Origin of the sequence: Thalassospira marina (assembly GCF_002844375.1) — a bacterium.
In the GTDB taxonomy this organism is placed as follows: domain Bacteria; phylum Pseudomonadota; class Alphaproteobacteria; order Rhodospirillales; family Thalassospiraceae; genus Thalassospira; species Thalassospira marina.
Map to the genome: position 1 here is coordinate 2,462,672 of NZ_CP024199.1, position 57,671 is coordinate 2,520,342.

Annotated in this window: 49 protein-coding genes and 1 tRNA gene (2 of these 50 running past the window's edge); 16 read left to right on the forward strand and 34 right to left on the reverse strand. The window is 54.5% G+C overall.

Annotated elements, in window-relative coordinates; translation table 11 throughout:
- The 4 genes from CSC3H3_RS11245 to CSC3H3_RS11260 all read right to left on the reverse strand — a co-directional run.
- Nucleotides 1–555: the 5' portion of a tetratricopeptide repeat-containing sulfotransferase family protein gene (locus CSC3H3_RS11245; protein WP_157831880.1), read on the reverse strand. 1,224 nt of this gene lie to the left of the window's left edge; only the first 555 of its 1,779 coding nucleotides appear in the window; the start codon lies at nucleotides 553–555; the stop codon falls past the left edge of the window.
- A gap of 199 nt (nucleotides 556–754) precedes the next feature.
- A complete protein-coding gene (gene yddG / locus CSC3H3_RS11250; protein WP_101284864.1) occupies nucleotides 755–1,654 on the reverse strand; it encodes an aromatic amino acid exporter YddG in 900 nt (299 codons plus the stop codon).
- Nucleotides 1,655–1,764: 110 nt separating this feature from the next.
- The gene (locus tag CSC3H3_RS11255; RefSeq protein WP_172963417.1) at nucleotides 1,765–2,625 is read right to left on the reverse strand and encodes a helix-turn-helix domain-containing protein; all 861 of its coding nucleotides are present in this window, start codon (nucleotides 2,623–2,625) and stop codon (nucleotides 1,765–1,767) included.
- Between the two features lie 138 nt (nucleotides 2,626–2,763).
- Nucleotides 2,764–3,711: an AraC family transcriptional regulator gene (locus CSC3H3_RS11260; protein ID WP_101284866.1), complete on the reverse strand. Its 948-nt coding sequence runs from the start codon at nucleotides 3,709–3,711 to the stop codon at nucleotides 2,764–2,766.
- Between the two features lie 209 nt (nucleotides 3,712–3,920).
- Here CSC3H3_RS11260 and CSC3H3_RS11265 point away from each other — a divergent pair, with 209 nt between their 5' ends.
- From CSC3H3_RS11265 to CSC3H3_RS11285, 5 genes are all read left to right on the forward strand, one after another.
- Nucleotides 3,921–4,829, forward strand: coding sequence for a DMT family transporter (locus tag CSC3H3_RS11265; RefSeq protein WP_101284867.1), 909 nt, complete (start codon nucleotides 3,921–3,923; stop codon nucleotides 4,827–4,829).
- Between the two features lie 129 nt (nucleotides 4,830–4,958).
- On the forward strand, nucleotides 4,959–5,225 hold the full coding sequence (locus CSC3H3_RS11270; protein ID WP_101284868.1) for a hypothetical protein: 267 nt from the start codon (nucleotides 4,959–4,961) through the stop codon (nucleotides 5,223–5,225).
- Nucleotides 5,226–5,319: 94 nt separating this feature from the next.
- Nucleotides 5,320–6,327, forward strand: coding sequence for a DMT family transporter (locus CSC3H3_RS11275; protein ID WP_101284869.1), 1,008 nt, complete (start codon nucleotides 5,320–5,322; stop codon nucleotides 6,325–6,327).
- A 219-nt stretch (nucleotides 6,328–6,546) separates the two neighbouring features.
- Complete coding sequence (locus CSC3H3_RS11280) at nucleotides 6,547–7,614, forward strand: EAL domain-containing protein (RefSeq protein WP_245881088.1); 1,068 nt, start codon at nucleotides 6,547–6,549, stop codon at nucleotides 7,612–7,614.
- A gap of 242 nt (nucleotides 7,615–7,856) precedes the next feature.
- Nucleotides 7,857–8,069, forward strand: coding sequence for an alkylphosphonate utilization protein (locus tag CSC3H3_RS11285; RefSeq protein ID WP_101264660.1), 213 nt, complete (start codon nucleotides 7,857–7,859; stop codon nucleotides 8,067–8,069).
- A gap of 83 nt (nucleotides 8,070–8,152) precedes the next feature.
- Here CSC3H3_RS11285 and CSC3H3_RS11290 read toward each other — a convergent pair whose 3' ends face one another.
- The gene (locus CSC3H3_RS11290) at nucleotides 8,153–8,431 is read right to left on the reverse strand and encodes a hypothetical protein (protein WP_101284870.1); all 279 of its coding nucleotides are present in this window, start codon (nucleotides 8,429–8,431) and stop codon (nucleotides 8,153–8,155) included.
- 113 nt (nucleotides 8,432–8,544) lie between these two features.
- Here CSC3H3_RS11290 and CSC3H3_RS11295 point away from each other — a divergent pair, with 113 nt between their 5' ends.
- On the forward strand, nucleotides 8,545–9,444 hold the full coding sequence (locus tag CSC3H3_RS11295; protein ID WP_101264298.1) for a LysR substrate-binding domain-containing protein: 900 nt from the start codon (nucleotides 8,545–8,547) through the stop codon (nucleotides 9,442–9,444).
- A gap of 57 nt (nucleotides 9,445–9,501) precedes the next feature.
- Here CSC3H3_RS11295 and CSC3H3_RS11300 read toward each other — a convergent pair whose 3' ends face one another.
- Nucleotides 9,502–10,392 carry an SDR family oxidoreductase gene (locus CSC3H3_RS11300; RefSeq protein WP_101284871.1) on the reverse strand — a complete coding sequence of 297 codons (891 nt, stop codon included), beginning with the start codon at nucleotides 10,390–10,392 and terminating at the stop codon, nucleotides 9,502–9,504.
- A gap of 134 nt (nucleotides 10,393–10,526) precedes the next feature.
- Between CSC3H3_RS11300 and CSC3H3_RS11305 the strand changes: the two genes are divergently transcribed.
- Nucleotides 10,527–11,450: an AraC family transcriptional regulator gene (locus CSC3H3_RS11305; RefSeq protein WP_101284872.1), complete on the forward strand. Its 924-nt coding sequence runs from the start codon at nucleotides 10,527–10,529 to the stop codon at nucleotides 11,448–11,450.
- Nucleotides 11,451–11,506: 56 nt separating this feature from the next.
- Here CSC3H3_RS11305 and CSC3H3_RS11310 read toward each other — a convergent pair whose 3' ends face one another.
- The 14 genes from CSC3H3_RS11310 to cysE all read right to left on the reverse strand — a co-directional run bounded on the left by CSC3H3_RS11310 (nucleotide 11,507) and on the right by cysE (nucleotide 22,621).
- Nucleotides 11,507–11,800, reverse strand: a complete 294-nt coding sequence (locus CSC3H3_RS11310) for a hypothetical protein (protein WP_133125757.1) — start codon at nucleotides 11,798–11,800, stop codon at nucleotides 11,507–11,509.
- A 214-nt stretch (nucleotides 11,801–12,014) separates the two neighbouring features.
- A tRNA-Met gene (locus CSC3H3_RS11315) sits at nucleotides 12,015–12,091 on the reverse strand.
- 299 nt (nucleotides 12,092–12,390) lie between these two features.
- Nucleotides 12,391–13,548: a tRNA 2-thiouridine(34) synthase MnmA gene (gene mnmA / locus CSC3H3_RS11320; RefSeq protein WP_101284873.1), complete on the reverse strand. Its 1,158-nt coding sequence runs from the start codon at nucleotides 13,546–13,548 to the stop codon at nucleotides 12,391–12,393.
- 147 nt (nucleotides 13,549–13,695) lie between these two features.
- Nucleotides 13,696–14,394, reverse strand: coding sequence for a thiaminase II (gene tenA / locus CSC3H3_RS11325; protein ID WP_101284874.1), 699 nt, complete (start codon nucleotides 14,392–14,394; stop codon nucleotides 13,696–13,698).
- A 109-nt stretch (nucleotides 14,395–14,503) separates the two neighbouring features.
- Nucleotides 14,504–14,701 carry a Fe-S cluster assembly protein IscX gene (gene iscX / locus CSC3H3_RS11330; protein WP_101284875.1) on the reverse strand — a complete coding sequence of 66 codons (198 nt, stop codon included), beginning with the start codon at nucleotides 14,699–14,701 and terminating at the stop codon, nucleotides 14,504–14,506.
- Between the two features lie 48 nt (nucleotides 14,702–14,749).
- Nucleotides 14,750–15,085: a ferredoxin family 2Fe-2S iron-sulfur cluster binding protein gene (locus tag CSC3H3_RS11335; protein ID WP_101264306.1), complete on the reverse strand. Its 336-nt coding sequence runs from the start codon at nucleotides 15,083–15,085 to the stop codon at nucleotides 14,750–14,752.
- A gap of 115 nt (nucleotides 15,086–15,200) precedes the next feature.
- Nucleotides 15,201–17,108 (reverse strand): Fe-S protein assembly chaperone HscA, encoded by a 1,908-nt coding sequence (hscA, locus tag CSC3H3_RS11340; protein WP_101284876.1) that lies wholly within the window; start codon nucleotides 17,106–17,108, stop codon nucleotides 15,201–15,203.
- Between the two features lie 21 nt (nucleotides 17,109–17,129).
- The gene (hscB, locus tag CSC3H3_RS11345) at nucleotides 17,130–17,768 is read right to left on the reverse strand and encodes a Fe-S protein assembly co-chaperone HscB (protein ID WP_101284877.1); all 639 of its coding nucleotides are present in this window, start codon (nucleotides 17,766–17,768) and stop codon (nucleotides 17,130–17,132) included.
- 234 nt (nucleotides 17,769–18,002) lie between these two features.
- Complete coding sequence (locus CSC3H3_RS11350) at nucleotides 18,003–18,344, reverse strand: HesB/IscA family protein (RefSeq protein ID WP_101264309.1); 342 nt, start codon at nucleotides 18,342–18,344, stop codon at nucleotides 18,003–18,005.
- A gap of 45 nt (nucleotides 18,345–18,389) precedes the next feature.
- Nucleotides 18,390–18,794 (reverse strand): Fe-S cluster assembly scaffold IscU, encoded by a 405-nt coding sequence (gene iscU / locus CSC3H3_RS11355; RefSeq protein ID WP_101264310.1) that lies wholly within the window; start codon nucleotides 18,792–18,794, stop codon nucleotides 18,390–18,392.
- A 62-nt stretch (nucleotides 18,795–18,856) separates the two neighbouring features.
- Nucleotides 18,857–20,080: an IscS subfamily cysteine desulfurase gene (locus tag CSC3H3_RS11360; RefSeq protein ID WP_101264311.1), complete on the reverse strand. Its 1,224-nt coding sequence runs from the start codon at nucleotides 20,078–20,080 to the stop codon at nucleotides 18,857–18,859.
- 24 nt (nucleotides 20,081–20,104) lie between these two features.
- A complete protein-coding gene (locus tag CSC3H3_RS11365) occupies nucleotides 20,105–21,235 on the reverse strand; it encodes a cysteine desulfurase family protein (RefSeq protein ID WP_101284878.1) in 1,131 nt (376 codons plus the stop codon).
- Nucleotides 21,236–21,311: 76 nt separating this feature from the next.
- Nucleotides 21,312–21,791, reverse strand: a complete 480-nt coding sequence (locus CSC3H3_RS11370) for an Rrf2 family transcriptional regulator (RefSeq protein ID WP_101264313.1) — start codon at nucleotides 21,789–21,791, stop codon at nucleotides 21,312–21,314.
- A gap of 95 nt (nucleotides 21,792–21,886) precedes the next feature.
- Nucleotides 21,887–22,621 carry a serine O-acetyltransferase gene (gene cysE, locus CSC3H3_RS11375; RefSeq protein ID WP_101284879.1) on the reverse strand — a complete coding sequence of 245 codons (735 nt, stop codon included), beginning with the start codon at nucleotides 22,619–22,621 and terminating at the stop codon, nucleotides 21,887–21,889.
- A 244-nt stretch (nucleotides 22,622–22,865) separates the two neighbouring features.
- Between cysE and CSC3H3_RS11380 the strand changes: the two genes are divergently transcribed.
- Nucleotides 22,866–23,504: an alpha/beta hydrolase gene (locus CSC3H3_RS11380; protein WP_101264315.1), complete on the forward strand. Its 639-nt coding sequence runs from the start codon at nucleotides 22,866–22,868 to the stop codon at nucleotides 23,502–23,504.
- Between the two features lie 91 nt (nucleotides 23,505–23,595).
- On the opposite strand, the gene CSC3H3_RS11385 is transcribed toward CSC3H3_RS11380, so the two are convergent.
- Nucleotides 23,596–24,711 (reverse strand): anhydro-N-acetylmuramic acid kinase, encoded by a 1,116-nt coding sequence (locus CSC3H3_RS11385; RefSeq protein WP_101284880.1) that lies wholly within the window; start codon nucleotides 24,709–24,711, stop codon nucleotides 23,596–23,598.
- 305 nt (nucleotides 24,712–25,016) lie between these two features.
- On the opposite strand from CSC3H3_RS11385, the gene tyrS reads away from it, so the two are divergent.
- A complete protein-coding gene (gene tyrS / locus CSC3H3_RS11390) occupies nucleotides 25,017–26,270 on the forward strand; it encodes a tyrosine--tRNA ligase (protein ID WP_101286201.1) in 1,254 nt (417 codons plus the stop codon).
- A 102-nt stretch (nucleotides 26,271–26,372) separates the two neighbouring features.
- Here tyrS and CSC3H3_RS11395 read toward each other — a convergent pair whose 3' ends face one another.
- Nucleotides 26,373–30,185, reverse strand: a complete 3,813-nt coding sequence (locus CSC3H3_RS11395) for a YhdP family protein (RefSeq protein ID WP_157831881.1) — start codon at nucleotides 30,183–30,185, stop codon at nucleotides 26,373–26,375.
- Between the two features lie 254 nt (nucleotides 30,186–30,439).
- Here CSC3H3_RS11395 and CSC3H3_RS11400 point away from each other — a divergent pair, with 254 nt between their 5' ends.
- The 4 genes from CSC3H3_RS11400 (at nucleotide 30,440) to CSC3H3_RS11415 (ending at nucleotide 35,981) form a co-directional block, all read left to right on the forward strand.
- The gene (locus CSC3H3_RS11400) at nucleotides 30,440–33,421 is read left to right on the forward strand and encodes a bifunctional [glutamine synthetase] adenylyltransferase/[glutamine synthetase]-adenylyl-L-tyrosine phosphorylase (protein WP_101284882.1); all 2,982 of its coding nucleotides are present in this window, start codon (nucleotides 30,440–30,442) and stop codon (nucleotides 33,419–33,421) included.
- A 62-nt stretch (nucleotides 33,422–33,483) separates the two neighbouring features.
- A complete protein-coding gene (gene bcp, locus CSC3H3_RS11405) occupies nucleotides 33,484–33,948 on the forward strand; it encodes a thioredoxin-dependent thiol peroxidase (RefSeq protein WP_101284883.1) in 465 nt (154 codons plus the stop codon).
- Between the two features lie 334 nt (nucleotides 33,949–34,282).
- Nucleotides 34,283–35,056, forward strand: coding sequence for a response regulator (locus tag CSC3H3_RS11410; RefSeq protein ID WP_101264320.1), 774 nt, complete (start codon nucleotides 34,283–34,285; stop codon nucleotides 35,054–35,056).
- Between the two features lie 103 nt (nucleotides 35,057–35,159).
- Entirely contained in the window at nucleotides 35,160–35,981 is an 822-nt protein-coding gene (locus CSC3H3_RS11415) for a ferritin-like domain-containing protein (RefSeq protein ID WP_101286202.1), read from the forward strand.
- A gap of 72 nt (nucleotides 35,982–36,053) precedes the next feature.
- Here CSC3H3_RS11415 and CSC3H3_RS11420 read toward each other — a convergent pair whose 3' ends face one another.
- The gene (locus CSC3H3_RS11420; RefSeq protein ID WP_101284884.1) at nucleotides 36,054–36,983 is read right to left on the reverse strand and encodes a DMT family transporter; all 930 of its coding nucleotides are present in this window, start codon (nucleotides 36,981–36,983) and stop codon (nucleotides 36,054–36,056) included.
- A 136-nt stretch (nucleotides 36,984–37,119) separates the two neighbouring features.
- On the opposite strand from CSC3H3_RS11420, the gene CSC3H3_RS11425 reads away from it, so the two are divergent.
- Together CSC3H3_RS11425 and adhP are read left to right on the forward strand one after the other, a co-directional pair.
- Nucleotides 37,120–38,115 (forward strand): LysR family transcriptional regulator, encoded by a 996-nt coding sequence (locus tag CSC3H3_RS11425; protein WP_101284885.1) that lies wholly within the window; start codon nucleotides 37,120–37,122, stop codon nucleotides 38,113–38,115.
- Nucleotides 38,116–38,274: 159 nt separating this feature from the next.
- Nucleotides 38,275–39,297, forward strand: a complete 1,023-nt coding sequence (gene adhP, locus CSC3H3_RS11430; protein WP_101264323.1) for an alcohol dehydrogenase AdhP — start codon at nucleotides 38,275–38,277, stop codon at nucleotides 39,295–39,297.
- Nucleotides 39,298–39,369: 72 nt separating this feature from the next.
- Here the strand turns inward: adhP and CSC3H3_RS11435 are convergent, their stop codons facing one another.
- The 10 genes from CSC3H3_RS11435 to CSC3H3_RS11485 all read right to left on the reverse strand — a co-directional run bounded on the left by CSC3H3_RS11435 (nucleotide 39,370) and on the right by CSC3H3_RS11485 (nucleotide 52,879).
- On the reverse strand, nucleotides 39,370–39,888 hold the full coding sequence (locus tag CSC3H3_RS11435) for a methylated-DNA--[protein]-cysteine S-methyltransferase (protein ID WP_245881089.1): 519 nt from the start codon (nucleotides 39,886–39,888) through the stop codon (nucleotides 39,370–39,372).
- A complete protein-coding gene (locus CSC3H3_RS11440) occupies nucleotides 39,872–41,419 on the reverse strand; it encodes a DNA-3-methyladenine glycosylase 2 (protein WP_101284887.1) in 1,548 nt (515 codons plus the stop codon). Before CSC3H3_RS11440 ends, CSC3H3_RS11435 begins: the two co-directional genes overlap by 17 nt.
- Nucleotides 41,420–41,594: 175 nt before the next feature.
- Nucleotides 41,595–41,822 (reverse strand): hypothetical protein, encoded by a 228-nt coding sequence (locus CSC3H3_RS11445; protein WP_101264326.1) that lies wholly within the window; start codon nucleotides 41,820–41,822, stop codon nucleotides 41,595–41,597.
- 626 nt (nucleotides 41,823–42,448) lie between these two features.
- Nucleotides 42,449–44,005 (reverse strand): DHA2 family efflux MFS transporter permease subunit, encoded by a 1,557-nt coding sequence (locus CSC3H3_RS11455; protein WP_101284889.1) that lies wholly within the window; start codon nucleotides 44,003–44,005, stop codon nucleotides 42,449–42,451.
- Nucleotides 44,002–45,159 (reverse strand): HlyD family secretion protein, encoded by a 1,158-nt coding sequence (locus CSC3H3_RS11460; RefSeq protein ID WP_101284890.1) that lies wholly within the window; start codon nucleotides 45,157–45,159, stop codon nucleotides 44,002–44,004. The genes CSC3H3_RS11455 and CSC3H3_RS11460 overlap by 4 nt, the downstream gene beginning before the upstream one ends.
- Nucleotides 45,156–45,617, reverse strand: coding sequence for a MarR family winged helix-turn-helix transcriptional regulator (locus CSC3H3_RS11465; RefSeq protein WP_215907490.1), 462 nt, complete (start codon nucleotides 45,615–45,617; stop codon nucleotides 45,156–45,158). Before CSC3H3_RS11465 ends, CSC3H3_RS11460 begins: the two co-directional genes overlap by 4 nt.
- 329 nt (nucleotides 45,618–45,946) lie before the next feature.
- Nucleotides 45,947–47,257, reverse strand: a complete 1,311-nt coding sequence (locus CSC3H3_RS11470) for a YjiH family protein (protein ID WP_101284892.1) — start codon at nucleotides 47,255–47,257, stop codon at nucleotides 45,947–45,949.
- Between the two features lie 294 nt (nucleotides 47,258–47,551).
- Nucleotides 47,552–48,680, reverse strand: a protein-coding gene (gene prfB / locus CSC3H3_RS11475) for a peptide chain release factor 2 (protein WP_101284893.1) whose coding sequence is annotated in 2 segments (ribosomal slippage) — nucleotides 47,552–48,610 and nucleotides 48,612–48,680 — 1,128 coding nt in all. Because the reading frame shifts where the segments join, the coding sequence is not laid out codon by codon here.
- Between the two features lie 191 nt (nucleotides 48,681–48,871).
- Nucleotides 48,872–51,310 (reverse strand): penicillin-binding protein 1A, encoded by a 2,439-nt coding sequence (locus CSC3H3_RS11480; protein WP_101284894.1) that lies wholly within the window; start codon nucleotides 51,308–51,310, stop codon nucleotides 48,872–48,874.
- Nucleotides 51,311–51,700: 390 nt separating this feature from the next.
- Complete coding sequence (locus CSC3H3_RS11485) at nucleotides 51,701–52,879, reverse strand: N-acetylmuramoyl-L-alanine amidase (RefSeq protein WP_245881090.1); 1,179 nt, start codon at nucleotides 52,877–52,879, stop codon at nucleotides 51,701–51,703.
- 953 nt (nucleotides 52,880–53,832) lie between these two features.
- Here CSC3H3_RS11485 and CSC3H3_RS11495 point away from each other — a divergent pair.
- Entirely contained in the window at nucleotides 53,833–56,967 is a 3,135-nt protein-coding gene (locus CSC3H3_RS11495; protein ID WP_101284897.1) for an Rne/Rng family ribonuclease, read from the forward strand.
- A 120-nt stretch (nucleotides 56,968–57,087) separates the two neighbouring features.
- On the opposite strand, the gene CSC3H3_RS11500 is transcribed toward CSC3H3_RS11495, so the two are convergent.
- Nucleotides 57,088–57,671, reverse strand: partial view of a pyridoxal phosphate-dependent aminotransferase gene (locus CSC3H3_RS11500; protein WP_101284898.1) — the 3' portion only. Its footprint extends 568 nt past the window's final position; 584 of the gene's 1,152 nt are visible here — the last part of the coding sequence; the start codon falls outside the window, past its right edge; its stop codon occupies nucleotides 57,088–57,090.

Consider the following 57,671-nt stretch of genomic DNA (forward strand, 5'->3'; position numbering starts at 1 on the left):
CGCAACAAGTTTCTCGTAAAGGGCCAAACCCTTATCAGCCATATCAACGCGAATATAAAGCTGCGCAAGTGCCAGCTGACTACGCTGATAATGCGCAAAATTCTGCGGAATATTTTCAAACAATGAAATCGCACGCACGATGTCAGGCGAATAGGTTGGCGCAATTGAAATACGCCGATCATATTCAACAAGAACATTGGCAAGATATTCAGCATAAAGCGGTTCGCTACGGTTCTGGCGATAGAGTTTATCAGCCAGCGCCGTTACTGAATGGTAGTCACCTGTTGCACGTGCAAAAACCATCAGGTTTTGCAAGACCATACCAATATGCCGGCCCGATACCGGCACGATTTGCGCCAGTTTGGACAAATGTGTGAATGCACGACGGGGATGCGAACCCTGAAGTTCGGCAACGCTCGTCATCAGCAGCAGCTCTACGTTCTTCGGATGGGTTCTTGCCAGTTTCACGCCGATGGCTGCTGCTCTGTCAAAATCCCGTGCTGCCATCGCTTCCTTCATTGACGACAGCGGATCCTTTTTTTGTAATTGCTTCATATTTGTGTCCCGAAGCATTTTTCGACCGTGGTGACATTCCCCCCAGAATTCCCCGGTACGCCTATGACCATAAGTCATTTATATTGCAATGCACAGCCTAAAAATAAGTCACACGGCAATAAAGCCTATAAAAAAGACAAACCCGGCAATTCAATGCCGGGTTTAATCATTTAATTCTGAAATGGATAAGAATTTTGGACTAACTCACCATGCGAGAACGACGCCGCGCGAACATATTTTTCGACGCCAACAGCGCACCACCCACAATCAAAAGGCATCCCCAAATGACTGCCGGGCTGGCCGGAGCACGGCCAAAAGCAATCAATATCAATGTTGAAAGCAATGGCGCGGCATAGGCAGACACACCCAGAACCTGAATATCGCCATGTTTGGTGCCGTAATCCCACACGAAAAAGGCAACACCAACCGGACCAAGCCCCAAGCCAGCAATTGCCAGCCACTGACTGGCATCGGGTGTGACCCAGTTTTCAAGCAGACCATGGGTGATAAAACCCAGGATAGCGGCTCCAGCACAAAACCCGCAAACAACCTCGACCGGAACAGCGCGATACCGGCGGTTCAAAACGGAATAGCCTGACCACAAAATTGAACATACCAGCGCCGCACCATAACCAACCGCAAATGCCGGGTCGAAATTAACGCCCTGCCCTTTGCTGACCAGCACCGCCGCACCGCCCAGCCCGCAAATCGCCCCGGCAATGTGAAACCAGCGCAACCGTTCGCCGGGCAAAAAAGCCGATAACAGCACAATAAATAACGGCCATAGATAAGCAATCAGGCTGGCATCAACGGCTGGCGCATTGGCAAGGGCGACAAAATAGAAAAAGTGATAGCCAAACAGCCCGCCAACCGAAAGCACCCACGCCCCAACCGGCTGACGTAATGCCCGAAAGGCCGAAAGCCCCTTTCGGGAAATCCAGATCGCACTGAAAACCGATGCAACAGAAAAACACAGGCTGACCAGCTCGAATGGCGGGATGGATTTAACCTCTGTGGTGAACAGGGCCAGCAACGCCCACAGCAAAACGGCAAGTGTCCCAATCAGGGTCGCCCTGGTTTTTGGATCAAGCAAAGACATCGGAATTTTCCATCACACCATAAATCAGCCCGACGATAGGGCGGATTAGCCGGTTCTGTCTTTGCTCAAACTCCTGTCCTGGGGCTTTCCAATATCATCAAAATGCAGTTTTAACCGGCACGGCATTGTTTGCGGTATTGGGCGGGCGAAACATTAAACCGCCGGGAAAAGGCGCGCGAAAAAGCAGCTTGATCCTGAAAACCGGCCTGACTGGCGATATCGCCGATACTGTCGCAATTGGCTTGATCCGATAACCAGTCCCGCCCCTGATCAAGGCGCAAGGCAACCAGCCAGCGCATAGGCGAACAGCCAACATGGCGTTCAAATGCCGCGAACAAAGCACTTTCGGAAAGCGCCGCGATCCGCGCCATTTGCGCAACATTGACCGGTTCGCCTAGCCGGGCAGCTGCCCATTCCATCGCCCGGGCAAGACGCGGGGGAATGCCCCCTGCATCGGCATCCCCAAGATGCGAGAAAGACCCGGCTTTCTGCCTTTGCCCGGCAGCGCGCAAAAGATCACTTAAAAACGGCAGCATATCCTGCCCTGCAAGGTTTCCCGCCATGGGAATTGAGGCACGCGAGCTGGTGCCAAAGCCCGCTTGAACATGATCCGGCTTTACCTGCGGAGCCCGGATGCTGACGGAAGACAGTTTTTCAAGATCGCCAAAGCGGATATCCTGCGCGATTGAAAGATAGGCACTGCCGCCAGCCTTTTGCCAAAGCTGTTCCAACCCGGCATTTTTCGCAAGCCCCGCATCCAGGTCGATTACGAGAAAGCGGTTCATGCCCTGCGCCCGATAGGCGTGTTTGGCCCCGGCAGGCACAAAAGCAATTTGCCGACCACGAACTTCGCCCCCGGCCCCGTCAATATCCAAATCCAGCACGCCATGATGCGAAATGATGATCTGATGAAAATCATCATGGCTATGCGTGAGGGTTTCGGAACGGTAATTGCGAAAGCTGAGCGACATTTCTGTGGTTGGTTCCCGAAAATCAGCTGCACCAGCACATGCAAGCAACGGCTGATGCATAAAACACCGGCCAATTTTGCGATATAGAGCCCGGATTAATCAAGCCGCCAATTTAAGGCTAATCAAACGCTGGGGAAATTAACGGGGTAAAAACCTCCAAAGCGGTGCGGCAGTCACATCACGCCCCATGGCAGCATGATCAAGCACGATCTGGCGGTAGCGCGCGGGCGACACACCCACAATATGCCCGAACCGCGTGGTCAGATGGGCCTGGCTTGAAAAGCCACAGGCCATTGCGATTTCGGCCAGGGCGAGATCCCCGTCATGAAGCATGCTGCGCGCCTGGGAAATACGCTTGCGCAAGACATATTGATGCGGCGCCTCGCCCAGCGAAGTCCTAAACATCCGCGAAAAGTGAAATACCGACAACCCGGCAACACTGGCAAGATCATCCAGCGTTATCGCCTGTTCCAGATTGGCAGCAACATAATCAATCACGCGCCGCCGGACAGCACCACTTAACCCGCCACGAATGCCATTTACCGCCGGTTTCTGGACCGTGTAATTCGATAACAGATGATGCAAAAGGCCATACCCGGCCGATGACATGACAAGCCTGTCTGCCGGGGCATTCCAGTCGAGCGGGACAATAACATTACGCACCATCTGCTCGACTGCGGGGTCCACCCAAAAGGTTTTTTCCGTCAATTCGATGCGCGCGGGGTCGGTATCAAGCACCTCGACAACCGCGCGATCCCAGGCAGCCACGGGAATATAAAGATGGAACAGTTCGACCTGGCCACGCACCATCCAGTCCGATGATATATGCGCGGGCATCACACAAACGCGCCCGGGCCCACCACCTGATAACGGCACAGTGCCCTGTTCGCGCAATATGCCCGTCCCGCCGGTCAGATACAGGCTGAGGGTGTGGTGGTCCGGGTTATCATAGCGGCTATGGGCATAGGAATCGCGGCGCCAGCGCACAGCCGAAATTTCATCACCGAAATCCCCCGCCGCAACAATATCGGCATCGTTTTTCAGTTCGTTGAAAACGGTATAATTTTGATAGCGAGGCGTCGTCATTTAATGCGGTGTTCCAGAAACGGGCGGCACAAAACCATGATGTAATATTGGACCTGCCAACCGGTTTTTACCAGCCCTGCCTTCGCGCAATTTCACAATGCCCTACAGTTTTGCGCAAGATTGTGAAAAACGCAGCAATATCGTGAAAGCCGAAAAACGGAATTGGGCCTATATCACGCTAAACATTATTTGTAGCGAAAGTAGCCCCAATGACCGCCGCCCTTTTTGCCATTGTTACCTTCTGCTGGGGGTTTACCTGGTATGCGATCAAAATGCAGATCGGCCCGATCCCCATTGAAATTTCGATATTCTATCGCTTTGGCCTGGCCGCCGCGGTGCTTGCCGCCGGCATGGCCATTACCGGTCGGCTGAAACCCGTGCCATGGAGCGCGCATCCCTGGATTTTCCTTTTGGGTTGCGGCCTTTTCGCCATCAACTTTATTCTGATGTATACGGCGTCATCCTATATCGCCAGCGGCATCATCGCCGTGCTGTTTACGACATCGACCATTTTTAATGCCATTGGCAACTGGCTGTTTTACGGGCAGCGCCCCGGCATGCGCTTTATGGGTGGGGCCGCACTTGGCCTGGGCGGTATCGTCTGCCTGTTTGCCAACCAGCTTGCATCGCTTTCGCATAATGCCACCGCGATCACCGGCATGGCCTGCGCACTGGGCGGTACGGCGGTTTTTGCATCGGGCAATATGGTATCGGTCAAGCTGCATAAACTGGGCATTCCCACCCGTGATGCCGTTGTACGTGGCATGGCCTATGGGGCCGGTGTCTTGCTGATTTTCGGTCTGTTACGCGGTGAAACGCTGGTGATGCCAACCGACCCTTATTATATCGGCGGTTTGCTTTACCTTGCCATTCCTGGCTCCATCATTGCGTTTCTGGCCTACCTTGCGCTGGTAAACCGGGTTGGCGCGGGCAAGGCCGCCTATGTCACCGTGTTATTCCCGGTGGTTGCGCTTACCGTTTCAACCTTCCTTGAAGGTTATATCTGGACGGCAACGGGGGCCGCTGGCCTTGCTCTGATCCTGCTGGGGAACATCACCATATTTGCCCGCATTCCGGTGCGCAAACGCAAGATCGCGACATCGGAAATCGCGCAATAAACGCCAGAGCGGCAAAAACAAATAAACGTCAAGGTCCGCCCATAGCGAGCAGCCTGTCAAAACAGCCTTTATCCTTCCGGAATTGCACCAGTTCGCAGCAATGCCTGGTTCACATTCCGGGAGGATTAAATGCCATCAACCCCCATCAAGGCCAAATCCGTATTTAGCCCGCACACCCATAATGTTGCGGGAAAAGACAATACCCCAACCTGGCTTGACCACGCCCTAAACAGCCTCAATCGCTTCATTGATTATCTGGCGCAACTTTCCGGTACAAGCGAAAGAAAAAACGGCATAAAGCACCTGACAGATGCGCAACGTGCCGATATTGGCCTGCCAGCCAGAGGGTCAGACCTGACTGCCCGCCATCAGCCACCTTTTGCACCACGATTTTAAAATGGCGCGGGATGACAGAGTCCGAAGATGGCGAGCGCGAATTAAAAATTGGTCCTAGGCTTCGTTTCAGAAAACAATTTTCAGCGGAGCCTTCATGTCAAAAGCATCCCGGCGGCAGACAACTGCCCAACCCCAAATATCCCCATCCGAACAGGGCATTGATGGCCTGAGCTGGCTGATGCTGATTGTGTTGTCAGTGTTATGGGGCGGGTCGTTTTTCTTTACCGAGATCGCCCTGCGGGAATTGCCACCTTTCAGCCTGGTGCTGGCGCGTGTTGCATTGGCGGCCACCATTTTATGGCTGATCATTGGCCTGCGCCGCATCAGTTTGCCGCACACGCCCTCCGTCTGGCTGGGCTTTCTGGTCATGGGGATTTTAAACAATATGATCCCCTTTTCCCTGATTGTCTGGAGCCAGACCTATATCGCAAGCGGCCTTGCCGCGATTTTAAATGCCACTACCCCGCTTTTCACCCTGATCATCGCCCATATCGCCACCGATAGCGACAAACTGACCTTGCGCAAAGTCATTGGCGTGGTCACGGGTTTTGCCGGTGTCATCGTGGTTACCGGTATTCCGGCCCTTGATGCACTGCCGGGTTTAACAACTAACAATAATGAATCAGCCATATCCCTTGCCACCATCGCGCCTTTTGCCGTGCTGGCTGCGGCTGTTTCATATGGGTGTGCCGGTGTTTTTGGCCGTCGTTTCAAATCCGTTCCGCCAATTGTAACGGCAGCCGGGCAAACAACGGGCAGCAGCATCATGCTTGCACCGCTGGCCCTGATGGTTGATCAGCCGTGGCATTTGCCAATGCCGGGTATGCCCACGTGGCTGGCTGTGTTGGGAATTGCCAGTATTTCAACTGCGGCGGCCTATATCCTGTATTTCAAACTGTTAAACCGGGCGGGTGCCAGCAACCTTTTGCTGGTGACCTTTCTTATCCCGGTCAGTGCGATATTGCTGGGTGTTGGCTTTCTGGGGGAAACCCTTGAATTCACGGATATTGCGGGCATGCTGGTGATTGGGCTGGGCCTGGCAATTATTGATGGCAGGCCGATTAAATGGCTGCGCGGCAAGGCAAACAGCCGAACGACATAAAACCCGCGTTAATCACCCGCCAGTACCGAACAGCGCAACGCACCTGCGAAGCCGCGAGGTCGCAGTTTCGCGGGTGCGCCCTGTCACATTAGCATATCCCCAAAGGTTGACAGATGCGCCCCTGCACATGGTATTTTCATATTGTATACAAAATAATGATTCAGCCATGAAACTACCCTTCACCGGTTCTGGATCGTAATCATCCAGACGGAGCCTGCTGTGACTGAATGCCAAAAATGCGATGCCATGCCCCTTCCGCTGCCCCGGCATGGCAGGCTTTATGTCTGGCCACCCGTCGCCCATACAGCAGGCAAAATCATTTCGCAAATGCGCAAGACCGGGCATGAAGTTGTCAATAACGCATCCCTTACGACGATTTACGCGAATTTTGATATCGAAACCCTGCCCGCGATGATGCAGGCCCTTCATGATGTGCTGTTGCCCGAAGAAGCGCGGGATACCAAGGCCCTTGTCATGGACCAGGCCGCCGAACCCGGCATTGATGACATTGCCCATGTCACATCGATTTCGGCCATTCATGCGCGCATCGGTGCAAGCTGGCTGGTTGATGTGCTGGCGGAAAGCCGGTTGCGATCGGTTTTTCAGCCGATTTTTGCGGCATCCGACCTTAAAACACCCCACGCCCATGAATGCCTGATCCGCGCGATTGACAATAGCGGCGCCATGATCGCGCCCAACCGCCTGTTTGATGCCGCAAGTTCGGCTGACCTTTTATTTCAGCTTGACCGGGCAGCACGTGCCGCCAATGTGCGCAATGCCCACGCGGCTGGCATCGACAATGTATTTATCAATTTCACGCCGTCATCAATCTATGATCCCAATTCCTGCCTGCGATCGACGATCAATGTGGTGAATGAATGCGGCTTTGACCGCAGCAAGGTCGTGTTCGAGGTGATTGAAACCGACAAGGTCTATAGCGTTGACCATTTACGCGCGATTTTGAAATCCTATCGCGATTCCGGGTTCCGCGTTGCCCTGGATGATGTTGGGTCAGGCTATTCCACACTGAATATGCTGTCGCAATTGCGGCCCGATATCATCAAAATCGACCGGGAACTGATCGACCATGTTGACCAGGATATCTATAAACAGGCCATCACCAGCAAGTTGATCGATCTTGCCAAACAGATTGGCATCGAAGTGGTCGCCGAAGGTGTCGAACGCCAGGAGGAACTTGATTTCCTGCTTGATCGCGGGGTGGATTTTGTTCAGGGATTTTTGCTGGGTCGCCCTGCGCCAACCCGCTTTGGCGCAAATGCCCGATAACCGGGTAGCGACCTGATGCGCGATTGAAAAGTACCAATCCCAAGGGGCTGATAAATTTATCGGCCCTTTTTGTTTTAGAACAAATCAATTGCGCGCAAGGCAGGCTATAGACCGTTTCACAGGCAGTTCGCACATTGCGGGCAATGCAGTTATTCCCTCCTGCATGATGGACGCGCCTTGTCCGAACTGCCGATTTTCACACCGCCCTTCATTGGCGGCATGGCCACGCGCACGAGGATTACATGAGCGACGTTAAAGACTGCAACGGCACCGAGCTTAATGACGGTGATTCCGTCACCCTGATCAAGGATCTGAAGGTTAAGGGAACATCGACCACCCTTAAACGCGGTACCCTGATGAAAAACCTGCGCCTGACCAACAAGGACAGCGAAGTGGAATGCCGCAATGGCAAAACCACCATTGTCCTGAAAACCGAGTTTCTGAAAAAAGCCTGATCCGTCCGGCTTTGATCAAAGGACGATCAAGGGTGTTGATTTGCACCCGTGATCGTCCTTTTGCTTTTTCGACATCGGCCTTATCAGTGACGGCGCATTTGGCGGGCAATTTCACGCCGCGCCAGGTTTTCCGGCAGGCGCAGGGCAATATCAAGCTGCGCACGTGACAGCCCGGTCACATCGCGCAAAATCATCTCGTCCAGCTTTTCAAGGCTGCGAGTTTCCTGCGTGTTCTGCGGGCGTGGTGCCAATGCATCGCAAATACGGCGCAACAGGCCAGGCTTTGTGTCCGCACTGCTATGGCGGGCATTACGGCTGGTTAAAATGGTGTTTTGCTGCGGGTTCATGGTTTGCGTCATCATCCAAAACCTCCTGTGGTGCCTTCATCTGTTGCCCCACCCTGCCCCACAGGCATTGATTAAACAAACGAGAAGATTTAACGTTATCTGTGAGGAAACCTCAAACGAGAGTACAGATGAACGCCAACCCGCCAACCATTCCCAATCTGGACCTTGATCTGGCACGCACCTTTGTTGCCATTTGCGAAAGCGGCAATTTCTCGCGCGCAGCCGAACAGGTCCATCGCAGCGCATCGGCGATCAGCCTGCAGGTCAAAAAGCTGGAGGAAATGGTAGGGCGCGATTTGTTTTATCGCGAAACCCGCAAAGTACGGCTAACCCCCGATGGGGAAATATTGCTGGGTTATGCCAGGCGTTTGCTGAAACTTAATGACGAGGCCTTTTCCAAATTTTTGCAGCCCCAATTTACCGGGCGTATTCGGCTGGGTGCGCCCAATGACAATGGCATTGTCGCCATGCCCGAAATTTTGCAACGCTTTGCCGCCACCCACCCCCATGTCGAGGTTGATGTGCATTTGGGCCCCACGGCCAATTTGCGCCGCCGTATTGCCAAGGGCGAACTTGATATCGCCATTTTCAGTTACGACCCGGAGCTGGACCCCCAACAGCCGATCCATACTGAACCACTGGTCTGGCTGGGTGCGCGCCATGGCAATGCGATGGAAAAACGCCCCCTGCCCATGGCCCTGGCCGAACCGGGCTGTTATTGGCGGGCAATGGCACTTCGGGCACTGGATGAGGCCGGCCTGAATTATCGCATCGCCTATACCAGCGAGTTTTGCCAGGCCCAGATCGCCGCTGTGCGGGCTGATCTTGCGATTGCGCCCCTGCCCATCAGCGTTATTTCAAACGATCTGGTGCATCTGGGTGCCCATCACGGCCTGCCCGATTTGGGCGAATATCGCATGACCCTTGCCAAACGCGAAGGGGCTGGCGCGATCGAGGATGTTTTGGCCGAACATGTGGTAACCGGCTTTAAGATCATTGCCGAACGCGGCATGCGCCTTTTTGCCTGAAACGACAAAAGCCGGAGCCCCGAACGGCCGCGGCTTTTAAAGCTGAATACGTAATATTTAACCCGCGAAATAGTCGGTATTGCGCATATCATCAAGCAGGCCTGGCCCGCCGGGCGCCCAGCCCAGATTGGCGCTGGTTTTCGCCGCCGATGCACGAATGCTGATTCCGGCGAAATGGGCAAACCAGGTAAAATAATCAGCCGCTTCTTCGCGCGTCAGGCTTTTGACCGGCACGTCCAACCCTGCACCGATCGTGCTGGCGATATCCTTGAACGGAATGCCTTCTTCGCCAACCGCGTGATAAACCGGCAAAATATCTTTTGCTTCAATGGCATCACAATATGCCTTTGCCGCATCAAAGCGATGCACGGCAGGCCACATATTTTGCCCGTCTTCAATATAGGCGGCCATGCCCTTTTGCCGGGCAAGACCAATCAGGATCGGTACAAACCCATGATCACCCGCCCCATGGACTGACGGCGGAAGGCGCATCAAAGATGCCCGAACACCCTTTTCGCGCAAAGCCAGCGTCGCCTGCTCGGATGCGACACGCGGGTTCTTCGCATTGCTCGAAAAATCGTCTTCGGTTGCGATCCCGTCCGTTGACAGCAGGCCAATCCCCGACGTCACCACAAAAGGCCGCGAAGACCCCGCCAGTACTTCGCCCATTGCCGCAATGGCATGGCGGTCATTTTCGCAGTTTTCGGCAAATTTTGAAAAATCATGGTTAAAGGCAGTATGGATAACAGCCTCGCACTCTGCTGCACCCTTACGCAGGCTTTCCAGATCGGTAATATCACCGCGATGGATATCCGCCCCGGTTTTTGCCAGTGCCTGCGCAGATTTGTCAGACCGCACCATACCCAAAACACTATGGCCGCGCGTCCTCAATTCCTGAACGACTGCACTACCGACAAAGCCCGTTGCACCTGTTACGAAAACACGCATTGCATTCTCCTGCTTGCTACCGTGTGTATCTGGCGGGCCTTGCAGCCCGGATGACAGGAAGATAGGCGATAGCGCGTGGACGAACTATGCGCTAAACTCCGCAATAGTTTCGCGTTCGTCCAAAAGGAAAGCTCATGGACCCGTTATCAGATGTTCTGTCATTGCTCAAACCACGCAGTTACATGTCTGCCGGGGTGGATATTGCCGGAGCCTGGGGTATTCAGTTTCCCTCGCTTGGCCGGGGGATAAAAACCGGGGCTGTGGTAAAGGGCGAATGCTGGCTATCGGTTGATGGGGTTGCGGACCCGGTGCATTTAAAAACCGGCGACTGCTTTTTACTGCCCCATGGCTGCGCCTTTTTCATGGGCAGCAGCCTGGATGCCGCCCCCATCGCCGCGGCAGAATTTTTCGCCAAAAACAAGGGGTTCGGGCATATCCGCACTGTTAATGGGGGTGGCGAATGCGTGGTAGCCAGCAGCCGCTTTATCCTTGATGGCACGCAGGCAGACCTGCTGCTGGCCTTGCTTCCGCCGATTGTTCATATCCACGAACATGGCGAATCAGCCGCCCTGCGCCATTCCGTTGAACGGATGATGGAAGAAATGCGCCGGAACGAACCGGGCAGCACCCTTGTTTTGCAAAACCTCGCGCATATGATGCTGGTTCAGGCGCTGCGCCAGCATCTGGATAGCGCACAGGATGGCACCGGCTGGTTTTTTGCCCTGTCAGACCGGCAACTGGGTGCCGCCATTGGTGCCATTCACAATGACCCAGCCTATCCCTGGACTGTGGAGCTTCTGGCAAATTATGCTGGCATGTCACGCTCGGCCTTTGCCGCCAAATTCAAAGACCGCGTTGGCAAAAGCCCGATGGCCTATCTGACGCAATGGCGCATGTTGCTGGCAGGTGAAAGGCTGGGAACATCACGCGAACCGGTTTCCGTGATCGCGCTTGACCTGGGATACGAATCCGAAAGCGCGTTCAGCACCGCGTTCAAACGTGAAATGGGCGTATCGCCCCGGCAATATGGCCAGCTTCGCATAACAAGTGCGGCATAACGCCTGCGCAAGCACCCCACCCAGCCAAGCCAGCCAGACAAAAACCCGCCGGTCGCTTAACCGGCGGCAACTTCCTCGTCGGAATAGGGCGCATAGACGCTTTCAATCACGGCGTCGGTCCAGCCGATACGGCGCATACAATCAAGCACCATGGGCGAAATCGCCACTTTCTTTTCCTTGTCCTTCACGGCCTCATACTGGGCCACGAATTTCTTGGGAATCTCAATCTCGCTGCCCTTGGCAACGATCGCCTCCAGCTCGCGACGCCCCTCTGTCTCAAGACTCTCCCAAAGCACACAGCGCGCAGGTGTCCAGGCCGTCGGACTGAAATTCTGGTTTTCTTCGCTCATCTGCATCCCCAAGGCTCGCTTGATAGTGCCCTAGTGATAGGCAGCTAGCCACCGAAAGTCCAGATCATTCAATGGAGAAACGCGTAAGCGAAATAGCTGTCTCGAAGAACCAAGCAAGCATTTCAAAAAACCCGGTTTTGGGAAGCTGCCCTGACCGATGACAGTAGGATTGCATAAAGCAAAAGCCCGATCCTTTCGGACCGGGCTTTTGAATTGGTAGCGGAGGAGGGACTTGAACCCCCGACACGCGGATTATGATTCCGCTGCTCTAACCAGCTGAGCTACTCCGCCATATGGCTTTGTCTTCTGCGTTCCGTGTTGTCCGGAACGGGGCGGTTTTTACGTCAGGGAACCGCCCCCGTCAAGCGCCTTTTTGACGTTTTTGTCAAAAAAGATTCCGACAAAATCGCAAGTGGCACAAAGCCTTGAAAAAACGCCCTCTGGCACAGGCCAAAGGGCGCATCCCGCCCGATATGGCGGGTTAAATCGCAAAGGAATGTCTGACAGCCCGTTATTTGGGCCTACAGGCTTGCATCAGACGAAAACACCGAAGGATAAGTCGGTAACGTCCGATGCCTTCCTGGCGCGTTTCAGGCGGCGTGGGCGCCATCTGTTGCGGTGTTATGTTCCTGGCTGCTGATCCAGCCGCCACCCAGCACACGGTCGCCCTGATAGATCACGCCTGCCTGTCCTGGCGCGATGCCAAATTGCGGCGCATGCAGGTCGATGCGGGCCTGACCGGGGGCATCGGCCACCGGATAGATGGTTGCCGTTGCCGGTGCCATTGCGGAACGCAGTTTAACCTCGACCTCAACACCTTCGGGATCGATGGAAGCTGCACCGAGCCAGTTCAGTTCCTTGATATAGATGCTGTGCTTTGCCAGTGCCGATTTGGGGCCGACAATGACCTGCCGGGTTTCGGGCACCAGTTTGACCACATAAAGCGGTTCGGCTGTGCCACCGATATTAAGGCCGCGACGCTGGCCGACCGTGTAATGGATCAGCCCGCGATGATCGCCCATCACATTGCCATTCACATCGACAATCTGGCCCGGTTCGCCTGCTTCGGGGCGCAGTTTTTCGACCAGACGGGCATATTTGCCATCGGGCACAAAGCAGATATCCTGGCTGTCGGGCTTATCGGCCACTTCAAGGCCAAACCGGGCGGCAAGTGCGCGGGTTTCGGCCTTGGACGTTAAATGACCCAGCGGGAATCGCAGGAAATCAAGCTGGTCCTGGGTGGTGGTGAACAGGAAATAGCTTTGATCGCGGTTAGCATCGGCTGCGCGGTGCAGTTCTGCCTGCCCGTTTGCACCCAGCTTGCGCTGCACATAATGGCCGGTTGCCATGCAATCCGCGCCCAGATCGTGCGCCGTTTCCAGCAAATCGCGGAATTTGACGGTCTGATTGCATTTAACACAGGGAATCGGCGTTTCACCGCGCAGATAGCTATCGGCAAAATCGTCGATCACTTCCTCGCGAAAGCGGCTTTCGTAATCAAGAACGTAATAGGGAATGTCGATATCTTCGGCCACTTTGCGGGCATCGTAAATATCGCGCCCGGCACAGCAGGATTTCGCCCGCGATGGTGCGTTTGCGCCCATATCATAAAGCTGCAGGGTGATCCCCACCACGTCATACCCTTCGGATTTCAAAAGGGCGGCGGCAGCCGAGCTATCAACCCCGCCCGACATGGCAACAACCACGCGAGTATCTTCGGGGGCTTTGTCTATTCCAAGACTGTTCATCGTCACATTCCCTTGGCCCACCATCGGTCAAGGCGATGGCGACCAGATTGTCGATCTCTGATCAGGTGTTCGTTTGGTTCTTATGATGCATGAGGCGCTTTACGCACCTTCATGCCGGTTCTGTTATGCCCATATGGGCGTTACCGCCTATTTTGCCAGATCAAGGCCCATTTGCCAAAAATCGGCTTCAAGGCGGCTTGCCATGGCAAAGGTTTGCGTCAAATCGGCAATGCGGGCTTCGCCACCGCGTTTTTGCGCCAGGGCATCGAGCAGGGTAATTTCCGCTTTGGCAACATTCTGGAAATCCTCGGACGCATACATTTCAATCCATGCGCGATAAGGATTACCTTCCAGTTTTGTATCAGAAGCTGCCATCAACCGGTTTGCGATTTCGGCATATCCCACCATACAGGGCATCAGGGCCACATGCAGGTCGATGATATCGCCCTGATGGCCCTTTTCCAGCACATAGCGGGTATAGCCGACTGTTGCGCGCGATTCTGGCTGGCTGACAATATCGCTTTCGGCAAGGCCCCAGCCTTTGCAGAAATCGAGATGCAGGCTCATTTCCATATCGAGAATCGCCGACACCGTTTGCGAAAACTGGCGCATGGCTGCCAGATCATCGGCCTTATAAACCGCAAGGGCATAGGCACGGGCAAACTGGATGAGAAACAGGTAGTCCTGGATCAGGTAATGGCGGAAACATTCCTGCGGCAGGGTGCCATTGCCCAGCTTGCGAACAAATTCATGATCCACATAGCTTTGCCAGACATCGGGTGCATTGGCACGCAAACGGCCAAACAGGCTGTTTTCCGGGATAATGTCGATAAAGGGGCTGGGCATCACGGCGGATCCTGTTTTGCAAATATGTCACGGCTTAAAAACAGATCAGACCAGCCCGCGTTGGCGGGACTGGTCCATCTGTAAAGTTAGCAAAGCAAAGGCAATCGCCTTAATCTTCGCGTTCCTCGATCCATGCCATCTGGATGGCTTCAAGGATTTTTTCGTTCGACGCTTCGGGATCGTCTTCAAAGCCCGGCAGTTCGCATACCCATTTGTGCAAATCGGTAAAGCGCAGATGCAGGTTATCCTTGTCAGGATGGGCTTCTTCAAGCTCGATCGCGATATCGATGGTATCTGTCCAGCGCATCGTCGTCCCCTTTTGCGGGTGAAAAGGCAAGGCGGCAAACAGGCCTGATTATTTATCGACCATCATGTTGCGGGTCGCGGAAGGCAGCATGACGCGCAGGCCATCAAGTTCATCATTCATGATGATCTGACAGCCAAGACGCGAGGTTTCGGTCAGGCCGAAAGCCAGGTCGAGCATGTCTTCTTCGTCTTCGCTGGGTTCTTCAAGTTTGTCAAACCAGTCGCCATCCACAACAACGTGGCAGGTCGAACATGCCAGCGAGCCTTCGCAGGCACCTTCCAGATCGATGCCGTTTTTATGCGCGGCTTCAAGAACGGACAACCCGTCGGCGACCTCGAATTCTTTTTCCGTACCGTCAGGTTCTACAAAAACGATCTTGGGCATCTGCGCCTTTCTCCTCGAATTTAATTCTGTTTCGATCTCTGTTTATCGACCCGCTATGGCGATGTGCGGGGACAATCGCCGTAGCAGCACCATTTGTCAATTCATCAAGGCCCGATTACGGGCTGACACTGTTCACATTCTGGCCAGCAAGTGCGCGGCGAATACCACGGTCCATGCGTTTTTCCGCAAATGGGCGTGATGCCGTATCAAGTGCCTCGGCCAGATCATTGATCACCTGCCGGTCTTCACCCTGCATTGCCGCTTCCAACTCGCCCACGGCGGCGGTGATGGCGGCACTGTCTTCGGCGTCAAGCAATTCGGCATCGGCCTTCATCGCGGCCTGAACGGCCAGGATGTTGCGCCGTGCTTCAACGCGGGCCTCGGTCAGAAGGCGAAGTTCCATATCCTCGCGGGCATGAACCATGCTTTCACGCAGCATATTGGCCATGTCGGTTTCGTTAATGCCGTAGGTCGGCTTGACGGCAACTTCCTGTTCAACCCCGGTGGTTTCTTCACGTGCAGCCACGGTTAGCAGGCCGTCAGCATCGACCTGGAAGGTCACACGGATACGCGCCGCACCCGCCGCCATTGGCGGAATACCACTAAGCACAAAGCGTGCAAGTGACCGGCACTGATCGACCATTTCGCGCTCGCCCTGCACCACATGGATCATCATGGCGCTTTGGCCATCCTGATAGGTGGTAAATTCCTGGCCCTTGGCAACGGGAATAGGGGTATTACGGTCAATGACCTTTTCAACAATACCGCCCATGGTTTCAAGACCCAGCGACAGCGGAATAACATCCAAAAGCAGGTTGTCCGAGCCACCAGTCAATGCTTCGGCCTGCAGGGCCGCACCAACGGCCACGACCTCGTCCGGGTCGATATTGGAAAGCGGTTCCTGTTCAAACAGGGCCGCCACAGCGGCACGCACGGCAGGCACACGGGTTGAACCACCAACCAGAACAACGCCCTTCACGTCTTCAGGCAGGACGTCGGCATCATCAAGCACCTGTTCGGTAATTGAAACCGTCCGGGCGATCATGGGGGCGATCATGGCATCAAACCCGGCGCGGGTGATGCGGTGTGTTGTTTCGCGGTCATTGATATCAACCGCGACATCAACCTGTTCCTGATCGGTCAGCGCTTCCTTAATCGCACGGGCGATTTTAAGCAGGCGTTTGGCGGCCGATGAATCAATCGCATCCTCGATGCTTTGATCCTTGCGCGCGCCCAGAATGCTTTCGACAATGGCGTGATCAAAATCATCACCGCCAAGAGCGGCATCACCGCCGGTCGATTTCACCTGGAAAACGCCCTTTTGCATTTTCAGAAGCGAAATATCAAAGGTGCCACCACCAAGGTCGTAAACGGCATAAAGCCCCTCTGCCCCGTTATCCAGGCCATAGGCCAGGGCAGCGGCGGTTGGTTCATTGACCAGGCGCAGAACCTCGATCCCGACAAGTTTGGCGGCATCCTTGGTTGCGGTACGGGCAGCATCGTCAAAATAGGCCGGCACCGTGATCACGGCCTGTTCCACATCCTGCTCAAGCGCCTGTTCGGCACGGGCTTTCAGGGTGCGCAGGATATCGGCCGAAACCTCGACCGGGGTTAAAACCCGGTTGCCAACATTCAGGCGCACCATTTGCGGTTCGGCGCCATTGGCATCGGCCGGTGTTTCGGGAATTTCCACATGGTAAGGAAGCGTGCCCGCCACCGATTTCACATCTTCAAGGCCACGGCCCATCAGCCGTTTGACCGATGAAACCACCTGGCTTGCCTGGCTGTCGATCATATCGCGGGCGGCTTCGCCCACGGTAACCGTGCCGTCAGTCGCATAATGCACAACAGAAGGCACAATCGCCGACCCGCCATCAGGGTTGCGCAGCACTTCCGATTTTTCGTCGCGCGACATCGCCACGACCGAATTGGTTGTGCCCAGATCGATCCCGACCGCCAGTTTACGTTCTTCCTCGTGGGGAAGCGGGGTTTGTCCGGGTTCGTGGATGGTCAGCAAAGCCATAAATTCAATCCGTTTATTGTGTCAGGCCGCAGCCAAGCGCGCCTTTTTGGCACGCGCTTCCTGCGCCATTTTTAACAGATAACGCAACCGCGTCGTCAATTTGCGGGCCGCATCATAGGCCCCGCCATTGATCGCTGTTGCCACTTCTTTTTCGCAATCACGCGCGGTTTTGCGCACATCGCGAATAATCGCATCAATGGCGGCACGGTCCCCGGCATCATCCAGGGCTTCGCGCATTTCCATTGCTTCCATCAACAGGGCGGGGTCATTAACGGTTTGCCCCTCGCCGCCTTCGGGCTCAACGCCATTCATGCGCATCATATATTCGGCACGCGAAACCGGGTTTTTCAGGGTTTCAAAGGCATCGTTCAGGCTGGCGGCCTGCTGCTGCGACAGGGCCTTTTCCCGCGCCGATTTTGTTGCAAACCGGTCAGGATGCAGGGCCTGCTGCTGTTTAAGATACTGCACTTCGATCGCGTCGATATCGACATTGAAATCACGCTCAATCTCGAAGCGGGCAAAATGGTCAAGCTGACCGGGGGCCTGAATGGCACCACAGGTATCACAAAACAGCGCAACGGCGGCCACCGGCCCCTTGCAGGACCAGCAGGTTTTATTGCCACTGGTGTTGGATGTGCTCTGTTTTGACGCAGCAGTCATGATCTTCTGGCCTGTATCCTGTTTCGTCATTCAAGGGGCAGTTGGCACATTACCCGAACGGGCAAGGGCCGCTGCCTGTGACTTCCCGCCAGGTGAAACCCGCCAGCGGTGCAAGGCTTGCCCCGTAATTTTCCGGGTTTCAAATACCGGTCAGCAAATTTGGTGTCATCAAGTGATGGCCCCGGCGCAAGCACCGGGGCCATCATCAAGATCAGGGCCGGAAACCCGGCGACATCATACGTGGAAGGATTCCCCGCAACCGCAACGCCCTTTTTCATTAGGGTTACGGAAGACGAAACCTTCTTCCATTTTGTCGACCGAATAGTCCATTTCGGTACCCAGCACAAACATGATTGCCTTGGGGTCGATCATCAGCTTCACGCCGTCATCAAGCTGGACGATTTCGTCAAATCCGCTTTCATCATCGGCGTATTCCAGCGTGTATGACAGACCCGAACAACCCTTGCTGCGCACACCCAGACGAATGCCGGCCGACGGTTTGCCGCGGCTTGCCAGCAATGCCTTGATATGGTCAAGCGCATCGGGTGTTACATTGATAGGGGCCGGTAATGCCATCCTGGTCTCCTTGTCTCCAGATTATCACCTGGTCGGCAAAGCAGCTTATTCAGCTGCTTCAACCTCGGCTTTGCCGTTTTTGGTGTTGTAGTCGCTGATCGCTGCCTTGATCGCATCTTCTGCGAGGATCGAGCAGTGAATCTTGACCGGCGGCAGGGCCAGTTCTTCGGCAATCTGCGAGTTTTTGATTGCGCCAGCTTCGGCAAGCGACTTGCCCTTGACCCATTCCGTGATCAGCGAGCTTGATGCAATCGCCGAACCGCAGCCAAAGGTTTTGAATTTCGCATCTTCGATGATCCCTTCCGGAGAAACACGAATTTGCAATTTCATGACGTCGCCACATGCCGGCGCACCGACAAGACCGGTTCCAACAGCGGTTTCGTTCTTGTCAAACGAGCCGACATTGCGCGGGTTTTCATAATGATCAAGAAGCTTTTCACTATAAGCCATGGTTTGAACCCTCCTAAGAAGTCCTGTGTCTCTCTGTAACTATTATATAGTACGGCAGGCGATTAATGCTCGGCCCACTCGATTGATTTAATGTCGATGCCTTCCTGCGCCATTTCCCAAAGCGGGCTCATTTCACGCAGGCGTTCCACTTCGTTGCAGATCGCATCAACAGCCTGGTCCAGTTCTTCGCGGGTGGTGAAGCGGCCAATGCCGATACGAAGCGAGGTATGGGCCAGTTCTTCATCAACGCCAAGGGCGCGCAGCACGTAAGACGGCTCCAGCGACGCAGAGGTGCAGGCAGAACCCGACGAAACAGCAATATTCTTGATGCCCATCAGAAGGCTTTCACCTTCGACATAGGCAAAAGAAATATTGAGGTTGCCCGAAACGCGATTTTCTTCATCGCCATTCAGATAGATATCGGCCAGACGCTCGCGGAAACGGTTCAGCGTGTAATCACGCAGTTCCGAAATGCGGGCGTTTTCTTCGGCCATTTCGTTCATGCAAATGTCGCAAGCCTTGCCAAGACCCACGATCAGCGGGGTCGGCAGGGTGCCCGAACGCATGCCGCGTTCCTGACCACCACCGGTGATCTGCGCGACAAGGCGCACACGCGGGCGACGACGAACGAACAGCGCACCAATGCCTTTCGGGCCATAGATTTTGTGGCCGGAAATCGACATCAGGTCGATTTTCATTTCGTTGACATCAAGCGGAATTTTGCCAACGGCCTGGGCAGCATCACAATGGAAGAAAACACCACGTTCACGGCAGATTTCGCCAATTTCTTTCAACGGCTGAATAACGCCGATTTCGTTATTCACAGCCATGATCGAAACCAGTGCGGTTTCATCGGTGATGGCGGCCTTAAGCTGTTCCAGATCAACCAGACCATTTTTCTGAACCGGAAGGTAGGTAACCTTGAAGCCTTCCTGTTCCAGATGGCGTGCGCTGTCGAGAACACATTTATGTTCGGTAACAGTGGTGATCAGATGCGGCTTTTTCTTGCCGTAAAACTTCATCACGCCTTTCAGCGCAAGGTTGTTTGACTCGGTCGCACCAGAAGTAAAGATCACTTCTTTGGCTGATGCGCCAATAATTGCGGCAACCTGGCCACGGGCAAGTTCAATCGCATCTTCTGCTTCCCAGCCGAACGAATGGTTCCGCGAGTGAGCATTGCCGAATTTTTCATAAAAATAAGGCAGCATTGCATCAACGACACGCGGGTCGGTCGGCGTTGTCGCCTGATAGTCCAGATAGATCGGCTTTGCTTTAAGCTCGTTCATTTTTAGGCATCCTCACTCATTTTCTCAGGCAGCATTGCGCGCGAGTTTTTTGCGCTCCGCATTGCCCCGCATCCGGCTCCAAACACGGATAAACATATCGATCTCTTCGTCGGTTGTTTCAGGACCCAGACTGACCCGAATGGCCGAGCCCGGTTCCAAAACACCCATTTCCTTCAAAACGTGGCTTTCGCGAACCTTGCCTGACGAACAGGCAGACCCCGAACTGATTGCCACCCCGGCCAGGTCCATTGCCATGACCTGCGTTTCACCGGGCATGCCGGGCAGGATCAGGCAACTGGTATTGCCAAGGCGCGCGGCATCACGGCCGGCGATCACCACTTCTGGCGCCAGGGCCAGAATTTCTTTTTCCAAACGGTCCCGTTTGGTCCTAATTTCATCAGCACGGCCACAACGATCGGTAACCCGTGCAGCCGCAGCACCCAGGCCAGCAATGCCAGCCACATTTTCGGTACCGCCACGGCGATATTTTTCCTGCCCGCCACCGCGAATTTGCGGCACCAGCATCACACCCGGCGCAATGGCAAGCGCGCCAATACCCTTGGGGCCGCCAAACTTGTGGGCCGACACAGACACCATATCCACCAGCAACTGCCCCATATCGACGGGGATGCGGCCAATCGCCTGCACCGCATCGCAATGGATTTTGGCACCATATTCGCGCGCCAGAAGGGCCGCCCTGGCGACAGGCTGAATAACGCCTGTTTCATTATTTGCCAGCATGACAGACACCAGCACCTTTTCACCGGCGGCCTGACATGCCTTTAACATGTCTTCCAAAGCGTTCAGGTCAATGACCCCGTTGCCATCCACCGGGATACGCCTTGCATCACTGCGGGCATCCATGACGGATGGATGTTCAACAGCACCGGTCAGCACCACAACATCTTCAAGGCCGTTCAGGGCCAGATTGTTGGCTTCGGTGCCACCGCTGGTGAAAATAATGCGTTCGGAATCACCACCGACCATTTCGGCAACGGCGCGGCGCGCATGATCGACAATTTTACGGGCGTCGCGCCCTGCCCCATGCACCGACGACGGATTACCGGCAATATCAAGTGCTGCCACCACCGCATCCTTCGCGGCGGCGATCATTGGCGCACTTGCATTGTAATCTAGGTAAACCTGCTTCTTCATAACGTCGGTTGCTGTCTTTGCGATCAGGGGTTTGAAAAATGTGTCATCACGAACCGGGCCAAATGCCGGTGGTAAGTTATTGTGCGGCCACCTGTGGTTCGTGAACCTGGGTTGTGCGGCGGTCAAACATCCTGCCCATGCCGGAAATGCGGCGATCCACCACATCAGCCAGACTGACAGACGAAAGATAAAGGTAAATCTGGTTGCCCAGTTCTTCCCACAATTCGTGCGTCAGGCAACGCCCCTTATCGGCCTTGCAGCCCTTGGGCGAGCCCGATTTACACCGGGTTGCGCGAATGGGTTCGTCCACGGCCAGGATCACATCGGAAATACGGGTATCCTGTGCGGAACGCGCCAGCATGTAACCACCACCCGGCCCGCGCACCGAACGGACCAATCCGCCCTTGCGCAGCTTGCCAAACAGTTGTTCCAGATAGGACAGCGAAATTTCCTGACGCTCGGCAATGTCAGCAAGGGCAACGGGGCGATCCCGGCCGCTATCTGCCAGGTCAACCATTGCCATTACCGCATAGCGGCCTTTCGTACTTAACTTCACAGCGTGTCCTCCTGCCTGTGCATCGCATTATCAACCAATGTCCAGGCTTTCGATTTCAGTTTGCCGCAAAACGGCATTCGAACAGAAGATGAGCCCTATTCGGAAGCAGCCACAATACGCGGCTTTTCCGGGTTTACCGCAGGGACGAAACCGTTTTCCTGCTGTTTTTCACTTTCAAGTTCCACGATGCGCTGGCGCAATCCCTGCACCTCGCGCGACAATTCATCAAGGGCGCGCGCCACCGGGTCCGGCAGGTCGCCAACCGGGGTACCATAGGCACAGAACCGGTCATCCTTTTCACGGCGCACGATCTTGGCAGGAATACCCACCACAGTTGCACCTTCGGGCACCTCGGCCAGAACAACCGCATTGCCACCGATGCGGGCATTTTTGCGCACGGTGAACGGGCCCAGAATTTGCGCACCGGAGCCAACAATCACGCCATCTTCAAGTGTCGGGTGGCGCTTAAGGCCACGCTGCCCGTCACTGTCAACACTGGGTGCCGTACCGCCAAGGGTAACGCCCTGATACAGGGTTACGTCATCACCGATTTCGGCAGTTTCACCAATAACAACACCCATGCCGTGATCGATAAAAAAGCGTTTGCCGATCGTGGCACCGGGATGAATTTCAATGCCGGTCAGCCAGCGCATGATCTGCGAGAAAAAACGCGCCGTAATGCGGAAACCGCGCTTCCATAACCAGTTCGTACAGCGATATCCCATGATCGCATGAAACGCCGGATAGCTTAACACGACCTCAAGACGGGAACGTGCCGCGGGATCGCGGGCGATCATCGCGTCTATTTCCTGGCGAATTATCTTGAACATGGGGCTGTCCCCTGTGTAATAAGTAGCTTCGATTCCCGGTAGCCGGCCGCATCGACACACCGTCGCGTCACACGCAACACGTATCGTTTTGGCTGTCCGGTTGACCGAAATATAGGATAACCGAGTAACGTGGTCAAGTATTTGCCCCAAGCAATTTATGCCAGCAGAACAAAAAAACTCACAAATCTACTCGGGTATATTCTTCCTACTGCACACCCATTTGCGGACAGGAGCTGTCTGATCCATGCCTGAGGTCATTTTTAACGGCCCCGAAGGGCGCCTAGACGGGCGTTATCATCACAACGGTGCCGACGATTCGCCCATCGCGCTTATCCTTCACCCGCACCCCCAGCAGGGCGGGACGATGAACAACAAGCTGTGCTTTAACCTGTTTAACATGTTTAAAGATCGCGGCTATTCGGTCATGCGGTTCAATTTCCGCGGCGTTGGCCGGTCACAGGGCGTTTATGACCACGGTATTGGCGAACTTTCAGATGCGGCCTCCGCACTGGACTGGATGCAGACCTACAATACCAATTCACGCTCGACCTGGGTTGCCGGTTATTCCTTTGGCGCCTGGATCGGCATGCAGCTTCTGATGCGCCGCCCGGAAATTGACGGCTTTATTTCCGTTGCCGCCCCGGCCAGCGACTATGACTTTACCTTCCTTGCCCCCTGCCCGTCCTCGGGTATTCTGATTCACGGCACCCGGGATGAAAACATTCCCGTCAATTCCGTGACCAAACTGGGTGACAAGCTCAATTCCCAGAAAGGCATTGAAGTCAATATGTGCCTGATCGAAGGTGCCGATCACTATTTTGCCAAGCAGCAGGAAGAAGTGGTTCGCCAGGCATCGGCATATCTGGACAAACGCGGGGCATAATCCGGACGGGAGGAAGATGCGCGAAAAAACGCAGCATCAAAACCCCGTATCAGCCCAGCGCCATTGTCAAAAAATGGGGGCCGCCTGAAATTCAGGCGGCCTTTTCTATATGATATAACCGGCCCCCAAGGCAGGGTTCGGGAACGCCCGTAGTGCCGGGAAAGCTGATCGGATATTCCAGCAAATGGCGCACGGCAAGATAACCAAAGCATTCCGCCTCGACCGCATCGCCGTTCCAGTCCAGTTCATCGACCGAGCGCACGGGCACACCCAGCCCCTCGGCCAGTTTATCCATCACAAAACGGTTATGCCGGCCACCACCACAGACAAACCATTGCAATGGTGCGAGCGGCAAATGGTTAACCCCGGCCACCACCGCCGCCACCGTGCAATGCGACAGGGTTGCTGCGCCATCGGCCATATTCAAACGTGCCTCGGTCACAAGCTGATCAATACGGGCGGCCATGTCTTCGCGGTCCAGTGATTTGGGCGGCACCAGATCAAAATAGGCATCTTCCAGAAATTTCAGGCCGACATAGGCATCGACGGCACCAGAAAAAGCGGTCTCACCATCGCGGTCATAAGGGGTGCCGGTGTGGCGTAACATCCAATCATCGATACGGGCATTACCCGGCCCACAGTCAAATGCGACAAGGTCTTCATCCGTGCCAATCCAGGTAACATTGGAAATACCGCCAATATTCAAAACGGCAACCGGCGCATTCATGCCAGCACTTTTGATCAATGCGGCATGATAAACCGGGGCCAGCGGTGCCCCCTGCCCGCCTGCAGCAACATCGGCCAGGCGAAAATCGGCAACAACGGGAATACCGGTTAATTCCGCCAGCATATAGGGTGTACCAATTTGCCGGGTAATACCGGCCGCAGGTTCGTGAAAAACGGTTTGGCCGTGAAAACCGATAACATCTATATCGGAAGCCTGCATTCCGGCCTGTGCCAGCAATTCGAAAACGGCATCGGCATGCAGGCGGGTTAAATCATCGGCCACCACATGTTCGCTATTGGTCGCGGCCCGGTTACCAAAACAGGCGCGGATTTGATCGCGCAATTCCTGCTGATAGGGCACGGAAACAAAATGCCCGGTCCGGCGCACTTCGATACCATCGGTTTCAATAATGGCTGCATCGACCGCATCAAGCGACGTGCCGCTCATCATTCCAATGGTGCGATACCATTTTCCCTGCATCAAGGGTGCTCCGTCCTGCAAATATTGTGGCTCGGGTTCTTGGGCGCACGACTTGTGCCCCTGTATGCGCGATTTTCCCAAGGCCGGGTGAATAAATCAATAAACAGCGGTAAAAATTGCCACGTATCGCCGGTATTTTCACCGGCATCCTGCCCGATCATGCAATTGGATGTAATCAATTCGGGAAAGCGGCGCTCGGTGATTGCTGCGCCTGATCCTTTTGTGTTAGATGGTCGTCCGCGCTGCCTGCAAGGCGGGCTGGCGCATCGCACATGACCTTCACAACACAACATAGCGCAAAAACAATGACTGAACTCAAGTCTGATTTTCTCCGCGTCATGGAAGAACGCGGTTACATCCACCAATGCACTGATCTTGCCGGGCTTGATGCCTATGCATCAGAAAAGAAGGTGGTGTGCTATGTAGGTTATGATTGCACCGCAGACAGCCTGCATGTCGGATCGCTGGTTTCGATCATGATGCTGCGCTGGTTGCAGAAAACCGGACACAAACCGATTGTTCTGATGGGCGGCGGCACCACCCGCGTTGGTGACCCGACCGGCCGCGACGATGCCCGCCCGGTTCTGACCGACGAAGTTATTGCCAACAATATGGCTGGCATCAAAAAGGTTTTTGAACAGTTCCTGAGCTTTGGCGATGGTCCGACCGACGCGGTTATGGTCAACAATGCCGACTGGCTTGATAAGATCAATTACATCGAATTCCTGCGTGATTTCGGCCGTCATTTTTCGGTCAATCGCATGCTCAGCTTTGATTCCGTCAAGCTGCGTCTGGACCGTGAACAGTCGCTCAGCTTTCTGGAATTCAACTACATGATCCTGCAGGCCTATGACTTTGTCGAACTGCAGCGCAAATATGGCTGCGTCCTGCAGATGGGCGGTTCGGACCAGTGGGGCAATATCGTTAATGGTGTCGAACTGGGCCGCCGCGTGGATGACAGCGCCCTGTTTGGCCTGACCACCCCGCTGATGACGACTGCTTCGGGTGCCAAAATGGGCAAAACGGCATCGGGCGCTGTTTGGCTGAACGAAGAACGCCTGTCGGCCTATGATTACTACCAGTTCTGGCGCAATACCGAAGATGCCGACGTCATCAAGTTCATGAAGCTGTTCACCGAACTGACGCTGAATCAGGTTGCCGATTACGCCAAGCTTGAAGGGGCCGAAATCAACGAGGCCAAAAAGGTATTGGCATTTGAAGCCGTCAAGCTGTGCCGTGGGGAAGAAGCTGCCCTTGCTGCTGCCGAAACCGCGCGCAAAACGTTTGAAGAAGGCGTTCTGGCCGATAGCCTGCCGACCGTTGAAATCGCCAAGGCCGACCTTGATGCCGGTATCCCGGCGTTTGATCTGTTCCGCCGTGCCGACCTTGCCAAATCAGGCGGCGAAGCACGCCGCCTTGTTAAGGGTGGTGGTGCCAAAATCAACGATGAAAAAGTTGATGATGAAAACCAGGTGATTGGCGCGGATGCCGTTGATGCCAATGGCGTGATCAAGCTTTCGGCAGGTAAAAAACGCCACGTTCTGGTGCGCCCGGTCTGATAACCTGATAACAGACATCCCTATATGGAAAACGCCCTGATCCAGCCGGACAGGGCGTTTTTTAATGCATAATCAGCAGCGAAAATAAACGTCCACCGCGGCTTAGCCCGGCTTGGCCCCGGTAATCAGGTTACGGAAAACACCCGGCACAAAAGTAGACAGCGGATTGACCGAGATATCCGGGTTTTCAACCGGCCCTTCGACAGTGTAGGTGGGCGCAAACACACCACCACCTTCCTCGCCGACCAGCAAATCACCAATCAGCGGGATTTTACCCAAGACGGAATTCAGGGCGTAAAACGGCACGACAGAACCCGCGAGTTTGATCTGGTCCTGCGCCAGATCAATGCTGCCATTTGCCGTAACCCCGATTGCCGCACCATTGGCCGCAACCTTGGAAAGGGTCAGTACGTTGTTGGCATAGGTGAAATCACCATCCATCGCATCAAAGCTGATGCCTTTGCCCTGCAGGGAATCCACCAGCCCAAGCAGTGAGGCCGCATTCAAAACCCGTGCACCCAGCGGTGCATTGACGATGCGGAAATTTTCAATATGGGCAGTGCCGGTAAAGGGCTGGGAATAGGTGCGATCATCAACCGTGCCCTGAACATTCAGCTTGCCACCGCGCAAATCGCCGTAAAGGTCAATCGCGGCAAGGAAGCGCCCCGCATCGTCAGAACTTAATTGGACTTTGCGTTTGCCACCAGCAACAGGTTCAACCTGGGCAAACAGATCGGCGGTGCCATCCAGCTTGCCATTCAGAACAATCGACCGCCATTCCTGCCCTTCAACATGGATCGAACCCTTCAGGTTTTTAACCACCTGGTCACGCGCAGCCACCAGTTCGCCGAAATCAAGATAGATTTCCTTTTTGCCGCCAACACGGGTGGTTTCTTCGCCAATACCGCCGCTATCAGGGCCTTTGCCGGTTTTGGTGCCTGTCCCTGCTGCGGGGGTGCCCTGTTGATCATCGCCCTTGCTATCCGAAGATGCATCGCTGGAAATCAGCCAGGGACGCGCATCAAACCGTTCGGCTTTTACGTCAATTTCGGAATCCGCCTTTTTACGGTTAAAGGTAATACGCCCGTTTTCAACAACGGGGGCATCGCCCTTCACATAAAAACGGTTGGCTTCAAGGCGGACATTAATGGCGGAAAATTCGCTATCCGTTGCACCCTTGTCGTTGCGGCTGCCATTTGCGGAGAGATTGCCTGTTGCATCCCCCGCGCCATCCTTGCCCGGTTCACGCGCCCCGCCATTTTCGGTCAGGAACGGGCGCAGGTCGATCTGGTCGCCCGTCACATCAATTTTCAGAACATCATTGTCATTGACGACAAGCGTGCCTGTCAGACCGCTGTTTTCGCGGAAATGGCCATTGGCGAGTTGAAAATGGACCTTGTCATCAAGCTTGTTTTCACCACGCCAGCGGCCACTTGCCAAAATAGCAGCATCCGGTGCCGTCAGGTCGATTTTACGCACCGTCCCGCCGCCATCGGCACCAAACAGCACATCGAATGCCAGCTTGGAAGGCTGCTGTGCATCCTTGTGGTAATCCGCCTCGGAAAGGTCGATCTCGCTATTGGCAAGGTCAGCTTTGCCAATTACCTCGACACCGCCAGCACGAATAACCTTGATTTCAACATCGCCATCCGCCGTGCCCTTGAGGAAGGATGAAACATCGATGCCAATATCATTCAGGGCGGCAAGGTCAAATTTACCGCCCAACTGATAATGGCTGGTCAGCGGTGTTTTATCATCAAAGCTTTCCACCCAGCGAATGGTGTTATGCCCCTGGCCGATGGTGGCGTCACCGCTAAGCTCCAGGCCCTTGGTATTGACCTGCAGTTCAAAATTGCCGTTATTCAGGTCAAGCTTGCGAAAGACATTGGTAATCTTGGCTTTTTCAATGCGCGACGCCGCTGCGACTTCAACATCATCAAAGCTGAGGTCGGAAAGCAGCGGGAAAGAAAGCTCCACCCGGGTTGCCTGGCTGCCTGAAAGCTGTTTGGGATCAATTTCCAGTTTTTTGGCGAAACCCAATGGTTCGTGATCAATCAGGTTCATGGCATCGCGCACGCCACCATGAACGACAAATTCTATATTTGCCCATTCATTGTCGGTATCAAGCTGGGAAAAGACCAGCTTGGCACTATCGACCTCGATGCCATCAGCAACACCGCTATCGACAAAAATGCTGAAACTATTGGCATTAAATTCGGCATGGCCAGCGGCCTTTTGCACCTTGGGCATGCCGGGCAGATATTGCACATCGATATCGGACATCGTCATATCGCCGGTCAAACGATCGATGGCGGCATCACCATTTTCACCGCGATGCATGGCAAGGTCAATTTGCGCCAGATGAACCCCGCCACCCGACAGGTTTTTAACCACCCACTGGCGCGGATTATCGCCCAGCGTTTCGGGCCAAAGGTTGGTCAGATCATCGGTTGCAACATTGGTGGCCGCGGCCTTTAATTGCACCGCCCAATTACCCAGCGGATGATCAATATCGGCATTGACCTTAAGGCCGGTTTTACCCGTGGTCACGCTTACATCGCGAAAGGCGAGTTTGCCGGGCACATATTTGACCGTCGCCTTGCCACCATCAATGTCATAAACGGAATTCAAGGGCGTTGGTAACTGCACCCGCCCGGCACCCACATCCAGCTGGGCGACAACATCAAAAATGCTGCCATCCGCCCCAAGGTTGGCATCAAACGTGCCTGATACCGGCAGGTCAAACCGGTCCAAGCCAATAAATTCCGATGAAATGGTCGAAAGGGATGCTGGAATGACTTTGTCGATATGCGCCTTCAGGGCAATGCGTTCATCCTGTGTGGAATAGCTTGCCGTTGCTGTTACATCGGTCGTCATGGAACCAGCGGCGACAGCCAGTTTCAAGTCGGCATCAATACCACCAGGGCGGCGCGCAAGGCGAATATCGGATTGCGGCGCAGACCAGGTCACGCCCAAAAGGCGGTCTTCCACCTTCAGATCGGCGTGATAAATGCCAAAACTTTCAAAATAGGCAGCAGCGGGAAAATCAGCCGCTTCACCCGATAAAATGGCAACCACACGGCGCATCAGCGCACTGCCCGACACCAGTTCCTGTTCGGTCAGATCCCCGTCATCGCCGGCATTCTGCTGAGGATCGTCCGCCTTCTCCGAATTTTCTCCAGCAGCTCCTTCCGGGGCCGAGGCTGCGGCATCGCTGCCTGCCTCGGCACTCACAGGATTTTCCGCTACAGTCGGCGCGGCCTGATCACCGGAAGCCGCTTGATCATCCGGTGTTACTGGCGTTGCCTGATCGCCTGATGCAGTTTCACCCGCCGGGGATTTTGCCGGATCGGGGATGGGGGTGGACATAACCGCCGTATCTTCGGGCTCGGTTGGTTCCTGCATATCGGGAACGCGGGCGGTTGTCTGGTCCGCCCCCTGTTTATCGCCACCGGTATCGGTCGCATCATCTGGCACGACATTGGCCAGATCGCCCGACAGGCCAATATCAAACTGGCCGTCACTATGGCGGATCAGGCGCATGCGCGGCGCAATCAGGTCAACTTCACGAAGGGCCAGAATACCCTTGAACAGGGCGCGGCTGGAAAACACCACGTCGGCGGCGGGCATGCGCAGCATTTCGTGCCCGTTGGCCTGCCGGACAGAAATCCGCCGCATGCGGACATCAAACTTTTCTTCCCAGCCCCGCCAGACCAGAACCATGTCCTGAACGTCAAATTTCAGGTCGCCGGAGCTTTTGTTAAGTTCATCAAGGATATAGGGTGCAATGCGATTAAGTGACACAGGCCCCTGGGAAACGCGCCAGACCAGCACGCCGGAGAATACACCCACAAACAGCACGCAAAATGCGAACAGTGATGCAATGACTCCGGAAAGTTTTTTAACGTGCCTCAATGACCTGCTTTCCCCAAACCCGCGTAATTACCATCATTCCGATCAAAGCATTAACGCCGCACAAGGCAAAGGGTTTCCATGATTTTGCCCTAAATTAAAGCTGACCTGACAACGTTGTTGTTTACAGGGCCTTTTTGTCATCTCCAAGAGAGGTTATGACTAAAGTGTGATTTAAGACCAAAAAGATACTGCCAGCATATCGTTCGGCACCAAAATTGCCGGGCACCCGCGCCACAAACAAAGGAAGGCCCATCGTGACCCTTGCCTGGACCCAGAACACACTGCCCGCCCCCTTTGATGCGGAACGCTGCAAAACCGGGTTTGAACGCTGGGCCGAACTGGCCCGCAAACCGATATGGGAAAACCAGGCCGCGCAATTTGCCGAGCTGGCCGAAAACCCGGCGCATCGAAATGTTCTGGGTGCCCTTTTTGGCAATAGCCCCTATCTGACCAGCCTTGCGCTTCGCGACCCGGATATGATTGCAATTGCCTTCAACGACGGGCTTGATAAAGCATTCGACACCGCACTGGCAGATGTCAGCCAGCCCGCAAGTGCCGCTGGAACGGACCAGGCCACCGCAATGATGCAGGTGCGCCGGGCAAAACGCCGTGCCGCACTGGTGATTGCGCTGGCCGATATCAGTAATAGCTGGGATTTGGTCAAGATTACCGCCGCAATCAGTAAAACGGCGGAAACCACCCTGAACTACACGCTGGCACATTGCCTGTCGGCAACGGCACGCCAACGCAGCCTTGATTTACCCAACCCGGATGACCCGCTGCGCGATTGCGGCATTTTCGCCATTGGCATGGGCAAACTTGGCGCGAATGAACTGAATTATTCGTCCGATATCGACCTGATTTTTCTGTATGACGGCGAAAAAATCGGCTGGCTGGACCCGGACAGGATGCAGCAAATTCTGGTGCGCATGGTGCGCGATATCACCCGCATCATGGAAGAACGCACCGGTGATGGTTACGTATTTCGGACCGATTTGCGCCTGCGGCCCGACCCGGCATCAACCCCGCCGATCATGTCAGCACTGGCAGCGGAAACCTATTATGAAACCGTTGGCCAGAACTGGGAACGGGCAGCCATGATCAAGGCCCGCATTGTTGGCGGCGATTATAAGGCCGGGCAGGATTTCCTTAAAATTCTGCGGCCATTTGTATGGCGCAAACATCTGGATTTTCTGGCAATCCAGGATATCCATTCGATCAAACGCCAGATCAATGCCCTGCGGGGTGGCAGCAAGGTCAATGTGCCAGGCCACAACATCAAGCTGGGGCGCGGTGGCATTCGCGAGATCGAATTTTTTGCCCAGACCCAGCAATTGATCTGGGGCGGACGGGAATTATCCCTGCGGTGTCGCAGCACCTGCGAGGCGCTGCGCGAATTGTGCAAGTTCAAACAGATTTCCGAAACCGTTCGTGACGAACTGATTGAAGCATATGAATTTCTGCGCAATGTCGAACATCGCCTGCAGATGACCAATGACCAGCAAACCCAGACCCTGCCCGAAAGCGAAGAAGGGCTGGCTGCCCTTGCCTGCTTCCTGGGATATGACGATTGCGAAGGCTTCAAGAACGACCTGATGGGCTATCTGCGCCGGGTTGAATCGCATTATGCCGAATTGTTCGAGGAAGATTCACCCCTGGGCGGCACCGAAGGCAGCCTTGTTTTTACCGGCAACGAAGACGACCCCGAAACCCTGCGCCAGCTACAACAAATGGGGTTTGAAAATGCCACCATGGTTTCCAGCACGGTGCGCGGCTGGCATCATGGGCGATATCGTGCCACGCGGTCACGCCGGGCGCGCGAAATCCTGACCGAGCTTATGCCAACGCTGTTAACATCGCTGTCGGAAACCACAAACCCGGACATGGCGTTTCGTGCGTTTGACGAATTTCTGAAAGGCCTGCCCGCCGGGGTGCAGTTATTTTCGCTATTTACGGCCAACCCGGATTTGCTGCGGTTGCTGGCAACCATTGCAGGTACTGCACCACGCATGGCCAAATATCTGGGCCGCAATGCCAGCGTGCTGGATTATGTGCTGATGTCGGGCTTCAATGATGAACTGCCCGATGCCGCCACCATGCTTGACCAGCTAAACGAACAATTATCACAGCCCGGTGCCGAAATGGTGGAACAGTGGCTTGATATTGCGCGGCGCTGGGCCAATGACCAGAAATTCCGCATTGATGTACAAACCATCCATAACCGCCATACACCCCATCAGGCGGGCAAGGCGCTGGCCGATGTGGCCGATGTTTCCATTCGCGGCCTGTTCCCGCGTATTGCGGCTGATTTTGCGCAAAAACATGGCGGGTTTGATGAAGGCGGCCTGGCCGTTTTTGCCCTTGGCAAACATGGCGGGCAGGAACTTTCGCCGGGTTCGGACCTTGATATGGTCTTTGTCTATGACGTGCCCGAAGGATGCGACGAATCAGATGGTGAAAAGCCGCTATCGCCCGGCCATTATTTTATCCGCCTAAGCCAGCGTTACATTAACGCCCTGTCTGCCCCCACGGCCGAAGGCGTTTTGTTTGAAACTGACCTTCGCCTGCGCCCCAGCGGCAGCAAAGGCCCCCTTGCCTGCCACTTCAACAGTTTTGACAGCTATCAGACCAATGAAGCCTGGACGTGGGAGCATATGGCCCTGACCCGCCTGCGCCCGGTTTTTGGCCCGGAAAAACTGCAACAAAAGGTCATGGAAAGCACACGCAGGGTGCTGCGCAAGGAACGCGATTTCCACAAGCTGGTTCGCGATGTCTATGATATGCGAAACCGCATGGCGGCCAGCAAGGGCAGCGACCAGGCATGGGATATCAAATTGCGCCGTGGCGGGCTGGTTGACCTGGAATTTATTGCGCAATATTTGCAGCTTAACCACGCCCACGATCACCCGGAGATCCTTTCGCCGACCACGCGCAAGGTTTTCAAAAAACTGGGCAAGGCCGGCATCCTGCCCGCAGAAGAAGCCGCCTGGCTTGCCAATGCATCCTCCTTCTGGCTGGCATTGCAGGCAATGGTGCGCCTGACCACCGAAGGCCGGTTTTCGCCGGAAAATGCCAGTGCGGATTTGCGTGGGATGCTGGCCGGGGCTGGCCAGTGCGAGGATTTCAGCGAACTGGAAAAGAAACTTGCCGATACCGCCGAACGGGTAAAACAGGTTTATGACCGCCTGATCACGGAACCGGCCGAAAAACTGGGCCCGATTGCGCAAAGCGACTGAACCGGCACGGACCATTCGCCCTATAAACAGATACAGACCAAAGAAAACAAAGGACTTTGAAAATGAGCATTGCAGTTGGTGACAAGGCCCCGGATTTTGACCTTCTGACCGATGGTGGCGGCCATGTGAAACTGTCCGACTTGAAGGGCAAGCCGGTGGTAATTTATTTTTACCCCAAGGACATGACACCGGGCTGCACCACGGAATCCTGCGATTTTCGTGACCAGCACCCGAACTTTGCCGCGGTTAATGCCGAAATCATCGGCATTTCCAAGGACAGTGCTGCCCGCCATGACAAATTCAAAGCCAAGTACGACCTGAATTTTACCCTGGCATCCGACGAAGAAAACGATACCTGTGAACGTTACGGCGTTTGGGTGGAAAAAAGCATGTATGGCAAAAAATATATGGGTATCGAACGGACAACCCTGGTCATTGATGGCGAAGGTGTCATTCGCAATATCTGGTCAAAGGTCAAAGTCAAAGGCCATGTTGACGAGGTTCTGGCTGCGGTAAAAGCGCTATAAGCCCGGACTGATTGCACCATCAGCCCTAGTTCAGCCGGTTACAGGTATATCGCCTGTGGTCGGCTTTCTTTTGCCCGCAAGGCTGGTGGGCAGACACAATGGCACCCCTTTATGGTTACAAGGCCAGGTAATTTTTACAATTCCGGGATGCTATTTTTCATTATTATTGTTTAATTTCAGTTCCTTGACCAAATGCAGAAACTTTACCCTCAAGGGTGTATCTATCTTGCAAGGGCGGGTCATTAATATGATATTCTGTAATCGGGAGTTTACACGATCGCCAGCAAGGCGACCGGGACAGAATAGTTGAACGCATGCATGGCGGGGCCAGTTAATGAACAAGAATGTCGTTGATCTTGACGATCAAATGTTAGCCGACTTCAAGGATGAAGCCCGCGATATCATCAGCAGCCTGGATGTGCATTTGCAGAACGCACATTCACAGGCCAATCGCGACGCGTTGCTTACCGCAATCCAGCGCGAGGTTTTTAACCTGCGATACAAGGGCAAATCGGTTAACGCCCCGCTGATCAACCTGACCAGTCACCGCCTGGCCGATTACGTAACCAGCTGCCGCGAGCTGAACGCGGATTCCATCGCCGACATTCAGGCCTTTGTCGACAAGATCGAAGGCATCCTTGATGGCGACATTTCCGGCACCAGTACCGATTCTGCCGAATTTGTTCGTGAGTTACCCTCCAAGCGCGCCCCTGATATTGACCCGGCCTGGCTAAGCAAAGCCAATGTCGAGGCGCTGCTGGTTATTCCGCAGCGTTCAATGGCCGCCATTGTTGAACGCGAACTGGCTGCCTGTGGCTATCGCAGTTCATCGACCCAATCCTCGTTCGAGGCAATTGAACTTGCCGTGCGCACCCGCCCGGATTTTATCATCGTTGCCAAAACGATTGATGATCTTGACGGTGTTGACGTGGTAAGCGCCCTGCAGGCAATGCCCAAAACCCGCGATATCCCCACCGCCGTTTTGACATCCGATGCGCCAAACCACCCGTCGCTGCGCGATTTGCCGTTTCGTACCGCCATTATCCGCAAGGGCGGTGCCTTTGGCGATGACCTGGCCGAAGCCCTGGCGCGGTTTAACATTACCTGAAAATTGCCTGGCAAACCTTGCCGCATCGGCGATTTGACCTTAAAAACGGACCGCGTGAAACATCGCCGGTCCGTTTTTCCATCAGCCAACCGTGATCAAAACCATGCCCCAAACCCTTGCCGAAGCCGCCAAACAGGCGCTTTTAACTGTTGATCCCACCGATAAGGCCAATCTGACGATTGACCTTGCCCGGCAATGGCGCGAAGGCATGATAACGGAAGTTGGCAAAACCAGCCTGCCAGACCGCCCGGCCCGCCCGGCAAAACCCGAAACCCTGCCGCCCAACAAAATGCCCAAACGCAGCAAGGGCGGCCTTAAGGGGCGCATTGGCCTGCTGCATGCCCTGGCCCATATCGAATTGAATGCCATCGACCTGGCGTGGGATATTGCCGTTCGTTTTCCCGAAGAAAACATGCCGCGCGATTTTCACGATGCCTGGGTACAAGTGGCGGCGGATGAGGCCAAACATTTCCTGATGCTTAATCATCGACTGGGCGAACTGGGTGCGACCTATGGCGATTTGCCCGCCCATGATGGCCTGTGGCAAAGCAGCATGGAAACCGCCTATGACCTGCTAGCGCGCCTGGCTGTGGTGCCAATGGTGTTTGAAGCCCGCGGGCTTGATGCCACACCGCCCACAGTTGAACGGCTGATTGCCAATGGCGATACCGAAAGTGCGGAGATTTTAAAGATCATCGCCGCCGAAGAAGTCGCCCATGTCAGCGCCGGGCGCAAATATTATGAAATGATGTGCGATAAACGCGGCCTGCCCTATTACACCACATGGCACGCCCTGTTGCGCAAACATCTGCGCGGCCCGTTAAAACCGCCCTTTAATGATGAAGCCCGCTACGATGCAGGCATGCCACCCGATTATTACCAGGACTATGTTCTGGAATTGCCCGGTGAAGGCAACGAAGACTGACTGGTCCATACCGGTCTGATCGGAAAATCATAAGCAGCGAAAACATCAGTGCTATGTTCTCGCTGCATTTTTTCAGCTACGTGACGCCGCCACGGCCTGCCCGGCAGTGGGCCTGAACACCGCAATATAAAGCCCCAGACCGATCAACAACGCCCCGGCCACCTGAATAAGCGCAATCTGGCTGCCCAAAACCAGTACCGAAAGAACCAGCCCGGATAACGGGTTGATCAGATGTGCGGCAGCGGCCTTGCTGGCGCCAAAACGACGGATCAGATACAGCCACATAAACATCGCGCCCAGCGTGATGACGATGGCCAGATAAAGCATCGCCAGCAAAACCGGCCCGTTAAAAACAGGGGTCCATTGCTGCAAATCGGGCGCGCGCACCATTGCCAGCGGGAACAATACCAGCCCGCCGACCAGCGATTGCCAGAAATTAACGGCAACCGGCGTTGCCCCAACATTGCGTGCCCGTAAAAACACCGTGCCAAAGGCAAAGGCAATTGTGCCCCCAATCGCCATGGCGTAACCGGCCCAAAGGCTGCTTGTTAAAACCCCGCCAGCAGCCAGTGATGCCACCCCTGCAGGCTGCCACGCCGCAACACATACAACACCAGCAATACAAATGGTAAAGCCTGCCAAACGGGCCAGGTTCAGGGGTTCCTGCCCGCTGGCAACGGCAAAGGCACTGGTTAAAAGCGGCGCGCAGCTTATGATCACGACCAGCACCGGTGCAGGCACAGTTTGCAGGGCCATAAAGCTTAACCCCAAATAAAGCGCATTATTCAGCAAGCCTGCAATCGCGCCAAAGCGCACCACTTTGCCCTGCAAAAAAGCGTTCCCCTGCCGCAACACAAAGGGCAGCAAACAGGCTGCCCCCAGCAAAAACCGCACGGCAAGCAATACGATCGGATCAAGATGCGCAATGACAACCTTGCCAACGATAAAGGCCGACGACCAGATCAGGCTGAACCCGGCAAACAAAACGATGATCCAGACCATATCCCTGGCATTCCCCTGGCATTATTTGAGATGGTCATAAAATGCCTGAACGTGATTAATTTGAAAAATTAATTATCATCTATTCCAAATCAGTTATTATGATTTGGAGAAACTCACCACAATACGGGCCTGGGTCATGGCACAGAAAATCTCGAACAAGGGCGATCACGCAGGCATGCCAAATGGCAATCCACTGAACGATATCACAGGCCCGCTTGCCCGACTGGATGATCGCCGCATCACACTGGAGCAATTACGCACCTTTGTTTCCGTTGCCCGCAATCTGGATTTTCAACAGGCCAGCAGTGAACTGTCGCGCAGCCAGTCCGCCATTACACAAAGCCTGCAAAAGCTTGAAGACATATTGGCATGCCGCCTGATTGAACGGCGACGTGGCCAGGTGGCTGATTTAACCGTCGATGGCAAACGCTTACTGCCATTGGCTGAGGAAATTTTAGCCCGCCTCTCTGCCGCTGTTGAAAGTTTTCGCCAACCTGCCTTGCAGGGGCGCATTCGGTTAGGTGTGCCCGATGACTTTCCAATCGGCAATATTGTCACGGCTATTCGCCGCTGTATGGAAACCAACCCTGCCCTGCGGGTCGAGGTGACATCTGCGCTGTCATCAGAGTTGGGGATTCGTTATCAGAACCGCGAGCTTGACATCATCATCCATAAACGCAGCGCGCAAACCGGTACGGCCTTGATTTCGGATGCCAAAGCAGCCCAAAAACACACCACCCTTTTGCACCGCCAGCCGCTTTTGTGGGTATGCGCACAATCCTTTGCCCTGCCGATCACAGGCGATATTCCCCTCATCACCTTTCCTGATGGCTGCGCCTATCGTGCGGCGGCCTTACAGGCGCTTGAACAACAGGGATTATCCCATTTCAATGCCTATCGCAGTGCATCCTATCAAAATATCCGTGCGGCTATTTCAACCGGCCTGGGTATTGGTATTTTGCCCCTTGGTGCCATTGCAGATGACCATATGGCATTAAACGATCAGGGCCTGTTACCCGCCCTGCCCGATATTGAACTGGTCATGACATTTAACCGGCAAAACAGCCTGCTAAATCAGTTCAGCCATCAATTGCTGCATAATACTGACTTTGCAAGGGCACGTGCAGCATAGGCACATCGCCCTGCCGGACAATGCACCAACAGATACAAGCATTCCGATAAATTAGAATTTTTTGATGTAACGCAAGGCTGTACATTTGCAAACCGCTATCATTTCGGCCTGTGATAACCCGCTTATCGCCTGAACATAATCATATCAGGAGGGACGAAGATGCGAGCAACAATGAAGGCTGCCGTCGCACGTGAATTTGGCAAGCCACTAACCATCGAAGAAGTGACAATCCCCAAGGTAACCCCCGGCAAAATTCTGGTGAAAATCGAGGCATCGGGCGTATGCCACACCGATTTGCATGCTGTTGAAGGCGACTGGCCGGTAAAACCAAACCCGCCTTTTATTCCCGGCCATGAAGGTGTTGGCGTTGTTGCCGAGGTTGGTGAAGGCGTTAAATCCGTCAAGGCGGGGGACCGCGTTGGTGTGCCCTGGTTACATTCCGCCTGCGGACATTGCCATCATTGCATTACCGGCTGGGAAACCCTGTGCGGTGAACAGCTAAATACCGGATATTCCGTGAATGGCGGTTTTGCCGAATATGTCCTGGCCGATCCCGATTATGTCGGCCACCTGCCCGACGCCCTTGAATACGGCAATGCCGCCCCGGTTTTGTGTGCCGGTGTTACCGTTTACAAAGGCCTGAAGGAAACAGAATGCAAACCGGGTGAAACGGTTGTGATTTCCGGTGTTGGCGGGCTGGGCCATATGGCCGTGCAATATGCCAAGGCGATGGGCATGAAAGTTATCGCTGTTGACATTGCCAATGACAAACTGAAACTCGCCAAAGATCTGGGTGCTGACTGGACCCTGAATGCCGCCGAAACCGACGTTGTTGCCGAAGTGCAAAAACAGATGGGCGGTGCCAATGGCGTGCTGGTCACGGCTGTATCCAATGCGGCCTTCAAACAGGGTGTTGGCATGCTGGGCCGCCATGGCACCATGGCCCTGTGTGGCCTGCCGCCGGGAACGTTCGAGCTCGATATTTTCGATACCGTGCTGTCGCGCAAAACCATTCGCGGTTCCATCGTCGGCACCCGTGCCGACCTTCAGGAAGCCCTTGAATTTGCAGGCGACGGTAAAGTGCATTCGCATTTCACCACCGAACCGCTGGAAAACATCAATTCCATCTTTGATCGCATGCGTGGCGGCAAAATTGATGGCCGCATTGTGATGTCGATCTGACCCGCAATTTTCAATAAACCCAACAAAATGCCGTGTCAGGTGTTTCTGACACGGCATTTATATTTGTTGGTGTCAGGCAGCACGCACTAACGCTGCCTCATGGTCCAGCAGCCATTGTTTACGGGCAAGGCCGCCTGCATACCCCGTAAGCGTCCCGTCAGAGCCAATAACCCGGTGGCAGGGTACAAGGATGGAAACCGGGTTTAGGGCATTGGCGCGTGCAACGGCGCGTACGGCCTTTGGGTTGCCCAGTTTGGTGGCCATCCCGGCATAGGAAACATGGGTGCCTGTTGGAATTTCAATTAAGGCCTGCCAAACCATTTTTTGAAAATCAGTTCCGCGCAGGTCAAGATCAGCCAATGGCAAAGGCATATGTTTTCCCGCGAAATAACCATCCAGCCAGGCCGTTACCGATGCCGACACTTTGCCGTTTTCCTGCCAGTCAACAGATTTGAACCGCCGGGACTGGATCAGAACCATTCGCCCATCATTATCTTCAAAATCAAGGTGCACCAACCGGCCATCAACCGATGCCAGGCCCAGCTTGCCAATCGGGCTGTCATATCGGGCGATATCAATTACCGTTTTCATGGTCATCTTCCTTTTCAATCAGGTCGTTCCCACCTTGATCCGGGATAAGTGCCGACCACAAATATTGCGCGGCATAGGCCCGCCAGGGCCGCCACACCACCGAATGCTTTTCAAGGTCTTTGGCCGTTGCCGGGCCACCGCCGATTTGCGACCCCTTTAAAATGCCCAGATCAGCCGCCGGGAAGGCATCGGGGTCGCCCAGCCCCCGCAGCGCAAAATAGTTAAGCGTCCAGGGACCAATGCCCTTGATTTTCGCCATCTGCGCCAAAATATCGCTGCCGGGCTGGTCGCGAAAATCTGTTGCAGCAAACAGGTCAATTACATCGGATAATGTCTGCGCACGCCGACGGGTCAGCCCGATGGGGATCAGATCATGGCCCTGCAAAGCCGCGGGTTCGGGAAACAGATGCGTAATTCCAGTACCAGCAACCAGTGCATCAGGCAGTGCACGCCCATAACGCGCAACAATACGACCGGCCAGCGTACGAGCCGCAGCAACAGATACCTGCTGGCCCAAAACAGCGCGCATGGCCAGTTCAAACCTGTCCCAACAGCCCGGCACACGCAAGCCCGGCCGCCTTTGTACCAGCGGGGCCAATAACGGGTCATTGGCAAAAATGGCTGTAATTGCACTCATATCGGCATCAAGGTCAAAAAGGCGGCGCACCCGCCCGCCAATTTCAAGCAGGCTGCCGCGATCGTCGCCCCGCAGGCATATTTCGATGCTGCCATCCTTTTCAAAACGGCAAATCATAAGCCCCGGTGCATTATCAAGGCAGAAGCCACGCGCATAATAATCATCGCCAATGGCCTCAAGCCCCTGAATGGCGCGGTCGCGAAAGAACCCCAATATAAAATCACGGTCAAAGGGCTGGCGGGGTTTTAAGCGCAAAACCATATCGTCCTTCTGTCTTGTGGTCGGATTATAGCGATTTCCGGTATGGTCAGATGGCGATGCATCAATGACCCGTAAACCACGCCGAAAAGCCGTTGGTGCATGGCCATAGGCTTCTTTCATGGCGTCATTAAACCGGCGCAAGCTGCCAAAACCGGCAATATCGGCAATTTCCGTCATCGACAGGTTACTATCGACAATAAGCTGCCGCGCCCGCAAAAGCCGCCGGGCACGGGCATGTTCCTGGGGGGAAACGCCGGTATGATCCTTGAATATCCGGCGAAGGTGCCGTGCGCCCACGCCAAGGCGATCAGCCAAATCCTCGACTGACCCGGTGCTTAGGGCACCATCCTCGATCAGGCGAACAGCGCGGCGAACGGTGGCGTGCACCCCGGCGGCGGCAGCACTGCCCGGTGCGGCTTCGGGCCGGCAACGCAGGCAGGGGCGAAAACCGTGTGCCATTGCCGCCTCGGCCGTAGGATAAAATTCCACATTCTGCCGCTTTGGCGTTACCGCCGGGCAGATAGGCCGACAAAATATGCCGGTGGTTTTAACGGCAGTGTAAAACCGCCCGTCAAACCGGTTATCACGGGCCAGCAGGGCCGTATAACATATGTCATCGCTGATTTGTTCCATACCCGCAGTCTAGCAGAGTGGGAATTAAATACTCGCCAGATTCGGACTCTGACATTTACACCGTCTTCACGCGCAAAACAAAAACCGCGCCAAACAATCTGGCGCGGTTGAAAAGGAGTACATTGCCGGGTTTTTCGCAGCAGGTGCACTGCCGCCAATAACCACCTGAGGATGATCAGAACCGGGGTGGTTCGGCCTCATAGACCCGTTGGAAGAAATTCGGGTTTAGCAGGGTGGAAATAGCAATCAGGGATGGCGACCGCCTTTCGCTGACCTTAACAATAAGGGCATGCGGTGCCGGTGTGATGTCGCGGATTTCAAGAACCTCAAAAACCGAACTTTGGGCATTGGTCACCCGGAACTGGTCGCCAATGGCGATATTCTGGTCCGCTTTCCGCGCCATTCTTCAGGACCTCCGTAATTATCAGAAACAAAAACCAGCCCGGCAGGTTCCACCCGGAATGGCTGGCTTTGGCAACGCAGCCATACTGATACAAACTCGCGGCGAAACTATGACAGGGATATGACCGAAAATGGCAAAATCGGGAAAATAAATTATTGGAAATTTGTAATTTCTTCGAACTACATGCGCATAAAACGGGAAAATGCAGAACAAATTATGGGACTTCACACATCAGACAGGATGATGTTTTTCATGTATCACAAGGAAAAACAGCTATTTAAAGATGAATATCAATCAAATTTTACATCTTTAAATAAATGCATCTGAATGCGGGATCAAACAAATGTTCAGGGCTGAATAGCCAGAAGCATTGATCGTTTACTTTACGCCACAGGCATTAACAACAGATTGCCGGGCTGTCAAAATATCCTGCCTGAAAATGCAGTACCTTCATGCGGTGCCTTTGCACCGCCTCCACCTCCCCCCTACCCGAATTGCGCAATGCCCAAAAACAAATTGGCGGCACGAATAAATTCGCGCCGCCATTTGCTCCATTGTCCATGCGGGGAAGATTGGGGGGAAGAACATGGACAACGAAAATCGCAGGTAACAGGTGCCACAAAAGGCTAGTCCATTACCTCCATATGCTTTTCATCACCGGGCTTTGGCTTTTTCGGCCCCTGCATCACCAAAAGCAGCGGTGCCACAGCCAGCACGATCCACATCATCGCCTGAAAGTCATCCAGATAGGCAATGGTCTTGGCCTGGGTTGTGACCATATTGTTCAGGCCAACGGCACCGGCTGTTGTCGTCCAATCCCAGGCATCGGGTAGCCAGGGTGCCTGCATGGCATGACGAAATGGCGTTAGCATCGCGGCAAAGCTGGAATGCACGACCTGCGTATTCTGGGTCAGCATTGTTGTCATCACCGAAATACCGATACTTGATCCGATATTACGCATCAGGCTGAACATCGCCGTACCTTCGGTGCGGTATTTCGGGTTTAGCGTCGCAAAGGTAATGGTGCTAAGCGGTACAAAAATAAACCCAAGGCCAACACCCTGAATAATCCCGGTCATGGTCAGGGTTGTGGCGCTGACTTCCGTGGTAAAGCACGACATTTCATAAAGCGAAAGTGCGGTCATGCTTAGCCCGAACAGGATAAGAAAGCGGATATCAAACCGCCCGACAAGCCTGCCGACCAGCATCATCGCAATCATGGAGCCGATACCACGCGGTGCCAGCAGAATGCCTGCCGTAACCACGGGATACCCCATCAGGTTTTGCAAAAACGGCGGCAGCAAAGCCAGCGTTGCCAGCAGCACCACACCGACAATGAAAATAAAGATCAGACCAATGGCAAAGTTTCGGTCCTTGAACAGGCCCGGCTCCAGGAACGGATGGCGCGCGGTAAACATATGCACCAGAAACATGTAGATGCACAGAATGCTAAGAACCAGTTCGACCAGGATTTCATAAGACGAAAACCAGCTTTGCGATTCCCCGCGATCAAGCATCATCTGCAGCGCGCCAATAGACAGACTAAGCAGGGCAAAACCGAACCAGTCAAAGGGTAAACCAGGTTTTTTAGCGGTTTCCGGCACAAAGGCCATAATCCCGCCCAGCGCCATCAGGCCCACCGGCAGGTTGATGTAAAACACCCAGCGCCAGTTATAATATTCGGTCAGATAGCCACCAAGCGTTGGCCCCAGAATAGGACCAAGCATCACCCCCATTCCCCACATCGCCATGGCAGAACCATGTTGTTCCTTGGGGTAGGTATCAAGCAGAACAGCCTGCGAAAGCGGCACCAGACCGGCACCAAACGCCCCCTGCAGCAGGCGGAAAATGACAATTTCAGGCAAAGACGTTGCCGCCCCGCACAACATGGAGGCAATGGTAAAACCGGCAACAGAACATATGAACAGCTTGCGCCGGCCAAAACGGGCAGCAAGGAACCCGGTTGGCGGCGTCATGATGGCGGCCGCAACGATATAGGATGTCAGCACCCAGGAAATCTGGTCCTGGGTGGCAGACATACTGCCCTGCATATGCGGCAATGCCACATTGGCAATCGTTGTATCAAGCGCCTGCATGATGGTCGCCAGCATGATGGAAACGGTGGTTAGCCCCCGTTCCAGCGGTGTGGTTTCCATGCCTGCTGTTGCTGCGGCAGAACTCATTGCGCGCTTTCTCCGCCCGCGGTGCCGGCTTCGGCCTGGTTAATACCAATCCAGGACAGGGCCGTTCTGGCAAAAGCCGGAACTTCGCGCTTGTGATGGGTGTCCACTTCGACAACCGTGCTCATACCTGCACGCAGAATGGGCTGACTATCGGTCATTTCCAGTTCAATACGAACGGGGACACGCTGCACAACCTTCACCCAGTTGCCCGTGGCGTTCTGGGCGGGCAGCACCGAAAATTCCGCCCCGGTCGCGGGTGATACACTTTGCACCACACCTTTCCATTCATGATCGGGATAGGCATCCACCGTTACCGAAACTTCCTGCCCCGGCTCCAGATAGGTCAGGTCCACTTCCTTGAAGTTTGCATCGATCCACATGGATTGGGTGGAAATCAGGCTGGCAACAGCTTTGCCCGGCGTAATATAGGCACCCGGTTCGGGCTTGTTGGTTACAACGCCATCAAAAGGCGCGGTAATAACCGTATGGGCCAAATCCAGTTCCGCCTGGTCCAGGTCGGCCTTGGCCTGCTGAAATTGCGGTAATTGTTCAACCGGCGTATCGACCGAACCGCCCAGCTTGGCAAGGGTGGTTTGCATGGCCTGGCGATCCAGGGCAATTTGCTGTTTTGCGCTGGCAACCGCGTTTTGCGCATCATCAAATGCCGCCTTGGAAACCACATTGCGTTTGCTAAGCTGTGACTGGCGGGCATAGGTTTTCTGGGCGTATTCCAACTGGATTTTCGCCATTTCCAGATTGCCCTGCTGCTCGGCATAGCTTTGTTTCAGGGCGTTCATGTCCTGACGGACCGACGCAAGGTTTGCCTGTGCCTGTTCGACGGCAATTTCAAACGGGTTGCGGTCAAGGCGCAAAATAACATCGCCTTTTTTGACCTGCTGGTTTTCATGCACCAGCACCTCGGCCACCTGCCCGCTAACCTGCGGGCTGATGGCAACCATATCGGCATGGACATAGGCGTTTTCGGTTTCAACAAACCGCCCGCCTGAATAATACCAGTATGCCCCACCCACAATGACGGCCACCGGGCCCAGAACCAGCAATATCGGGCGCAACCAGCGCCGTTTGCGTTTCGGTGCGGCGCTGCCTTCGTTGCCCTGTTCAGGATTGGCGGCATTATCGACGCGTTCGTTCATTCTTCGTTGCCTTTTAAATCTGGTTTGGTGGCCTGCGGGGCTTTGTCCGCCATTTCCTGTTCGCAGGAAATCAGGTTCATGCGCATATGCTGCAAATGGCCGATCATGACTTCCTGGTCATCTTCCGACAGGCCTGCCAGTGCATCGCGCCGGGTTTCAGCGGCGAATTCCCACATTTTATCAATAAGCGGAGAGGCATTTTTGCCGATATAGAGGTTTACCGCCCGCCGATCAGCCGGGTCGCGCCTGCGTTCAACCAGACCGGCTTCCTCTAACCGGTCAATCAGGCGTGCCAGGGTAATGGGCTGGATATCCATCAATTCGGCCAAAGCGGCCTGATTAATGCCTTCGCGCGGCACCAGAAAAGCAAGCGCCTGCAACTGCGACTGTGTCAGCCCCAATTCGCGGGAACGGCGGTTGAAACGGCGCATCATCAACCGTGATACGTCTTTCAGCAAAAAGCCGATGCTTCTTTGAGGATCGCGCGAGGATTGCAAAAACCAACTCCAACTTATAATACGCAGTACATATTGTAAGCAATGTATATTAAATTTGCCATTCGCCCTGCAAGTGTGAAATATCTCACAGGTCAACACTACTGACAGAAACAGGACAACAAGCTGATTTTTATGGAAAAAATTGGCAGCATGGCACCCATGCGAGAACAGCACAGCACGCCCACCCGCCCGGGAACTTCGCCCAAAAAGGCAATAAAAATGGCCCCGCAGCAATGCACCGGGGCCATTTTAGCGGAGTCCGCGAACGGATATCCGATATTTTACCGGGGTTAGCCGATCAGCATACCGGCAGGAATTGCCAGCAGCAGGCTAAGGGCGACACGCAGGAACCAGACAATCACCAAGCGGCCAACGCCGATTGGAATTTCCGTTGAGAGAATGCAGGGAATGGAGGCCGAGAAAAACAGAACTCCCGATACGCTGACCACACCGGCGGCAAACCGCACGACGAAATCCGCATCGCCCAGCACCAACGCGGGCAGGAACATTTCAGCAAGACCGGTTGCCGATGCCTTTGCCAGTTCTGCCGCACCATCGAGGCCGAAAATGGCCGTAAACGGATAGAAAACGTAACCCAGCCAATCGAAAACCGGGGTGTATTTCGCCAGCAGCAACCCGATCAGACCAACCGACATGATCGATGGCAGGATCGAAATGGTCATCAGCAGACCTTCGCGGATATTAAGCTTGATGTTTTCCAAAAGGCCCGGGGCATTATGGGCAACATCAAGGCCGCTTTGCCATGCTGTGCGTACACGCTCGCCCGAGGGAACATCGGGTTCCGGGTCACTCGCATGGTCATCCATGCCAACCAGCGGCGGAATGCGCACCGTAATGGCCGTGACGACAAAGGTAATAACCAGCGTCAGCCAGAAATACTGGTTCCAGATTTCCATCAGGTTCAGGGTTTTGGCAACGATAATCATAAAAGTTGCCGAAACGGTTGAGAACCCGGTAGCAATCACCGCAGCTTCGCGGGCCGAATATTGCCCGGCCTTGTATACCCGGTTGGTAATCAGAAGGCCGATGCTGTAGCTGCCAACAAAGGATGCAACCGCATCAATGGCCGAACGGCCCGGTGTTTTCCAGATCGGGCGCATGATGGGCTGCAGGAACACACCAATAAATTCCAGCAGGCCGTAGCTGACCAGCAATGCCAGAAAAACAGCCCCGATAGGCACGATCAGGCCAACCGAAATCACCAGCTTGTTAAACAGGAACGGCAGCATATCCTTGCTTTGCAATGCTTCCGGGCCCCAGCCCGTCAGCGCAAGAACAGCCGTTAGCGCACCGATAACCTTTAACAGCGAAAAGACCTTTTCGGTGGTGCTGCTTTTCCATTTGCCGGTCACAAACGGATAGGCGGCCCCCACCCAGATCATGGCAAGTGCATAATAGCCGGCAACCGGGCCAAGCACACCGCGCAGATAACCTACCATATGGTCAAGCGGGATCGAGCTTTTGCCCTCGATCGTGATCGGAACGAAGAAGATGAAGATGCCAATGGCACTAAGCCCGAGCAGCCGCCAGATATTGGCAGCGCTTGGCTGGGCCGGGGCAGATTTGTTGTTTGAAGACATGATAGCTTCCCTGAGAGTCACGTTCATGGATATCTATTATGTATAGACATTTTATTATGACTATACATTTGAGCACTTTCTGCAACAGGGAATTTTGTGGAATGCCTCAAACCTGTGATGCGAACCCATGGCATGGCGGCGTTTTTATGGTGCAAACAGGCGGAATTGGCAGGGTGCCGTAACGACAGCCCGCGCGATATTTTCACCACACAAATTTGTATAAAATATAACCTGAAATGCAAAAGCCCCCGCTACGATGCAGCGGGGACTTTCAAACCGGTATCAAGACTCCGGTTAATTGATATCTTCGATCTCGCCAGCAGAACCGGTGACACGGGCGGCCAGGGCGGCCGCCATAAAGTCATCCAGATCACCGTTCAAAACACCCTGGGTGTCCGAGGTTTCAACCCCGGTCCGAAGGTCCTTGATCATCTGGTAGGGTTGCAGAACGTAAGAACGGATCTGATGGCCCCAACCGATATCGGACTTGGTGTCTTCAACGGCCTGTGCTTCGGCTTCGCGACGCTGCAATTCGGCCTCGTATAAACGGGCTTTCAGCATTTTCATCGCGGTATCGCGGTTTTTATGCTGCGAACGGTCGTTCTGGCACTGGGCAACAATGCCGGTCGGAATATGGGTGATACGCACCGCAGAATCTGTCCGGTTAACGTGCTGCCCACCGGCACCCGATGCACGATAGGTATCAACGCGCAAATCCTTGTCCAGGATTTCGATATTGATATCGTCATCGACCACCGGATAAACCCAGCAGGACGAGAAACTGGTATGGCGGCGCGCGGCACTGTCATAGGGCGAAATACGCACCAGGCGATGAACGCCCACTTCGTTTTTCAGCCAGCCATAGGCATTATGCCCCGACACCTTATAGGTAACAGACTTGATGCCGGCTTCTTCGCCGTCGCTTTCTTCAAGCATCACAAGTTTGTAACCCTTGGATTCACACCAGCGCACATACATACGGGCCAGCATGCTTGCCCAGTCCTGTGCTTCGGTACCACCGGCACCGGCGTGAATTTCCAAATAGGCGTCATTCGCGTCAGCTTCACCCGAAAGCAGGCTTTCAAGTTCACGCTTTGCCGCGATATCGCGGATCGACCGCAGGCCGTCTTCGGCTTCTCTGACCGTATCGTCATCGCCCTCGGCTTCGCCAAGTTCAATCAGTTCGATATTGTCTTCAAGTTCCTGTGCCAGGGCCTTGTACCCGTTGATGGAATCATCAAGCTGGGTCCGTTCGCGCATGATCTTCTGCGCGTTTTCGGGTTTGTCCCAAAGGGTCGGATCTTCGGCAAGGGCGTTTAATTCGTCGAGACGTCTAAGGGCATTATCCCAGTCAAAGATGCCTCCTCAGCAGTGCCATCGACTGCTTGATCTCATCAACCAATGCCTGTGCTTCAGCGCGCATTGATGTCTCCGTTTATTCAAAAATCTGGTTTGGACGATCCCTGCCCCATCAGGCAGTTACCGCGTCATCGGCGGCGCTTATAACAGTTTTTGCCCCGCTTGAAACCCCTGCGGGCAGACAAAAGGGCCGGAGAATTCCTCTCCGGCCCCATTTTATCGTCAAACAGCATGCATCATGCCGTATTTTGCAGGTCAGTAAATGCCGCTGGGGCTGGAAACGCCGCCGTCATTGCCGCCTCCACCAACTCCGCCCGAGGCGCCATTATCAGGCGAACCACCGTCAATCACACTATCATTACGTTCCGGAATGGTGCCGGGTTTGAAGGCTTCCCAGATCACGTTGCTATTACCTGCCTGTGCTGGCAGGCCACTACGTGCATCAACGCGCACCATGCGAATTCCCGGGGGGGTACGGAACGGAACGGCCTTAACGCCGTCCATCGCCCGGGTCATAAATTCCTGGAAAATCGGCGCTGCGGCCGATGCCCCCTGTTCACGCCCGCCAAGGGAACGGTTGTCATCGAAACCAACATAAACACCCAATGCCAGGTCAGGCGTAAAGCCAACAAACCATGCATCGCGGGAATCATTGGTGGTGCCGGTTTTACCCGCCAGCGGGAAAGGCAGGTTCCGCATGCGCCGACCCGTACCACGCTGCACCACCCCTTCCAGGATGGAGACAATCTGATAGGCACTTGCCGGGTCTGTCAGCTGTTCGCGGTTATCAGGCAGTTCCGGCGGAAGCTGGCCGTTATAAACAACATCCTGGCATTCCGCACACTGGCGTTCATCACGGCGATAAATCACTTTACCGCGGCGGTCCTGAATACGGTCGATCAGGGTTGGCGTAACCTTTTTACCGCCATTAACCAGTTCGGAATAGGCATTGGTCAGATGCAGCACCGTTGTTTCCGCAGCCCCCAGCGACATGGAAAGGACAGCCGGCATGCTATCAACCACGCCAAATTTTTCGGCGTAATCAACAACCTTTTCCATACCAATGGTCTGCGCCAGACGCACCGTCATCAGGTTTCGCGAAAGCTCGATCCCCAAACGCAGGGTCGAGGGACCATAAAACTTGCCGCTATAGTTACCTGGCTTCCATTTGCCCTGCCCCGGCCCCTGATCAATCACGAAGGGGGCATCAAGAACCAGCGATGACGGGGTAAAACCGGAATCCATCGCGGCCAGGTACACAAACGGCTTGAAAGCCGAACCGGGCTGACGGCGGGCCTGGGTGGCACGGTTGAATTTCGACATATCGTGGGAAAAACCACCCGACATTGCCAAAACACGGCCCGTATGCGGGTCCATTGCGACCAGACCACCATTCACATCCGGGATCTGCTGCAGGGAATAGCTGCCATCAATGGCTTTGCCGTCATCGTCCTCCAGGCTGGCAACCATTACAACATCGCCGGGATTAACCACATCCGATGCCTTGCCAACGGCGCCGCCCACCGTCTGGCCCTTTTGCCAGGCACGGGCCCATTTCATTTCGGCAAACGGGATTTTACCCTGCTGGCCGTTTTCAACACCAATGATCGCGTCATTGCCATCCAGGCGCAAAACAACTGCCTTCAACCAGGGAATATCGCGCGGTGCTTTTACCGGTTCCAGTGCCTTTTGCCAGTCACCGGAAATATCGATTTTATCCATCGCCCCGCGCCAGCCATGGCGGCGGTCATATTCGACCAGGCCATCAAACATCACCTTGTTGGCGATGGTCTGCAATTTCGGGTCAACCGATGTCCGAACCGAGAGGCCACCATTATAAAGGGCGTTTTCCCCATAGCGGTCGACCAGTTCACGGCGGACTTCTTCGGCGAAATAATCGGCATTTGCGTAATAGTCGACCGATTCACGGTCCTGCCCGATCAGCGGAGCGGCAATGGCCTGTTTGGCTTCGTCCTCGGTGATGTAGCCTTCATCAAGCATACGGCCAACGACCCAGTTGCGGCGCCCCTTGGCGGCATCATGGTCACGAACCGGGTCATAATTTGATGGGGCCTTTGGCAACGCACCAAGATAGGCGGCTTCGGCAACGGTCAGTTCATCAAGCGATTTATCAAAATAGCGCAGTGCCGCCGCAGCCACACCATAGCTGCCCCGACCCAGGTAAATTTCATTCAGATACAGTTCCAGAATGTGTTTTTTGGAAAAGGCCTGTTCGATACGAAACGACAGAATGGCTTCCTTGATCTTACGGTCATAGGAAACCTCGTTGGTCAGCAAAAAGTTTTTTGCCACCTGCTGCGTAATCGTGGATGCCCCCACCGGGCGCCGGCCGGAACCAATATTGGCGATGTTGGTTACGGCAGCGCGAAACACACTGGGGAAATCAATGCCAGGATGTGTCCAGAAATTCTGGTCTTCGGCAGCAACAAAGGCATTCATCACTTTGCGCGGGATCTGTTCGATCGGAACAAAAACGCGTTTTTCCTTGGCATATTCGGCGATCAAGGCCCCATCGCCCGCATGAACACGGGTCATGACCTCGGGTTCGTAATCAGCCAATTGGGTATAATCGGGCAAATCCTGGCCAAAATGCCAGAAAACACCAAGAACACATGCCCCCCCTGCTACTGCCAGCAGGAAAAACACACCGATAATTGTCAGAAAAATACGCATTAAACGGATCTTTATCGTTTCGCTGTTGTTGCCGTCTCGACGGGTGCCTGATCGCACAAATAACACAAAGCCTTATCATCGCGGCAAAAAAGTGACCTCGTTCATAGAGAACGATCAGGTGAAACTTTTGGTTCCCGCGCCAGGATCGGTATTTGAACAAATTTTAAAACACATTCACCCCGTGCCATGATTGCGCGGACGATAAGCGCAAAAACCGGCAAAACAACGGCACAGTTTAATGAAATTCCAAAATACACATTTTCAAGCACACGCACCCATCACGTTTGCGCGCACGATCCATGCATAACAAACACATGACAGACAGGATTAACATCGCTGACCCGGTCAGCTAAGCCCGCTCAGGCCTGCGACGAAAAATCCTGTACCGCGTTAAAATTTGTGGGTTTTGAAATAGTCATCAAGCGCCCGCATGATAGCCTTTGCCATCTTGGTGCGATGGGCGGCCGATTGCAGCAGTTTCGCATCGGTCGGGTTGGACAGATACCCCATTTCAAAAAGGGCCGAGGGGATATCAGGCGCCTTGAGCACCGCAAAACCGGCAAAACGATGGGTGCGCTGCTGCAGTTTGACGTCGTTTTTAAGTTCGCGCACCATGTCGGTGGCGAAATTGGACGACAAATTCATCGTTTCGCGCTGGGCAAGGTCGATCAGGATGCTTTGTACCAGCGAGTTTTCTTCGGAAAGATCAATACCGGCAATAACGTCGGCCTTGTTTTCCTTGCTTGCCAGTGCCGATGCCTCTTTGTCCGATGCATTTTCAGACAGGGTGTAAACCGATGCGCCACGATGGCTTGAATCCGAAATGGAATCAGCATGAAGCGACAGGAACAGGTCGGCATGGTTTTTACGGGCAATTTCGGTGCGCTGACGCAATTTCAGGAACACGTCCTTATCGCGTGTCAGCAATGCCCGGTAACGCCCTGAATCCGTTAAAACCTTTGCAAGTTCACGGGCCGCTGCCAGGGTGACATCTTTTTCATAAACACCACCAACACCAATCGTTCCCGGGTCAACACCGCCATGGCCGGCATCAATCGCGATCAGGGGTTTTTCATGGCCTGTCTGGCTGGTTTGGCCGGTTTCAACGGCAACATCGGCACTTTTTTCGGTAACCGACGTATCATTGCGCTGACGGGCGGAATAGGCTGCCATGCTTTCGCGTGATGCCGCCATAAAGGTGTCGCGCGATGTGGGGGCAACATCGATCACAAGGCGGTTGGGTTTGCCACCACTGGAAGGCAGGGTGAAAATTTTGGAAATCAATGCAGGCTGGCTGACGTCAAGAACAACGCGAAACGTGCCTGGCTTAAACAGGCCATAACGCAACCCGGAAATGATCCCCCCACCCGACGTCACTTTGCCGGGAGGCGCGCTCCAATCAATTTCGGGCATGTCGATGATGATCCGAAACGGGTCAGGCAGCAGGAAGTAAGTAAAATCAACGTCGCTATCAAGATCGATGACAAAGCGGGTTTTATCGGGATAAACGCCCAGCCGCGCGCCCAGAACCTTTGCGGTTTTGGCTTCGGCCATATTGCTGAAAGACACTACAAAAAGGCAGCATAAAAACGCCGTGGCCAACGCCAAAAAGCCGCGACCATTCAACAACCCACCCTGCGTGATTTTTTGCCTGCCTTGCAAAAGCACCGCCGACCCCATTCTGACTTACTGCTTTTTCGGATATCCCGACACGTCATGTGCCGTTTGTGCTTATAGCAACCAGAAAGTTAACGGGTAATTGACCAAACAGGCCAATCCGCGACTTCCCGGCTGACATATCATACGCATGCGACCAATTTATGATCCGGCGTAATTTTTGTGCGTGCGATTCCATATGCTTTTGCCAATCGCCCAATCTTTACAGGCAAACGCGATCCTTGCGTTATATTTGCAAATTCGCATACAGCGAACGACCATAATCACCACAAAAATTGCGGGTTTATTTACCCAAATCAGCGCACAACGCATTTTGAGCAATTTGCAAATCACGCCAATAATTGAAAAATCGTTATGATCACAATTATTTGCGTCAAATTTTCTTTTCCGCCTATGAAAGGTCGAAAATGCGCGGTTTTTCGCGCACAGGCCCAATAAACCTTGTCGCAGACGCAACAAAATTGTTTGTGGCCTGTGAATAAAAGAGATATGTTGTCGCCGAGATTCCTATGCTTTACGGGACAAGAATACTCTCCGTCAGGCTGAGGACGCGACGTGGCAGTTCCTCGGGTCGGTGTCTCGGTGACGCGGCAATCCCCGCTCCCGATAGAGCCCTCCCATACCAGGCTGTCGTGGCGCGCTCGATACAGACATAAGCAATTCTTATTTTTAACACCAAAACCAGGTCCATACCGAAAGAGCAGCCGAAACGCGATGAACCATACAAATCACGGACATATCGCGACCTTTATGGGCGGCGCCTTCGGTAACGCCGGTTTGTTTGCATATCAGCACACTTTAGCGAGACGCATTAAACTGGCGGGACCTTCAGGAACAGGTTCCGAATGGTCAAACGTATGCTCATCGACGCAACGCACGCGGAAGAAAGCCGCGTCGTTGTCATAAATGGAAATCGCCTAGAAGAATACGACGTCGAAACTTCGACCAAGAAACAGATTAAAGGTAATATCTATCTCGCCAAAGTTACGCGGGTTGAGCCCTCGTTGCAGGCTGCCTTTGTCGACTATGGCGGAAACCGTCATGGTTTTCTGGCATTCAGCGAAATCCATTCCGATTATTACCAGATCCCTGTTGCCGACCGTGAAGCCATTGATCGCGCCCAGGCAAGTTCGCATTCCGTACGCGATGCCGAAATTGTCGAAGACAATATCGGTGGCGAGGAAGACGACGCCCCGAAAAAAGAAAAGAAACCTGCCCGTTCGCGTTCGCGTCGCAAACCGCGCAAGGATGATGCTGCCAGCACACCTGCTGCGGAATCAGCTGATGATGCCAGCGAAGCACTTGCCGCTGGTGATGACGCCGCCGTAAGCGAAAACGCAGACGCAGCAACCAGCGATGCCGGTGATGAAGACGGCAAGCCGCGTCGTCGCCGTGTGCGCAACCGTCGCAAAAAAGCCGACGAAAACGATGCTGCGTCCAGCGATGCATCCGCGCAGGGTGATGACAATAACGGCGATGATGGCGACAATGGTGGTTCGAACACCGTTGCGACCATGGCGGCCGAAATTGCCGAAATTTCCGTTGATATTGACGATGCCGATACCGACACCGTCAATGACGAAGAAAATATCGAAGACATGGGTGGCGATGACACCGATGAGTTTTCCGATAGCGTGCGCCCGCAATTGCAAAAGCGCTACAAAATCCAGGAAGTCATCAAACGTCGCCAGATTCTGCTGGTTCAGGTAGTTAAGGAAGAACGTGGCAACAAGGGTGCCGCCCTTTCAACCTTCCTGTCGCTGGCCGGTCGTTATTGCGTTTTGATGCCCAACACCCCGCGTGGTGGCGGCATTTCGCGCAAAATTACCAATGCGCAGGATCGCAAACGCCTTAAATCCATTCTTGCCGAACTGGAAATTCCGGGCGGTATGGCGGTTATTGTTCGGACAGCCGGTGCCGAACGGACCAAAGCCGAAATCAAGCGCGACTTTGATTATCTGATGCGCCTGTGGGACCGCATTCGCGAAACCACCCTGCAGAGCCAGGCACCCTGCCTGATTTATGAAGAAGCCGACCTGATCAAACGTTCCATCCGTGACCTTTATGCACGCGATGTTGATGAAGTTCTGGTCGAAGGTGACGACGGTTACCGCGTTGCCAAAGACTTCATGAAGATGCTGATGCCCTCGCATGCAAAGCGTGTGCAGCCCTATAAGGACCAGGGCGTGCCGCTGTTCCACCGTTTCCAGGTGGAAAGCCAGCTTGATGCGATGCTGAACCCGGTTGTTCAGCTGAAATCGGGTGGTTACATCGTGATCAACCCGACCGAAGCCCTTGTTGCGATTGACGTTAACTCCGGCCGGTCGACCCGTGAACGCAATATTGAAGAAACGGCATACAAAACCAACCTTGAAGCCGCTGAAGAACTGGCCCGCCAGCTTCGCCTCCGTGACCTTGCCGGTCTGATCGTTGTCGACTTTATCGACATGGAAGACCACCGCAACCAGACCGCCGTTGAACGCAAGCTGAAAGAAGCGATGCGCAATGACCGTGCGCGCCTGCAGATCGGTCGTATCAGCCCGTTTGGCCTTCTTGAAATGTCGCGTCAGCGCCTGCGTCCGTCGCTGGTTGAAAGCGCATTCGAGGTTTGCACCCATTGCCGTGGCGTTGGTCTGGTTCGCTCGATTGAAAGTTCGGCACTGCACCTGCTGCGTGTGATCGAGGAAGAAGGCATGCGCCGCCGTGCCGGCGCACTGACCGTTCACGTCGCCAGCGAAGTCGCCCTTTACATCCTGAACCGTAAACGCGATTCACTGGCTGAAATCGAACAGCGTTATGGCTTCACCGTCATGATTTTCGGTGATGACAGCCTGATTTCGCCGGACCACCGGATTGAACGTACCCGCGCACCGAAAAACGGTGAAGATGACCACCATCATCATGCGGTTCTCAATACCGACAGTGTCTCGCTGACCGCCATCGAAGCCCCGATTGAAAAGGTCGAGGAAGAGCTTGTTGAAAATACAAGCCGCGATGACGAGCACGACCACAATCAGGATAATGACGATCAGAACAAACGCCGCCGCCGCCGCCGCCGTCGTCGTGGCCGCCAGGATGACCGGGATGAAAACCAGTCTGGCGACAATGATGACCTTAACGGCCAGGACGATGGCAACCAGGATGCATCGGCACCGTCTGATCGTGGCAATAACGACAATGATGATGGCGACGATGACGATGATTCATCGCGCAAGCGTCGCCGTCGTGGCAAACGGGGCGGCCGCCGCCGTTCGCGCCGCCAGGATTTTGAAACCGCACCGCGTGTGATTTCACCGGCAGATGATGCCGAAGCCACCGAAAAACGCCGCAGCCGTGACCACGCTGCCCCGGATGGCAGCGAAACCGACCTCGTGATTGATGGCGATAGCGAAGGCCAGGATGCCGATAGCTTTGCCACCAGTGACGAAGATGGCACCATCCGCCCGGCACGTGAACGCAGCACGACGGCCCCTGCCCCGGCACGCCAGCGTCGTGACCGCCGTGATCGCAACAAGGATAATCGCCGTAACAAGGATAACCGTGATCGTAATGATCGTGGCGACCGCGGTGATCGTGGTGAAGTGCGCAACATTCCGATCCAGAATGGCCCCGCACCGGAAGCCGCCAACGAGGCACCGGCAAGCGATGCACCACCAGCAGCCGAACCGGCACAGGTAAGCACCCCGGCAGCGGCATCCGCCCCGGAAGCAACCTTTGAACCGGCTGCAACCACCAAGCCCGAACCGGCTGTGGTCAAGGCGGAAGCAGCCAGCAAGCCGATCGAACTTGATACGGATAAACCTGCCGCCGAACCCAAACCGGCAGCAGAAACCGTAACAGCCACAGTAAACGCTGATGCACCAGCTGAAAAACCTGTCGCAGAAAAGGCAGAACAGCCTGCAGAAGCCCCGATGGTTGAAACGGCACCTGCCGCACCGGCAAAGCCGAAGCCGAAACGCAAAGGCTGGTGGAGCTCCTGATCAGAACGTTCAGGACAGGACACAAAACAAGAAAGGGATGCCACATCGGCATCCCTTTCTTCATTTATAAGCCACTGTTTTTCAAGATTTTTTCAGAAAAAATCCCGAAAGACGTACCGGTTACATCTTCCAGTCCTGCAGGGCTTTTACGGCCCCAAGCATGGTCTGTTCGCTATGCGCAAAAGAAAAGCGGACAAAGGATTTACCGCGGAACGGGTCAAAATCGGTGCCGGGTGTTACGGCAACACCGGTTTCGTCCAGCATCCGTTTGCAAAATGCTTCGCTATCATCAGTGTGGCGCGACACGTCAGCATAGAGGTAAAACGCACCATCAGCAGGTGCAAACTGGTCAAACCCGGCTTTGGGCAGTTCGTTTAACAGGATTTCGCGATTTCGCGCATAGGCCGCGATATTGGCCTGCAATTCATCTTCGCAGTCAAAGGCGGCTACAGCGGCCAATTGCGACAGGGTAGGTGCGGAAATAAACAGGTTCTGTTGCAAACATTCCACCTGGCGCACCAGATCAGGCGGGACAACAGCCCAACCCAGTCGCCAGCCCGTCATGGAAAAATATTTGGAAAAGCTGTTTACGATGAAGGCATCATCGCCAAATTCGACAGCCGTTGAATCAGCAACATCCCCAAATGAAATGCCCTGGTAAATTTCATCCGAAATCAGGCGAATGCCCTTGGCTTTGCAATAGG

Coding starts and splice junctions, on each gene's coding strand:
- CSC3H3_RS11380 (WP_101264315.1), top strand. CDS start 22,866: ATGCCTGAGGTCATTTTTAACGGCCCCGAAGGGCGCCTAGACGGGCGT.
- hscA (WP_101284876.1), bottom strand. CDS start 17,108: ATGGCTTTGCTGACCATCCACGAACCCGGACAAACCCCGCTTCCCCAC.
- tyrS (WP_101286201.1), top strand. CDS start 25,017: ATGACTGAACTCAAGTCTGATTTTCTCCGCGTCATGGAAGAACGCGGT.
- CSC3H3_RS11425 (WP_101284885.1), top strand. CDS start 37,120: ATGGCACAGAAAATCTCGAACAAGGGCGATCACGCAGGCATGCCAAAT.
- CSC3H3_RS11410 (WP_101264320.1), top strand. CDS start 34,283: ATGAACAAGAATGTCGTTGATCTTGACGATCAAATGTTAGCCGACTTC.
- mnmA (WP_101284873.1), bottom strand. CDS start 13,548: ATGAACAGTCTTGGAATAGACAAAGCCCCCGAAGATACTCGCGTGGTT.
- CSC3H3_RS11275 (WP_101284869.1), top strand. CDS start 5,320: ATGTCAAAAGCATCCCGGCGGCAGACAACTGCCCAACCCCAAATATCC.
- CSC3H3_RS11480 (WP_101284894.1), bottom strand. CDS start 51,310: ATGCGTATTTTTCTGACAATTATCGGTGTGTTTTTCCTGCTGGCAGTA.
- yddG (WP_101284864.1), bottom strand. CDS start 1,654: ATGTCTTTGCTTGATCCAAAAACCAGGGCGACCCTGATTGGGACACTT.
- CSC3H3_RS11310 (WP_133125757.1), bottom strand. CDS start 11,800: ATGAGCGAAGAAAACCAGAATTTCAGTCCGACGGCCTGGACACCTGCG.
- CSC3H3_RS11295 (WP_101264298.1), top strand. CDS start 8,545: ATGAACGCCAACCCGCCAACCATTCCCAATCTGGACCTTGATCTGGCA.
- CSC3H3_RS11350 (WP_101264309.1), bottom strand. CDS start 18,344: ATGGCATTACCGGCCCCTATCAATGTAACACCCGATGCGCTTGACCAT.
- CSC3H3_RS11420 (WP_101284884.1), bottom strand. CDS start 36,983: ATGGTCTGGATCATCGTTTTGTTTGCCGGGTTCAGCCTGATCTGGTCG.
- cysE (WP_101284879.1), bottom strand. CDS start 22,621: ATGTTCAAGATAATTCGCCAGGAAATAGACGCGATGATCGCCCGCGAT.
- CSC3H3_RS11335 (WP_101264306.1), bottom strand. CDS start 15,085: ATGCCCAAGATCGTTTTTGTAGAACCTGACGGTACGGAAAAAGAATTC.
- CSC3H3_RS11265 (WP_101284867.1), top strand. CDS start 3,921: ATGACCGCCGCCCTTTTTGCCATTGTTACCTTCTGCTGGGGGTTTACC.
- CSC3H3_RS11415 (WP_101286202.1), top strand. CDS start 35,160: ATGCCCCAAACCCTTGCCGAAGCCGCCAAACAGGCGCTTTTAACTGTT.
- CSC3H3_RS11285 (WP_101264660.1), top strand. CDS start 7,857: ATGAGCGACGTTAAAGACTGCAACGGCACCGAGCTTAATGACGGTGAT.
- CSC3H3_RS11260 (WP_101284866.1), bottom strand. CDS start 3,711: ATGACGACGCCTCGCTATCAAAATTATACCGTTTTCAACGAACTGAAA.
- CSC3H3_RS11270 (WP_101284868.1), top strand. CDS start 4,959: ATGCCATCAACCCCCATCAAGGCCAAATCCGTATTTAGCCCGCACACC.
- CSC3H3_RS11290 (WP_101284870.1), bottom strand. CDS start 8,431: ATGATGACGCAAACCATGAACCCGCAGCAAAACACCATTTTAACCAGC.
- adhP (WP_101264323.1), top strand. CDS start 38,275: ATGCGAGCAACAATGAAGGCTGCCGTCGCACGTGAATTTGGCAAGCCA.
- CSC3H3_RS11435 (WP_245881089.1), bottom strand. CDS start 39,888: ATGAAAACGGTAATTGATATCGCCCGATATGACAGCCCGATTGGCAAG.
- CSC3H3_RS11300 (WP_101284871.1), bottom strand. CDS start 10,392: ATGCGTGTTTTCGTAACAGGTGCAACGGGCTTTGTCGGTAGTGCAGTC.
- bcp (WP_101284883.1), top strand. CDS start 33,484: ATGAGCATTGCAGTTGGTGACAAGGCCCCGGATTTTGACCTTCTGACC.
- CSC3H3_RS11305 (WP_101284872.1), top strand. CDS start 10,527: ATGGACCCGTTATCAGATGTTCTGTCATTGCTCAAACCACGCAGTTAC.
- tenA (WP_101284874.1), bottom strand. CDS start 14,394: ATGCCCAGCCCCTTTATCGACATTATCCCGGAAAACAGCCTGTTTGGC.
- CSC3H3_RS11455 (WP_101284889.1), bottom strand. CDS start 44,005: ATGAGTTCTGCCGCAGCAACAGCAGGCATGGAAACCACACCGCTGGAA.
- CSC3H3_RS11365 (WP_101284878.1), bottom strand. CDS start 21,235: ATGAAGAAGCAGGTTTACCTAGATTACAATGCAAGTGCGCCAATGATC.
- CSC3H3_RS11385 (WP_101284880.1), bottom strand. CDS start 24,711: ATGCAGGGAAAATGGTATCGCACCATTGGAATGATGAGCGGCACGTCG.
- iscX (WP_101284875.1), bottom strand. CDS start 14,701: ATGCGCTGGACAGATACCATCGATATCGCGATCGAGCTTGAAGAAGCC.
- CSC3H3_RS11255 (WP_172963417.1), bottom strand. CDS start 2,625: ATGTCGCTCAGCTTTCGCAATTACCGTTCCGAAACCCTCACGCATAGC.
- CSC3H3_RS11360 (WP_101264311.1), bottom strand. CDS start 20,080: ATGAACGAGCTTAAAGCAAAGCCGATCTATCTGGACTATCAGGCGACA.
- CSC3H3_RS11460 (WP_101284890.1), bottom strand. CDS start 45,159: ATGAACGAACGCGTCGATAATGCCGCCAATCCTGAACAGGGCAACGAA.
- hscB (WP_101284877.1), bottom strand. CDS start 17,768: ATGACTGCTGCGTCAAAACAGAGCACATCCAACACCAGTGGCAATAAA.
- CSC3H3_RS11495 (WP_101284897.1), top strand. CDS start 53,833: ATGGTCAAACGTATGCTCATCGACGCAACGCACGCGGAAGAAAGCCGC.
- CSC3H3_RS11440 (WP_101284887.1), bottom strand. CDS start 41,419: ATGGAACAAATCAGCGATGACATATGTTATACGGCCCTGCTGGCCCGT.
- CSC3H3_RS11445 (WP_101264326.1), bottom strand. CDS start 41,822: ATGGCGCGGAAAGCGGACCAGAATATCGCCATTGGCGACCAGTTCCGG.
- iscU (WP_101264310.1), bottom strand. CDS start 18,794: ATGGCTTATAGTGAAAAGCTTCTTGATCATTATGAAAACCCGCGCAAT.
- CSC3H3_RS11470 (WP_101284892.1), bottom strand. CDS start 47,257: ATGTCTTCAAACAACAAATCTGCCCCGGCCCAGCCAAGCGCTGCCAAT.